The organism is Hallella faecis (assembly GCF_018789675.1).
Classification (GTDB): domain Bacteria; phylum Bacteroidota; class Bacteroidia; order Bacteroidales; family Bacteroidaceae; genus Prevotella; species Prevotella faecis.
The window spans coordinates 1-48,011 of record NZ_JAHKBE010000022.1; the positions used below are offsets into that span (position 1 = coordinate 1).

50 protein-coding genes are annotated in these 48,011 nt (G+C 52.7%); 16 read left to right on the top strand and 34 right to left on the bottom strand.

Annotated elements, in window-relative coordinates; genetic code table 11:
* Positions 1-801: 801 nt before the first annotated feature.
* The 8 genes from KM934_RS06620 to mazG form a co-directional block, all read right to left on the bottom strand.
* The gene (locus tag KM934_RS06620; protein WP_252344921.1) at positions 802-1,245 is read right to left on the bottom strand and encodes a hypothetical protein; all 444 of its coding nucleotides are present in this window, start codon (positions 1,243-1,245) and stop codon (positions 802-804) included.
* 19 nt (positions 1,246-1,264) lie between these two features.
* Entirely contained in the window at positions 1,265-1,651 is a 387-nt protein-coding gene (locus KM934_RS06625; protein ID WP_215759840.1) for a hypothetical protein, read from the bottom strand.
* A gap of 84 nt (positions 1,652-1,735) precedes the next feature.
* Positions 1,736-2,251, bottom strand: coding sequence for an RNA polymerase sigma factor (locus tag KM934_RS06630; RefSeq protein WP_215759882.1), 516 nt, complete (start codon positions 2,249-2,251; stop codon positions 1,736-1,738).
* 51 nt (positions 2,252-2,302) lie between these two features.
* Complete coding sequence (locus KM934_RS06635) at positions 2,303-3,778, bottom strand: L,D-transpeptidase scaffold domain-containing protein (RefSeq protein ID WP_252344922.1); 1,476 nt, start codon at positions 3,776-3,778, stop codon at positions 2,303-2,305.
* Between the two features lie 107 nt (positions 3,779-3,885).
* The gene (locus KM934_RS06640; protein ID WP_215759841.1) at positions 3,886-4,197 is read right to left on the bottom strand and encodes a T9SS type A sorting domain-containing protein; all 312 of its coding nucleotides are present in this window, start codon (positions 4,195-4,197) and stop codon (positions 3,886-3,888) included.
* 239 nt (positions 4,198-4,436) lie between these two features.
* Positions 4,437-5,351, bottom strand: coding sequence for a ribonuclease Z (locus KM934_RS06645; RefSeq protein WP_215759842.1), 915 nt, complete (start codon positions 5,349-5,351; stop codon positions 4,437-4,439).
* A gap of 15 nt (positions 5,352-5,366) precedes the next feature.
* Positions 5,367-5,942 (bottom strand): lipocalin family protein, encoded by a 576-nt coding sequence (locus KM934_RS06650; RefSeq protein WP_215759843.1) that lies wholly within the window; start codon positions 5,940-5,942, stop codon positions 5,367-5,369.
* Positions 5,943-5,951: 9 nt separating this feature from the next.
* The gene (gene mazG / locus KM934_RS06655) at positions 5,952-6,848 is read right to left on the bottom strand and encodes a nucleoside triphosphate pyrophosphohydrolase (RefSeq protein ID WP_215759844.1); all 897 of its coding nucleotides are present in this window, start codon (positions 6,846-6,848) and stop codon (positions 5,952-5,954) included.
* A gap of 103 nt (positions 6,849-6,951) precedes the next feature.
* On the opposite strand from mazG, the gene KM934_RS06660 reads away from it, so the two are divergent.
* From KM934_RS06660 to KM934_RS06690, 7 genes are all read left to right on the top strand, one after another.
* Positions 6,952-9,657, top strand: a complete 2,706-nt coding sequence (locus tag KM934_RS06660) for a valine--tRNA ligase (RefSeq protein WP_215759845.1) — start codon at positions 6,952-6,954, stop codon at positions 9,655-9,657.
* A gap of 376 nt (positions 9,658-10,033) precedes the next feature.
* The gene (locus KM934_RS06665) at positions 10,034-10,657 is read left to right on the top strand and encodes a YqiA/YcfP family alpha/beta fold hydrolase (RefSeq protein ID WP_215759846.1); all 624 of its coding nucleotides are present in this window, start codon (positions 10,034-10,036) and stop codon (positions 10,655-10,657) included.
* A gap of 3 nt (positions 10,658-10,660) precedes the next feature.
* Entirely contained in the window at positions 10,661-10,957 is a 297-nt protein-coding gene (locus KM934_RS06670; protein WP_215759847.1) for a nitrous oxide-stimulated promoter family protein, read from the top strand.
* A 122-nt stretch (positions 10,958-11,079) separates the two neighbouring features.
* Complete coding sequence (locus tag KM934_RS06675; RefSeq protein WP_252344923.1) at positions 11,080-11,565, top strand: GNAT family N-acetyltransferase; 486 nt, start codon at positions 11,080-11,082, stop codon at positions 11,563-11,565.
* 233 nt (positions 11,566-11,798) lie between these two features.
* A complete protein-coding gene (locus KM934_RS06680) occupies positions 11,799-12,425 on the top strand; it encodes a type IV toxin-antitoxin system AbiEi family antitoxin domain-containing protein (protein WP_215759848.1) in 627 nt (208 codons plus the stop codon).
* Entirely contained in the window at positions 12,422-13,252 is an 831-nt protein-coding gene (locus KM934_RS06685) for a nucleotidyl transferase AbiEii/AbiGii toxin family protein (protein WP_252344924.1), read from the top strand. Before KM934_RS06680 ends, KM934_RS06685 begins: the two co-directional genes overlap by 4 nt.
* 51 nt (positions 13,253-13,303) lie before the next feature.
* Complete coding sequence (locus KM934_RS06690) at positions 13,304-13,828, top strand: pyridoxamine 5'-phosphate oxidase family protein (RefSeq protein ID WP_252344925.1); 525 nt, start codon at positions 13,304-13,306, stop codon at positions 13,826-13,828.
* 317 nt (positions 13,829-14,145) lie between these two features.
* Here the strand turns inward: KM934_RS06690 and KM934_RS06695 are convergent, their stop codons facing one another.
* A complete protein-coding gene (locus tag KM934_RS06695) occupies positions 14,146-15,045 on the bottom strand; it encodes a DNA/RNA non-specific endonuclease (protein WP_215759849.1) in 900 nt (299 codons plus the stop codon).
* 395 nt (positions 15,046-15,440) lie between these two features.
* On the opposite strand from KM934_RS06695, the gene KM934_RS06700 reads away from it, so the two are divergent.
* From KM934_RS06700 to KM934_RS06715, 4 genes are all read left to right on the top strand, one after another.
* Entirely contained in the window at positions 15,441-16,280 is an 840-nt protein-coding gene (locus KM934_RS06700; protein ID WP_215759850.1) for a GLPGLI family protein, read from the top strand.
* A gap of 110 nt (positions 16,281-16,390) precedes the next feature.
* Complete coding sequence (locus KM934_RS06705) at positions 16,391-18,817, top strand: TonB-dependent receptor (RefSeq protein ID WP_215759851.1); 2,427 nt, start codon at positions 16,391-16,393, stop codon at positions 18,815-18,817.
* 314 nt (positions 18,818-19,131) lie between these two features.
* On the top strand, positions 19,132-19,413 hold the full coding sequence (locus tag KM934_RS06710; RefSeq protein WP_215759852.1) for an HU family DNA-binding protein: 282 nt from the start codon (positions 19,132-19,134) through the stop codon (positions 19,411-19,413).
* A gap of 224 nt (positions 19,414-19,637) precedes the next feature.
* Complete coding sequence (locus KM934_RS06715) at positions 19,638-21,212, top strand: Rne/Rng family ribonuclease (RefSeq protein WP_215759853.1); 1,575 nt, start codon at positions 19,638-19,640, stop codon at positions 21,210-21,212.
* Between the two features lie 338 nt (positions 21,213-21,550).
* On the opposite strand, the gene KM934_RS06720 is transcribed toward KM934_RS06715, so the two are convergent.
* From KM934_RS06720 to KM934_RS06750, 7 genes are all read right to left on the bottom strand, one after another.
* Positions 21,551-23,701 carry an alpha-amylase family glycosyl hydrolase gene (locus KM934_RS06720; protein ID WP_215759854.1) on the bottom strand — a complete coding sequence of 717 codons (2,151 nt, stop codon included), beginning with the start codon at positions 23,699-23,701 and terminating at the stop codon, positions 21,551-21,553.
* Between the two features lie 104 nt (positions 23,702-23,805).
* Positions 23,806-24,690 carry an ACP S-malonyltransferase gene (gene fabD / locus KM934_RS06725; RefSeq protein WP_215759855.1) on the bottom strand — a complete coding sequence of 295 codons (885 nt, stop codon included), beginning with the start codon at positions 24,688-24,690 and terminating at the stop codon, positions 23,806-23,808.
* A 185-nt stretch (positions 24,691-24,875) separates the two neighbouring features.
* Positions 24,876-25,421, bottom strand: coding sequence for a 50S ribosomal protein L9 (gene rplI, locus KM934_RS06730; RefSeq protein WP_215759856.1), 546 nt, complete (start codon positions 25,419-25,421; stop codon positions 24,876-24,878).
* Positions 25,422-25,440: 19 nt separating this feature from the next.
* Complete coding sequence (gene rpsR / locus KM934_RS06735; RefSeq protein WP_215759857.1) at positions 25,441-25,713, bottom strand: 30S ribosomal protein S18; 273 nt, start codon at positions 25,711-25,713, stop codon at positions 25,441-25,443.
* 2 nt (positions 25,714-25,715) lie between these two features.
* A complete protein-coding gene (rpsF, locus tag KM934_RS06740) occupies positions 25,716-26,060 on the bottom strand; it encodes a 30S ribosomal protein S6 (protein ID WP_215759858.1) in 345 nt (114 codons plus the stop codon).
* 568 nt (positions 26,061-26,628) lie between these two features.
* Entirely contained in the window at positions 26,629-27,327 is a 699-nt protein-coding gene (rprY, locus tag KM934_RS06745) for a response regulator transcription factor RprY (RefSeq protein ID WP_215759859.1), read from the bottom strand.
* 76 nt (positions 27,328-27,403) lie between these two features.
* A complete protein-coding gene (locus KM934_RS06750; protein ID WP_215759860.1) occupies positions 27,404-28,966 on the bottom strand; it encodes a sensor histidine kinase in 1,563 nt (520 codons plus the stop codon).
* A gap of 271 nt (positions 28,967-29,237) precedes the next feature.
* On the opposite strand from KM934_RS06750, the gene KM934_RS06755 reads away from it, so the two are divergent.
* Genes KM934_RS06755 through KM934_RS06775 form a run of 5 tightly spaced genes read left to right on the top strand, consistent with a single transcriptional unit; the run spans position 29,238 to position 31,800 of the window.
* Positions 29,238-29,678 (top strand): C-GCAxxG-C-C family protein, encoded by a 441-nt coding sequence (locus KM934_RS06755; protein ID WP_215759861.1) that lies wholly within the window; start codon positions 29,238-29,240, stop codon positions 29,676-29,678.
* 40 nt (positions 29,679-29,718) lie between these two features.
* Complete coding sequence (locus KM934_RS06760) at positions 29,719-29,988, top strand: ATP-binding protein (protein ID WP_215759862.1); 270 nt, start codon at positions 29,719-29,721, stop codon at positions 29,986-29,988.
* 3 nt (positions 29,989-29,991) lie between these two features.
* Positions 29,992-30,570, top strand: coding sequence for a 4Fe-4S binding protein (locus tag KM934_RS06765; protein WP_215759863.1), 579 nt, complete (start codon positions 29,992-29,994; stop codon positions 30,568-30,570).
* 5 nt (positions 30,571-30,575) lie between these two features.
* Entirely contained in the window at positions 30,576-30,872 is a 297-nt protein-coding gene (trxA, locus tag KM934_RS06770) for a thioredoxin (RefSeq protein WP_215759864.1), read from the top strand.
* 4 nt (positions 30,873-30,876) lie between these two features.
* Positions 30,877-31,800: a LysR substrate-binding domain-containing protein gene (locus KM934_RS06775; protein ID WP_215759865.1), complete on the top strand. Its 924-nt coding sequence runs from the start codon at positions 30,877-30,879 to the stop codon at positions 31,798-31,800.
* 994 nt (positions 31,801-32,794) lie between these two features.
* On the opposite strand, the gene KM934_RS06780 is transcribed toward KM934_RS06775, so the two are convergent.
* The 18 genes from KM934_RS06780 to KM934_RS06865 all read right to left on the bottom strand — a co-directional run bounded on the left by KM934_RS06780 (position 32,795) and on the right by KM934_RS06865 (position 47,853).
* A complete protein-coding gene (locus tag KM934_RS06780; protein WP_215759866.1) occupies positions 32,795-33,232 on the bottom strand; it encodes an NUDIX domain-containing protein in 438 nt (145 codons plus the stop codon).
* A 14-nt stretch (positions 33,233-33,246) separates the two neighbouring features.
* Positions 33,247-34,557, bottom strand: a complete 1,311-nt coding sequence (locus KM934_RS06785) for a uracil-xanthine permease family protein (RefSeq protein ID WP_215759867.1) — start codon at positions 34,555-34,557, stop codon at positions 33,247-33,249.
* A 72-nt stretch (positions 34,558-34,629) separates the two neighbouring features.
* Entirely contained in the window at positions 34,630-35,664 is a 1,035-nt protein-coding gene (locus KM934_RS06790; RefSeq protein WP_215759868.1) for an alcohol dehydrogenase, read from the bottom strand.
* A 68-nt stretch (positions 35,665-35,732) separates the two neighbouring features.
* Positions 35,733-36,110 carry an MmcQ/YjbR family DNA-binding protein gene (locus tag KM934_RS06795; RefSeq protein WP_215759869.1) on the bottom strand — a complete coding sequence of 126 codons (378 nt, stop codon included), beginning with the start codon at positions 36,108-36,110 and terminating at the stop codon, positions 35,733-35,735.
* Positions 36,111-36,294: 184 nt separating this feature from the next.
* Positions 36,295-36,831 (bottom strand): flavodoxin family protein, encoded by a 537-nt coding sequence (locus tag KM934_RS06800; RefSeq protein ID WP_215759870.1) that lies wholly within the window; start codon positions 36,829-36,831, stop codon positions 36,295-36,297.
* Between the two features lie 15 nt (positions 36,832-36,846).
* Positions 36,847-37,683 carry a carboxymuconolactone decarboxylase family protein gene (locus KM934_RS06805; RefSeq protein ID WP_215759871.1) on the bottom strand — a complete coding sequence of 279 codons (837 nt, stop codon included), beginning with the start codon at positions 37,681-37,683 and terminating at the stop codon, positions 36,847-36,849.
* Positions 37,684-37,695: 12 nt separating this feature from the next.
* Positions 37,696-38,586 carry a helix-turn-helix domain-containing protein gene (locus tag KM934_RS06810; RefSeq protein WP_215759872.1) on the bottom strand — a complete coding sequence of 297 codons (891 nt, stop codon included), beginning with the start codon at positions 38,584-38,586 and terminating at the stop codon, positions 37,696-37,698.
* Between the two features lie 16 nt (positions 38,587-38,602).
* The gene (locus KM934_RS06815; protein WP_215759873.1) at positions 38,603-40,390 is read right to left on the bottom strand and encodes a 1-deoxy-D-xylulose-5-phosphate synthase; all 1,788 of its coding nucleotides are present in this window, start codon (positions 40,388-40,390) and stop codon (positions 38,603-38,605) included.
* Positions 40,391-40,521: 131 nt separating this feature from the next.
* Positions 40,522-41,130, bottom strand: a complete 609-nt coding sequence (locus KM934_RS06820) for an aminotransferase class IV family protein (RefSeq protein WP_252344926.1) — start codon at positions 41,128-41,130, stop codon at positions 40,522-40,524.
* Between the two features lie 65 nt (positions 41,131-41,195).
* Complete coding sequence (locus KM934_RS06825; RefSeq protein ID WP_215759874.1) at positions 41,196-42,188, bottom strand: aminodeoxychorismate synthase component I; 993 nt, start codon at positions 42,186-42,188, stop codon at positions 41,196-41,198.
* Positions 42,189-42,217: 29 nt separating this feature from the next.
* Positions 42,218-42,964: a ZIP family metal transporter gene (locus KM934_RS06830; RefSeq protein WP_215759875.1), complete on the bottom strand. Its 747-nt coding sequence runs from the start codon at positions 42,962-42,964 to the stop codon at positions 42,218-42,220.
* Entirely contained in the window at positions 42,945-43,739 is a 795-nt protein-coding gene (locus KM934_RS06835) for a class I SAM-dependent methyltransferase (RefSeq protein ID WP_215759876.1), read from the bottom strand. Before KM934_RS06835 ends, KM934_RS06830 begins: the two co-directional genes overlap by 20 nt.
* Before the next feature lie 81 nt (positions 43,740-43,820).
* Positions 43,821-44,285 carry a ribonuclease H gene (locus KM934_RS06840; RefSeq protein ID WP_215759877.1) on the bottom strand — a complete coding sequence of 155 codons (465 nt, stop codon included), beginning with the start codon at positions 44,283-44,285 and terminating at the stop codon, positions 43,821-43,823.
* Positions 44,286-44,304: 19 nt separating this feature from the next.
* Positions 44,305-44,766: a peroxiredoxin gene (locus KM934_RS06845; RefSeq protein WP_215759878.1), complete on the bottom strand. Its 462-nt coding sequence runs from the start codon at positions 44,764-44,766 to the stop codon at positions 44,305-44,307.
* Positions 44,767-44,825: 59 nt separating this feature from the next.
* Positions 44,826-45,584, bottom strand: a complete 759-nt coding sequence (locus tag KM934_RS06850; protein WP_215759879.1) for a 4Fe-4S binding protein — start codon at positions 45,582-45,584, stop codon at positions 44,826-44,828.
* A 41-nt stretch (positions 45,585-45,625) separates the two neighbouring features.
* Positions 45,626-46,105: a peptide-methionine (S)-S-oxide reductase MsrA gene (msrA, locus tag KM934_RS13285; protein ID WP_317192660.1), complete on the bottom strand. Its 480-nt coding sequence runs from the start codon at positions 46,103-46,105 to the stop codon at positions 45,626-45,628.
* A 455-nt stretch (positions 46,106-46,560) separates the two neighbouring features.
* Positions 46,561-47,139 carry an NUDIX hydrolase gene (locus KM934_RS06860; protein WP_252344928.1) on the bottom strand — a complete coding sequence of 193 codons (579 nt, stop codon included), beginning with the start codon at positions 47,137-47,139 and terminating at the stop codon, positions 46,561-46,563.
* Positions 47,140-47,145: 6 nt separating this feature from the next.
* Entirely contained in the window at positions 47,146-47,853 is a 708-nt protein-coding gene (locus KM934_RS06865) for an SDR family NAD(P)-dependent oxidoreductase (RefSeq protein ID WP_215759880.1), read from the bottom strand.
* Positions 47,854-48,011 lie beyond the last annotated feature (158 nt).

Genomic DNA, 48,011 nt, shown 5'->3' on the forward strand with positions numbered 1-48,011 from the left:
GGCGCAAATATGCGCCCAAAGGAAACGGGAAGGATGAAAAGGTGAAAAAAGAGCGTGCAAAAGGAAAAAAGAAAGAGAGAAAAGGAGAGAAAAAGATGAAAGGAAGATGAAAGGAGGATGAAAACGGGACAAAAGAGAATGAAAGGAGGATGCACCTCTGCGAACGCCACCGAAAGATTGCGACACACCTCCCCCAAAACTACACGTTTGTTTTCAACAGCAAGGATGTTTGGCGCAAATGCGCGAATCTCAGCGCATTTACATAACCACCTACTATTCAACGCCTTACATCAGCAAGCGCACCTTCAATCCTCCACACTCCACGTTCCACGCTGCGGTTAGGCATGTTTCGCACCCCGGAACGTGCCTAACCGCACGACGAAAGACGCCCGATCGAGGCGAGGATGGGCATCTTTCGCAACGCGATACATGGCCTATCGCAACGCGCAGCTCCGTTTGGCCAGTCACGATCGCGCAAAAAAGGGATTTTCGCTCGCTGGTTTGAACAAAAACACGACACAACATATAAGCCAAAAAACACAACAACAATAACGCTAATTACCCTAAACCTACCCTATTTGGGTTAGACCATAACAAAAAGAAGGTAACTATTACTATTTATCCTTTCTGCATTTCTGTAATTGATTTATTATCATCAGCAGGGATGAATTCTGGTCATAAAACAATTTTCCGTGCCAACACCCGACTCGCTACACGATCAAGTATTGACACGGAAATATTTTTACCTGTTAGGCCCCAATGTTAGTTCCATCCTTGTTTGCAAGGATATTCACGGTTTGTTTATCGCCTGCCGCGCCTCATCATTCTTTGGAAGGCTTGGCGATGGAATTTCTCATCGGCTCGTATAATCTTGAGCACAACACCTGCTGGCAATACCTTGCAGAACTTCTTGTGGTATTCCAGTTGCAGCTCCTTCATCTCCAAGTCGACGAGGTCGCACTCCCTGATGGCTTTTGCGGCCGCCTTATTGTCGCGCGTATCGACATGCTGGTAATAGCGCATCTTGTTGAACAACATGCGTTGCTTCTTTTGCATTTCCCGATAGAGGGGGAAGAACTTTGCAGCCTGATATGGGTTCAGGCCAGCTTCCGTGGTGATGAACTGTTCCAAGTCGGCCTCAAAGCGTGCTGGGTCGAACTTTTTGGGCCTTTCTTGCGCTTGCGTCTGCAAAGCCACAAGGGCCACCACCATAATGAATACCAATCGTCTAACTATCTGTTTCATTTTCACCTCTTGTCGTATGTTACTTAATGTCGGCCATGTATGCGTACATGTCGTTTGAGTCGAGCATAGCGTAGTCGGCCAGCGCGTCGGCCGAAGAGTAGGAGGATGTGACGGGGACCTCCGCCTCTGCCACGTGCTTCTCCCCCGTGTCACTCGTCTCGTGGTGGAGATAAGCGCCCAGTCCTACCAATCCGATGCAAACGCTTGCTGCCGCGGTAGCCACAACCTTGCGATAACGCCTCCAAAACGAAGGCTTGATATCGCAGATGACGGCCGTCTGCCCATTGTCGGCTGCAGGCAGATGATCCATCATACGGGCGGTAAAGTCGTCGAAATACCCGTCGGGCACCTTGAAAGGCGCCTTCCGCCCAAATGTAGCTTCTATATATTTCTCTTCCTTTTCCATATTACTGCTTTTATCTATTTGACGTTTACAAACCGAAAAAGTTTAAATTACTCCATAAATTATTCATTTCCTTGCCGTAATGGCTCAATCATGGCTATGGAAGAACTCCTCTATCTTTTTCACCGCATGGTGATAGCTTGCCTTGAGCGCCCCCTCTGTGGTATCGAGCACCTTGCTCATCTCCGAATATTTCATTTCATCGTAATAGCGCAAGGTAAAGACCGTTCGTTGCACATCGGGCAGCGAGGCAATGGCCTGTTGCAGTTTGGCAGCTGTGGCGTCGCCATCAAAATACTCGTCGGCCATAAGTTGTGCCGCCACCGTGGGGTGCTCTTCTGTGCTCACCTGTTGTTCGTTCCTTTGCTTTCTGATGAGGTCGAGCGCCTCGTTGATGGCTATGCGATAGAGCCATGTGGAGAGTTTCGCCTTTCCCTGGAACGCGCCCAAATGGGTCCAAGCCTTCATCAGGGAGTTTTGCAACACATCGTCGGCATCCTCATGGGTCAGCACGATATGGCGAATCTTCCAATACAAAGGTTCGCTATATGTGCGGACAATCACCGAAAAAGCCTCACGTTGCGTTTTCGGGTTCCTCAGCATACTGATGATTTTCTCTTCGCTATACTCTTCCACGGGTTATGCCGCAATGTTCTACATGAATGAACTGATTCGTTGCCAAATGGGCGCGTCGAAGCCATACACGTCGCGAAATGTGTCCCATCCTCCCCCATCGTGGGGATACAACGTATAATATAAGACGAAGACAGGCACCTGGGGTTTAATCCTCACCTGCCCCACCAACATCTTTTTGTTGAGCGTATCGAGCACCTCCTGCTGCTGTTCGGTAAGCAACTGACGGTCCTTTCCCAATACCGACACGTCTGCGTTGATGGAATAGTTGATCTTCTCGAACATCTCGGGGCTCTGCTCCTTGAGCAAGAATCTCGCCAGTTGGAATGGCTTTTCCAGTCGAACGCACCCATGACTGATGTCGCGTTCGTCCCTTCCGAACACGGTACGGTTGGGCGTGTCGTGCAGATAGATGGAGAGATTGTTGTCGAAACGGAAGATGATTCTTCCCAACGAGTTGCCGGCGCCTCCCTCCTGCACCACCATGTATTCGCCACTAAGCAACATATCGCGGTTTACGCGTTCCACCTGAACCACCTTTCCCGTGCGCCGTTCTCGGATAAAATATCTGTGGGAGGCGAACCAGGGTGCGCTCCCCGCATGATGCACGATGCTGCTCTTCACGATGCTCTTTGGCACGATCCATTGCGGGTTGACATCCACGCGCTTCAAGGCGCTCACCAGCAATGGCGTCTTCGTTTTCAGGCTGCCACACACCATACGCATCGTAAGCGTTTCCTCCTCGTCCTTTGCCACAAGGTGGAACGACGGAATGTTCACCATGACATATCGCTTATGCAGATAAGGCTCGTCGGACAATCGCCACCTACATCGCTCCATGTTGACCATGATGAGTTGGCGGCCATACAAGTGCGCCGAGTCGCCATGGAGCATGTGTTTCAACCTGTGGTACAAGGGGTTGCTCGGCTCCACCTCATCCATAAACGCCCCTACGCTATCGCTACGCACCTTCTGAAACGCCATCTGGTAGAAATGGTTGTCGGGGCTCTCCGTCTTCACGTCATACAATGTGCGGTAGGACACCCGAATGGTGTCGCCATCATGTGGGTCGAGACGGTTGTAGACCGTTCTCGGGTTGACGAATCCAAAGCGTTGCCCCACCACATAGCGCAGATAGGCCCGCGTCAGGTTGTATTCCAATCGGCCCAACACCTTGCTGGCCTGGTTGTCGTGCCCGTCGAATTGGAGCGTGCGCATCCTTTGCAGGTCGGCCGCAATTTCCTCCACGCGAAACCTCTTGGGCGAGAAGCCCATGGCCTCCACCTTTCCGATGTGGTCCAGCAAGCTGTCGGCGCGTTGGTCCACGCCAAAACGGCCGATCCAAACGAACCGGCCTTTGTCGTGATAATAATTTCTGATGAATCGGTCAGCTTGGCAAACCACCTTGTCCGCAAGCATGAGCTGTTCGATCTCGGCATAAACCTTATGTGACCGAACGACATAATGGCCTACCCTGAGCGAATCGTAATCGCTCAAAGCAAGGTCTTTGTAGGGATTGCTTCTTTCCGAGCAACTGGCCACTAAGCATGCCAACGCAACGAAAACCAATCCCCTAATGGCCAGAAACACGTTCCAGCCCGCTATTATCGAATGGAGATTTTCCGAACGGTTTTGCCAACCTTTACGATATAACATCCTTTCGGCAGATTGAGATTGTAATTCTTATCAGCTCCATCGACCTTCACACTCATCACTCTGACGCCCGTAACGTTGTAAATGTAGAGCGTCTGCCCAGAGGCCCCCGTGACATGCAACACACCCTCGCTGCTGATGGAAATGGCCACCTGCTGCGTCTCGTTGTCGATGATCTCGATGGCCGACGCTGCCTTTACGGTTTGCGGCAGCACGCCCATGAACAAGGCGAGAAATGAAACAAAAAGTATTCTTTTAATCATACGCGTAATCTATAATGGTCTTTGCGCCCATCTTTCGCCAGGCGCCTCTCCTTTTGTTCTTTTCGATACAGGATGCCACACGCCCTTAGCCCCTCCTTGCGAGGCGTAACAACAATATGCCATCTCTCCTATGCAAAGATATAGTATTTCGAAGAAAAAAAACGCCGAGCGCTAATCTTTTGTCACTTCGTTAAGATAAATTAACCATGCGTGCACAATAAATCGGGAAACACGCGCCATCAGAGGCGTATGACCTGCCCCTCCTGTCCCAAGAGGGTGTTGGAGAACACCTTTTTCGCTTCTATGAGCAGCACCTTCTCATCCTCATAGCGTGAGCTGTAATGGCCGAGCACCAGTTTGCCCACATGCGCGTCGCGTGCCACCATAGCGGCCTGTCGCGCCGTGGAATGGTAATAGAGCCGGGCGCGTCCCTCGTTGGGCGTGTCGTAGGTCGACTCGTGGTAGAGCACGTCGACACCCTCCACCATCCGATGCAAGGCGGGCATGTAGCGCGTGTCGCTGCAATAGGCATAGGCGCGCGCCTTCTCGGCCGGTGTTGTCAGGCGCGCGTTGGGAATAACGTCGCCCTCCTCTGTGGTCCAATCGGCGCCATTCTTGATGTTGTTGATGTAGCAAACCGGAATGTGGTAGAAGTCGATCATGTCGCGCTTGATATGCGGCAGCGTGGGTTTCTCCCGGAAAAGATAGCCACAGCAAGCGATGCGATGGTCGAGCGGTATGCTACTAACCGTCAGACTCTTATCCTCATACACCACCTGGCATTTTGTTGTGTCGACGGCATGAAACACCACCTCGTATTCCAGTCCCTGACAGAACATTTCCATCTGGGCCTTCAGCATCGGTCCGAGCTCTCCAGGGGCGTACACATGGAGCGGACTGGTGCGTCCCAACATGCCGAAGGTGGAGATCAGGCCCATGAGCCCGAAGCAATGGTCGCCATGGAGGTGTGAGATGAAAACCGACTGTATGCGTGTGAATCCAATGCGCGATTTCCGCAGTTGCACCTGTGTTCCCTCGCCACAATCCACCATCATGAGTTTGCTCCTCACCTCCACGACCTGCGATGAGGTATGGTGCTTCAGCGTGGGCAAGGCGCTTCCACACCCGAGAATATGAATCTTAAACGGTTCCATGCACAAATGAGATGTCTACGCGTCTTTCTTGACACGTTTGTAAACGAAGATGCCGTCGTGGTTCTCGAGATAGAGCGAGTCGGCGCTCAGCTGGTCGATGTCGAACGTGTCGCGGTTGAGCAGGAGCTGTCCGTTCAGGATTTTCCACTCCGTCCAGGGATTCGACTCTGCCGTTACATTCGACTTGATGAGCCCTCCCTCCAAGATCTCAAAGTTCTTGTCGAGGCTGGTCCATTTTCCCTGGAGCGTGGTGAGGTTGATGACCTTCGTGGCCACGCGTTCCCCATCGCGATCGGTAGCTCCAATGACTGCCAGGCGGTCGCCCACGAGCAATCCGCCCTGCACGCACGACCTACCCTCCTCATCTTCCTGGATGATATAGGTAACCGAGTCGCCCGCATCGGTAATCAGTTCCACGGTGTGCATGGCCGTTCCTTCGCCACACACGCCATACACCGTGCTGTCGGCAACCGTGTCGCCCACCATCAGCGTGGAATCCTCGCCTTGGGCCTTTTGGCCCTTCGATTGGCATCCTGTGACACACCATGAGGCCATGGCCAGCAGGACAAACGCAAATGTCAATTTTTTCATAATTCGCAATTATTTGTTTTCTTTCGCTTTCGTCTCGTCCCACAGCGCATCGAGCTCGGCGAGGGTCATATCCTTCATTTCTCTGCCCATCTCCTTCGTTTTCCGCTCCACATAGCCGAACCGTCTGATGAACTTTTGGTTTGTGCTTTCCAGCGCGTTGTCGGGGTTCAGGTGGTAGAGCCGCGCCGCGTTGATGATGCTGAAGAGGAAATCGCCCAGCTCCTTGGCCGAGCGCTCTTGGTCGCCCTTTCTCAGTTCGGCCTCAAACTCATCGAGCTCCTCGCGCACCTTGAGCCACACATCCTCCTTCTTCTGCCAGTCGAAGCCCACGTTGCGGGCCTTGTCTTGTATGCGATACGCCTTGATGAGCGAGGGCAACGAGGCAGGAACTCCCGAGAGCACCGACTTGTTTCCATGTCGCTCCCGTTGCTTTCGCTGCTCCCACGTGCTCTCCACCTGCGTTGCCGTTGTGGGGTTGGGCGTGTTGGCGTTCTGCTCGTCGGCGTAGACCACCTGTCCGCGGTCGTTGATGACCAGTTCGGAGCTCGACACCGTCCATGCCGGGCATCCCGCCATCGTCGTGTCGGGTCCCCAGTCGATGAAGTCGTGCCGGAACATCAGCTTGTCGCTTTGGGTGTCGCAAACGTCGGCCACGTCGAAACGGCCTTCCTCCTCACCCAGCATGGAATAGAAAACAACATGCTCCATGAGGTCGCCCAACTCCTTCTTCACCTCCTCCAGGTTGCCACACGCCAAGGCGTCGGCCAACTCAAAGACCTCCTCTATGGAGTAAGGGCGCAAGCTTTCAAAAGTTTGTTTCCTATCCCATGGGCAATCTTTTCGCAAACGGTCCTGCACATCCAGCAACCGTCCAAAAGCCTGAAGCTTTTCTTCTCTCGTATGCATAAAAACCAATTAATTTGGTGCAAAGATAATGGTTTTAGGTGGAAAAGTATTAATTTTGCATCGTTTTATTAGATAATAAGGTATAAAAGAACGATAAAATCACATGGAATTAGCAAGTAAGTACGACCCCAAGGTAGTGGAGTCTAAATGGTACCAGTACTGGCTTGACAACAAGCTCTTCAGTTCTAAACCCGATGGCCGCGAGCCCTACACGGTGGTCATTCCCCCACCCAACGTAACGGGTGTGCTTCACATGGGCCACATGCTGAACAACACGTTGCAGGACATCCTGGTGCGCCGCGCCCGCATGGAGGGCAAGAACGCTTGTTGGGTGCCCGGCACCGACCACGCCTCCATCGCCACGGAGGCGAAGGTGGTAGGCCGTCTGGCCGAGCAAGGCATCAAGAAGACCGACCTCACCCGCGAGCAGTTTCTGGAGCACGCCTGGGACTGGACGCGCGAGCACGGCGGCATCATCCTCAAGCAGCTTCGCCACCTGGGTTGCTCATGCGACTGGGACCGCACATCGTTCACCATGGACGACATTCGTTCCAAGAGCGTCATCCACGTCTTCGTAGACCTGTACCGCAAGGGTTACATCTACCGTGGCGTGCGCATGGTGAACTGGGACCCGCAGGCCAAGACGGCGCTCTCCGACGAGGAGGTGGTTTACAAGGAGGAGCACTCCAAGCTCTACTACCTCAAATACTACGTGGCTCCTGAGGACCAGGCTTCCGTGAAGCGCCTCGACGAGGGCAACGTGATGCACCAGGACAGCAAGGGCTACTACGCTGTGGTGGCCACCACACGCCCTGAGACCATCATGGGCGACTCGGCCATGTGCATCAACCCTGAGGATGTGAAGAACACATGGCTCAAGGGCAAGCGCGTCATCGTGCCGTTGGTGAACCGTTGCATCCCCGTCATCGAAGACTCATACGTCGACATCCAGTTTGGTACGGGTTGCCTGAAGGTTACTCCAGCCCACGACGTCAACGACCACATGCTGGGCCTGAAGCACAACCTGGAGACCATCGACATCTTCAACGACAACGGCACGCTCTCTGAGGCCGCCGGCTTATATGTGGGCCAGGACCGCATGGATGTGCGCAAGCAGATCGCCATCGACCTTGAGCAGGCCCAACTGATGGAGAAGGTGGAAGACTACGACAACAAGGTGGGCTTCTCCGAGCGCACCAATGTGCCCATCGAGCCGAAGCTCTCCACCCAGTGGTTCCTGAAGATGCAGCACTTTGCCGACATCGCCCTCGACCCTGTGATGAGCGACGAGGTGGAGTTTTACCCCAAGAAATACAAGAACACGTATCGCTATTGGCTTGAGAACATCAAGGACTGGTGCATCTCGCGCCAGCTGTGGTGGGGCCACCGCATCCCGGCCTACTACTTCGCTACGACCGACGGCAAGCGCGACTTCGTGGTGGCCGAGACGGCCGAGGAGGCCCTGGCCATGGCACAGGAGAAGAACCCTGCGCTGACCGCCGCCGACCTGGAGCAGGAGTCCGACTGCCTCGACACGTGGTTCTCAAGCTGGCTCTGGCCTATCTCGCTGTTCAACGGCATCCTCGACCCCAACAACGAGGAGATCAACTACTATTATCCCACCTCCGACCTGGTGACGGGTCCCGACATCATCTTCTTCTGGGTGGCCCGCATGATCATGGCCGGCTATGAGTATCGCGGCAAGATGCCGTTCCGCCATGTTTACTTCACAGGTATCGTGCGCGACAAGCTGGGACGCAAGATGTCGAAGAGTCTTGGCAACTCGCCCGACCCCCTGGAGCTCATCGACAAGTATGGCGCCGATGGCGTGCGCATGGGCATGATGCTCGCCGCCCCCGCCGGCAACGACATCCTGTTCGACGAGACGCTCTGCGAGCAGGGCCGCAACTTCAACAATAAGATCTGGAACGCGTTCCGACTGGTGGAAGGCTGGAAGACGGCCAACATCGAGCAGCCCGCCACAGCCAAGACAGCCGTGGAGTGGTTTGCCGCCAAACTGAAGGAGACGGCCAAGACGCTCGACGAGCAGTTTAAGACCTACCGCATCTCTGAGGCGCTGATGACCGTTTACCGCCTCTTCTGGGACGAGTTCTCCGCATGGTACCTGGAGATGGTGAAGCCCGCCTACATCGACGGCCAGGCGCAGCCCATCGACAAGGCCACCTACGAGGCTACGCTCCACTTCTTCGAGACCTTGCTCCAGATGCTCCATCCGTTCATGCCGTTCATCACCGAGGAGCTGTGGCAGCACCTTGGCGAGCGTAAGGAGGGCGAGAGCATCATGACCTCACAGCTCCATATTGGCGAGCCCACCAGCGACGACGAGAAGTTGTGCGCCGCCGTGGAGAACGTGAAGCTCATCGTGGCTGGCGTGAGATCGGTTCGCAGCCAGAAGCAGATCGCTCCGAAGAAGGAGCTCGAGCTGCAGGTCGTGGGCACCAACAGCTACGCCGCCTTTGCCGACATCATCGTGAAGATGGCCAACCTCAAGGCTTTCACCACGGTGGAGAGCAAGGCCGCCGACGCCAGCGCCTTCATGGTCGACACCGACGAGTTTGCCGTTCCTGTGGGCGACCTCATCGACGTGGATGCCGAGATAGCCAAGCTCGAGAAGGACTTGGAGCACCTGCAGGGCTTCCTGACGGGTGTGAAGAAGAAGCTCTCTAACGACAACTTCGTGGCCCACGCCCCCGAGGCCGTGGTGGAGCGCGAGCGCAAGAAGCAAAGCGACGCCGAGGAGAAGATTGCCGCCATTCAGGAGAGCCTCAACGCCCTGAAGAACAAGTAAAAATCCCCCGATTATAAGCATCACACCATAAGGCCCTCCGCCACCCCTTGCCCACAAGCGAGGAGCGACGGAGGACTTTTGTTTTGTGTGGGTCATCCAACATTTCGAGAGCTATCACCCCTTCTGCCGGTGGGGCTTCGCCGAGTATCGTGTTCTTAGACCCCAAGGGCCGTCGCCGTAGGCTGCAGGCCGACCCATGCGACATGTGGAACCACCTTATTGTAACATGTAACATGTAACAATGTAACACATTATCCTCGCATAAGACAGGCGGCACCCCGATTTGCACTAACTTTGAATAAGATAGGCGGCACTCGGAAGAAGAAACCAACAAGTTCGTTTCGTTCTTCCCTCGATTTGCACTAACTTTGAATACATGAAGAAAATACTATTCCTACACGGTTTCTTCGCCACAGGCAGTTGCCCGATGGCGCTGGCCTTGAAAGAGGCTTTCGAGGGAAGGGCCATGGTGCTCACTCCCGACCTCCCACTCCATCCCAAGGAGGCTTTGAAGGCCATTCGCTCCCTTGCCTACAAGGAGCGCCCCGACCTGCTTGTCGGCAACAGTTGCGGAGCGTTTCTCGCCCAGATGCTGGCGCCTGTGGTGGGCGTTCCGGCCCTGCTTGGCAATCCTTACTTCAAGATGACGGAGTTTCTGAAGGAGCGCATCGGCGAGCATGAGTATAAGGCGCCACGAAGAGACGGCAACCAGCGGCTGGTGATCAACGAGGCCCTGATTGCGGAGTTTGCGGAGCTCGAGGCCGTGCAGTTTGATGGCTGCACACCTTATTATAAGGAACGCGTGTGGGGACTGTTTGGCGACCACGACACGCTGGCCCACTTCTGCCCGCTCTTCCTGGAACATTACCGCCACGCCTTCCATTTCCCTGGCGGCCACACGCCTACCCAAGAGGAGGTAAAGACCTGGTACGCGCCCCTTGCCGCGAAGATGATGAGGGAATATTCGGAAAAAGAGAAAAAAGAGAAAAAAGAGGAATAACAAATGAGCAGGATAAAGGAAGAACAGCAGGTGGTGGAGCAGATGGTACGGCTCTATTGCCGAAAGAAGGAGGGCCATAAGGAACTGTGCCCTGGGTGCCAAGAGTTGCTACAGTATGCCACGGCACGACTGGAACGCTGCAAGCATGGCGAGAACAAGCCCACTTGCAAGAAGTGTCCCATCCATTGCTATCGCCCCCAGATGCGGGAGCGCATGCGCGAAGTGATGCGCTGGGCGGGGCCGAGAATGATTTTGTACCACCCCGTTGCCGCCATCAAGCATATCCTAAGAGAATTATAGCGTATGGCTTGTTGGATTATCCAACACAACTGCCAATAATGGCAGATTATATATAACGAAACAAACAGACAAAACACATCTCAAAACACACAGATGGAAACCGAAAGATTTTTACTACGCCATTGGCAGGAATCGGATGCGGAGCACTCTACAAGTATGCCTCCGACCCCGACGTGGGGCCGCGCGCGGGATGGCCGGCACATAAGTCGGTTGAGGAAAGCAGGGAGGTCATACGCACATTCTTCCATAACGACACCACGTGGGCCATTGTGTTGAAAGCAACGGACGAGGCCATCGGCTGCATCGGCTACTACACCCAAGCCACCAGCAATATCCCCATCGGCAAGAACGACTGCGAGGTGGGCTACTGGATAGGAAAGCCCTATTGGAACCAAGGCATCTGCACGGAGGCTCTGAGGCTGATGCTCGACCATTGCATCCGCGTGAAGCGTTTCGAAAACATCTGGGCCGACCATTTCACGGGCAACCCCGCATCGGGGAGGGTAATGGAGAAATGCGGCTTTGCCGACACGGGCCTGCTGAACCAATGCAGCCAGCTCGTGGGAGGCGACAAGGATATGGTCAAGGTGTTTAAGTATAAAGGATAAAAATAAATGAACATGAACAAAGCCTGTCCATCTACTCTCAATGCGCAAGGAGAAAAACGGAACACTTCGGCATTAACGCCCGCTTATTCCTCGTTGCCAATCTCACATATAGGATATTGAGGAAAACACAATAGCGAGCAGTCTAACTAAGCCTCTTGTTAAAATAGCGAAAAACAGAACAGAAAAGCAAGTAATAGTTCATTTTCTATTCAATATTTTACTATTTTTGCACCATGACAATGGATTTAGAACATATAGGCAACATACCCGTCAGCACTTCAGCTATAGCTTCATTGTTTACGAATATTGAAGCGGGGAATCAGAAAGTACGCAGTCTTGAGGCGGCTCATAAGATTATCCGACTCAAGAAGGGGCTATATGTGGTAGCCCCAAATGTGTCTCGTGTTGCCCTATCCACAGAACTGATAGCCAATCATCTTTATGCCCCTTCGTATGTGTCTATGCAGACAGCCTTACGTTATTATGGGTTAATACCAGAAGCTGTTTACACCACTCAGTCGATGACACTAAAGCACTCCCGCAGTTTTGACACTCCTGTCGGGCGTTTTGAGTACAAGAACATGGCAAGAGAAGCCTTTTCCATAGGAGTCACAAGCGTCAACATGCAGAGCTACGCCTTTCTGATGGCTACGCCAGAAAAAGCCCTCTGCGACTTAATCGCAAATTCTCCGAAGGTTAATTTGCGTTACCTGAAGGATGTAGAGAACTATTTGGAGGAGGACATCCGAATGGAGATAGATGATTTCAGGAATATGGACATAAGTATATTTGAGCAATATGCACAGGTTGGCAAAAAGTCTAAATCCATAGAAACTCTAACTAAATACTTAAGGAAATGAGCACAAACGAGATATTCAATCAAATGCTTTCGAGCTATGACATAACGACCGAGCTGCAAAAGCGAAATGCCATCTTTGAGGTCAACCAGCAGATTATTCTTTCTGGCCTTTACAATGGTGGCTTTTTCAACGAGGCAGCTTTCTATGGTGGAACGTGTCTGCGCATATTCCATGGATTGCATCGTTTCTCTGAGGATATGGATTTTTCCCTGCTCGCTCCGAATGAAAACTTTGATTTCACACGTTATTTTCAGCCCATCATTGACCAATTCGCCATGGTGGGTAGAGAGGTTGAAATCAGAAAGAAGGACAAAAAGAACTTTGGCAAAGTGGAGTCTGCCTTTCTGAAAGACAATACAGATGTGTACGACATTACATTCCAAACGGAGAAATCTGTTAAGATCAAGATTGAAGTTGACACTCAACCTCCTTTGAAATTCCAAACAGAACAGAAATTGCTTCTGCTCCCCCAATCTTTCATGACACGATGTTTCACTTTGCCAACCCTCTTTGCAGGAAAGATGCATGCATTGGTGTATCGCGCATGGAAGAACAGAGTTAAGGGGCGCGATTGGTACGACTTCGAATGGTATGTTCGCCACAATGTTCCTCTCAACTTCACTCACTTGTACGAAAGAGCCTTGCAGTTCAATCACGAAGAGCTTGACAAGCAGGCGTTCCTTCAAAAACTGAATGAACGTCTTGCCACGGCAGACATGAACCAAATAAAGGCAGACGTGCTGCCTTTTGTCAGGAATCCCACAGAGTTGGATATTTGGTCGAACGATTATTTCATGGCACTTGCGAAAATGATCAGATTTGAATGAAAGACCGATTTGGGGTTTAAGTACAAAGGATAAAAAAAAACAGTAAATATCATGACAAAAATAAGAAAGGAATCGAGAGCCATGGATAGCGGGTGGGCATTGGAGGTAATGCACAAGGCCCCATACATAACCGTTAGCTTTATCGATCACGACGGGCACCCCTACGGCCTACCGCTCTCGCTCGCATCCGACGACGACGCCAACTGGTATTTCCATGGCGCCTTGGAGGGCAAGAAGCTGGAGGCCATCAAGGCTCATCCAGAGGTGTGCCTCTCCGCCGTAACCCGTTGCGCGCCTACGGTGGGCCCGAAGGACGGCAGCTTCACCCTGCAATACAAGTCGGCCGTGGCGTTCGGACGGGCCGAGATGGTGACCAACGAGGCAGAGAAGACCCATGCCCTCCACCTGATTTGCCAACGCTTCCTACCCCATCATATGGCCGCCTTCGAGCCGAGCGTAGCCCGCTCCTTGGGGCGCACGGCCGTGGTGCGCATCACGCTGACCGAACCACCCACCGGCAAGCGCAAGCAGTATGACAAGGAAGGCGTGGAGATGAAATATGGCAGGATGGAATAATACCGGTTCTTCCGCCAAATGCGTGGATATGCGCCCCGAAGGGTATAAGCATATAACAGAAGGCTGTTGCCCTTACAGGCGCATTGCTCTATCGCTACGATTCTTTCAGCCCTTTCAGCCATTCCAATCCTTCCAACCCCCGCAGTTTTGTTACATTGTTACATGTTACAATAAGGTGGTTCCACATGTCACATTCGTCAGGCGCCCACCGCCTACGACCTCCCCAACAAGGCCATGCCCCAAAATCAACATTCGGCGTGAAGGCTTAGTTCGGCGGCCTAAAGGGGAAGCCAAAGCCGAGCAAAGGCCAATGGAGGTCAATGCAACGCCTGTATGGGCCACATATCCACATTCACCTGCCGCTCCACCTGCCGCTCCACACTATCGGGCAACGAAGCAAAGAAGTCGAACCCCGTGATGCGCTCCACCTCGTCTACACTATTCACGTAATCGCCCCACGGATGGCGCTTGTCGTTGTTGCGATAAATAAAGCCGATGGCTTGCGGCGTGCGGCCCATGCGCAGTATCACCTTGAAGAAAGCCTCGGGCACCACCACCTTGTTCTTGCCAATGGTCTTGTGCCTCTTATTGTAAAGGACAGGTCCGCACACCACGTAAATGCTGCCATACTGCTCCGCCCATTGGCGGCATTGCGCCTCCAGGTTGTTCCAGTCGCCAATGTTCAGCACATGGTCTTGCGGACAGATGTTGGTCATGAGGAACGACTGCTCCATGGCCTCCGCATCCCACTTGTTGTCGCCCGCCGGGCACATGTGGCCACGGTCGTAGCCAGAGCGCATATAGTCGTAGGTGTCGACACGCGGCTCAGGCACATCCTCGTCCTCATGGAAAGGTATGCCCTTGCGCTTGGCATAGCCATCCACATGCTCGGCCGTTAGATGCCACGCCACCCAGTTGGGTATCTTGGTCGTGGGGTTATAGGAGGCCGTGTAGCCCTTCCGCTTCAATACAATCTCATCCGGACTTGTTCGGAACGCCGGCAACTCATAGCCCTCACCACCTTCGCCGTCGGCTTGCGTGTCGTCACCGTCCCTACCCGACGGCTCGTCTTGTTGTGCCGTTGGGGTGTCGGCCACCACGCTCACATCCTCCTTCGTCTCGGCATAGGCCCGCAAGGCCTTCTTCGACACGGGCGTGCAAGCCGCCACGATGATGCCCAAGAACAACGCTATGCATAAGTGTTTTCTACCATTCATCTGCTTTTGTTTCTATGTTTGAAAAATCCTGTTTCTTAGTTGAATCTATTTTGGACTGTAAAGTTACAAACATTTTATCCCTTATAGATAGAAAGGATGTGATTTTTTTTGAACCATTTAAACATATACAGGAAAGAACAAGTTATAGCTTGATACAAAAACCAAAGCTTCATTCACTTCTACGCCCAATTTTGCCAAAAGACGCTCTTTATAATCACTCTAAAAAAACACACTTTGGTTTTGCAGAACTTTGATTTTTTCTTAATTTTGCACACAACAATCCAAGGTGACTGGGATAACTGACCGAGCAGTATTGTTCACGCTCGTGAATAAAAAAGGAGCAGATGTCGAAAAGCTTATAGAGTAGATAAACAAACTTAAAAATAAGCAAATTGATGAAAAAGAACCTACTCATTATTATGGCCCTCCTCATGACCATCAACACCCTGGCCCAAGAGCTCGCCCTGTATCACGTCACCTACGACTGTGAAGCCAAGAGCGCAGCTGGTGCCGCCAAACTTTACAGATGGAGTCTCGACATTGGCAAGACGACCGCAGTATTTTATAATGACAACGAGCGTGGCTTCAACGAAGACCTGGCCAAGCTCCATGTTAATGGAGACCCTATCAGAGCGTTGGAACAAATGGATGCACTTAACAAGAAATATCCCACTAAGAACAGTCTGCAAGTACTCTTGGGAAGTCCCCAGAAGGACAAATACACCTATTTTAATAGCATACTCAACTCCAAGTTGAAATATGAGGAGCCATTGCCCGAAATTGCCTGGCAGTTGGCAGACAGCTCGAAGACCATTAGCGGCTATGAATGTCGGCAGGCCCAAGGCACGCTTTACGGCAGGACATGGACCGTCTGGTACGCTATCGAACTGCCACTCAACTATGGCCCTTACCTGCTTCGCGGCCTGCCTGGCCTGATTCTCGACGCCGCCGACAAAGAGGGATGTTTCCATTTCATGTTGGCAGGAATAGAAAAGGCGTCGGGCAACAAGACCATCTCCCTGTTCATGGACAAGGACGCACAGAAATGCACGCGCAAACGCTACCTGAAGATGCGGACGGAGACCAATGGCCTAAGCCAAAAGCAAATCGTCGATCGCGTGTTGAGCCAAGGAGGCTATGACGAAGATGCAAGCGCAACCGAAATCACAGACGACAAGGACAATGACATTTCGGACCAGGTGTTGCCCAAGAAAAACTTCTTAGACAAAGAATGAGGTATTGTGTCCTTCTGCTAACGCTCTTCTTGCATGTCCCCATTTTCGCCTAGACCTTCACGGGCAAGATCATCAGCGAAAAGGGCGCACCCGTGTCTAACGCAACGATTATGGCGTTGGACAAGAATCGTCATGTCGTCGCCTATAGCATTGCCAATGGGGAGGGAACTTACAGATTGGTTATTCCCAATGGCAAGGACATTGATACGATCGACGTCAACCATGTGGGCTATCAGAGAAAATCCCTTACACGCTCATCATTGAAGGACGACATGACCATCACGCTCAAGGAGGGCTGTTTTCTCCTGAAAGAAGTGAAGGTCAAGGCGCAACGCATACAAAGCACAGGCGCCACACTCACCTATAGCGTGGCAGGGTTTAAGCAAGCGCAAGACCGCTGCATAGCAGACGTGATTGCGAAAATGCCAGGACTGGAGGTGAAAGCCGACGGAAAGATTGAATACCAAGGCAAAGCCATCAACAAGTTCTATATAGAGGGTATCGACCTCATGGGAACCCAATATGGAATGGCCAACCAAAACATCTCGGCCGACAAGGTGAAGAGTGTGCAAGTGCTCGAAAACCACCAACCCGTGAAGTCGTTGCGGGGAGTCTCTTTCAGCGACCAGGCTGCCCTCAATCTTGTGCTAAAGGACGACGCCAAGGCCGTCTGGACAAGCTCGGCCAACATCGGACTGGGCTATGGTAAGGACATCCTCTACGACAACCGACTGATGGGCATGCGATTCGACAAGAAACGCCAAGCGTTGATGATGTACAAGAACAACGACACAGGCAAGCAACTCGGCGATGAGGTGCTCGACTTGGCAGCATTGCTCAAAGGAAGAACGGACGCGGAGTCGGGCCTTCTCTCCATGACGTCGCAGAATGCGCCCAACTTGGACGAGGACCGATACACCTTCAACCATAGTCACCTGGTGGCTGGCAACTGGTTGTGGAAGACGGGACATGACGACGAACTGCGCCTGCAAGTGAACGGCCTCATAGACCAGACTGACATGCAGAACCGCACATCTTCCACCTACCTCACCCTCGCCGACATGCCCGTGATCGTAGAAGATGAGGACGTGAACAACACCAGGAGCGAATGGAAGGCGGAAGCCAACTATCAATACAACGGTTCGAAGAGCTTCATCCAAAACAACCTCAAGGGGTATCTCGACTTCAACAAGAGCAAGGGACGGATGACCTGCGACGGACGAAACACGGCCATGACGGTTAAGCCAAACAAACGTAGTCTTACCGAGGATTTCCAACTTTCGCACACCGCTGCCAATAACAACGTATATCATGTGGAAAGTTATTGGTCATACCATTACCTACCTGGTCAACTGCTTACCATCAACAAACAGACCGAACGGCTCAATCTCAGCTTCTTCTCCACCCAAAACGCCCTCCTTTACAAGTTGAAGATGGGACGCCACTATCTCAACAACGAGTTGGACGTCAACTACGACCGCCAGGCCATCGCCGTGGCCATGGGCGAAGAGGCTGAGCAAGAAAACACCTACCAGCTGTTCCGCGTCTACTGGACACCCTCAATGTCGTTTGCCTTTAGCAAGCAACAAGTGGTGGTCAAGACAAGAATAAGCTATGCACACCAAGCTTATCGCCAGTCGAGGACTGGCCACCTGTGGGTGGACCCTTCCATCCAATGGAACTGGAAGGTCTCTGCCCTCTCCAGTTTCTCCGCAGATGTGGGCTATACGAACTCGCCCCTGACGGGCAAGTCGATCTACGACACGCCGATCTTTACAACATATCGTACGCAGAAGATAAACCAGGGCAAGACGGCTGTGACGCATGACCTTCGCGCCACAGCAACCTACAAATACGCCAACCCCGTTTGGGGGGTGTTTCTCAATGTAAGCCCAATGTACGCCCGGACATCGGGCAACATCTTGTATGAAAACGTCCTGAACGACCGAATATTCACCATCGTCGCCACGGACAAGAAGCGAGCCACCGAGACCACAGGCTTGTCTGGACACATCAGCAAGACCTTCGGATGGGCCAAGACGCTCCTCGGCCTTGGGGCTTCATTCACCACGACCGACTACTGCATGCTCGTGACAGGAAAGGTGAACGTTGCGCGGATGACGGTAACGTCCGTAGCGCTCAATTTTTCTTTACGCCCAACCAGGCTTCTCTCTGTCGAAGGCCGGTCAAGCGTGAGCTTCAATCAGCAGAAGAACCAGACCGCTCCACAGCTCTCTTCAGGCAGCACCAACGATTGGGAACACCGTCTCAACATTCACGTCTTCCCTGCCAACGGCTGGATGCTGAGCATCAAGAACCAACTCTTCCACACCAACAGCGAAGGTATCGGAACCAGTTTTTTTCTCGACCTCGCCATGAGCTATAAGACAAAGCGATGGGAACTTACATTTTCGGCTAACAACATCATTGGCTCCTCCAAGCTGGAGCAGCACGTGCTGGGAAACACCATCGAGACCTATATGGCCACCCACCTGCGTCCTCGCGAGTTTTTGGTCAACTGGGCCATTGACCTGTAGCGCCCCCACCTGCCCCTAACATCACGGGGCACGCTCGGCTTTAAAACGAGCAAGCACCTTCATACCAAATTCAAAACCTGAAGCAATTATCCTTACAAATCCAAAGCGCTTTCCTCCCCTTCACCACCGACAGTCTGACTGAAAGTGGGGATAAGAAGTTGAAAATTAGACACTTCCAACAAGAAAATTATCAATTTCTAAGAAAAAAAATACAAATCTTTTCTCCATCCCACGAAAAACTCGTATATTTGCAGTCCGAAAGTAAATGATAAGTAAATAAAGGAAACAATAATAAGAAAAGACTGTTTCAGTATATGACAAAAGCAGAGATCATCAACGAGATTACCGACATGACCGGCTTGCAACGCAAGGACGTGTCAGCCGTCGTGGAGAGTTTCATGCTGACTGTGAAGAGAAGCATGCTCGAGAAGAAAGAGAATGTGTACCTTCGCGGATTCGGCAGTTTCATCATCAAGCATCGCGCACCGAAAACTGCTCGCGACATCGGTAAGTGCACCACCATCACCATCGCTGCACACGACCTGCCAAGCTTCAAGCCTGCCAAGGCGTTCGTCGATGAGATGAAAGGTGAATAAATACGCCTTAAGGAACAAAAAATCAATAACATAACAAACATTTTAAACATTAACAGCTATGCCAAACGGAAAAAAGAAGAAAGGCCACAAGATGGCTACGCATAAGCGTAAGAAGAGATTACGTAAGAACCGTCATAAGAGCAAATAAGCCCTGCTGACTGTTCTATGAAAGGGACGTGCCGTTACGGTGGGTCCCTTTTTTATCATTAAAGAGTTATCAAGAGATGACAAGCGAAGTAATAATCAACGTCAAACCACAGGAAATATCCATCGCCCTGCTTGAGGACAAGCGGCTCGTGGAATACCAAAACGAAACACGTTCGGCCAATTTCTCTGTGGGAAACATCTACATTGCCAAGGTAAAGAAGCTCATGCCGGGCCTCAACGCCTGCTTCGTGGATGTTGGCTATGAGCGCGACGCCTTCTTGCATTATCTTGATTTAGGAAGTCAATTCAATTCGTACGCCAAGTATCTGAAGCAAGTGCAAAGCGACCGCAAAAAGCTGTTCCCCTTTGCAAAGGCTTCGCACCAACCCGACCTGAAGAAGGACGGAAGCGTTCAGCAAACGCTCACCGTAGGACAAGAGGTGCTGGTGCAGATCGTCAAGGAGCCCATATCAACCAAAGGACCCCGACTGACGGCAGAACTGAGCTTTGCGGGACGATACCTGGTCCTCATTCCTTTTGGAGATAAGGTGTCGGTGTCCTCAAAGATCAAGAGCGGCGAAGAAAGAGCGAGACTCAAGCAACTCATCCACAGCATCAAGCCCAAAAACTGCGGCGTCATCGTACGCACCGTGGCAGAGGGCAAACGTGTGGCAGAGCTGGACGCGGAACTGAAAATACTGACCAAGCGCTGGGAGGACGCTATCGTCAAGGTTCAGAAAACACAGCAACGCCCACAACTCGTCTACGAAGAAACAGGAAGAGCAGTAGCGCTGTTGCGAGACCTCTTCAATCCAAGCTACGAGAATATTTACGTAGACGATGAGGAAGTGTGCAAGGATGTCAAAGACTACGTGGCACTCATAGCCCCTGAAAAGGCAGGTATCGTTAAGAAGTATACCGGAAAAGTGCCTATCTTCGACAACTTCAACGTCACTAAACAAATTAAGGCAAGCTTCGGAAAAACCGTGAACTATGCTCATGGTGCCTATCTCATCATAGAGCACACCGAAGCCATGCACGTTGTGGATGTGAACAGCGGAAACCGCTCAAGAAACGAGAATGGCCAAGAAGCCACCGCCCTGGAAACAAACTTGGGAGCGGCCGACGAACTGGCACGCCAGTTGCGACTACGAGACATGGGAGGAATTATCGTGGTCGACTTCATCGACATGAACCTGGCGGAAGATCGACAGATGCTGTATGAGCGCATGTGCAAAGACATGCAGAAAGACAGGGCGCGACATAACATATTGCCCCTGAGCAAGTTTGGACTCATGCAGATTACCCGACAGCGTGTAAGGCCAGCCATGGACGTAAACGTCGAAGAGACCTGCCCATCGTGCAACGGAACAGGCAAAATCAAGTCGAGCATCTTGTTCACCGACCAACTCGAAAGAAAAATTGACCAACTAGTCAACAAGATTGGCATCAAGAGATTCTATCTCCACGTTCACCCATACGTTGCCGCTTACATCAACCAAGGGGTGGTAAGCCTCAAGCGGAAGTGGCAACTTAAGTATGGTTTAGGCGTTCACATCATTCCATCACAGAAACTCGCTTTCCTGCAATATGAGTTCTACGACGACAAAAAACAGTTTGTCGACATGAAGGAAGAGATCGAAACCAAGTAAACCGACACGTGGTACCAACAAAAATCCCAAGACATTCATTGCGATGTCTTGGGATTTTTCATATATTAAACGTTTTCTCCTTGGCACCCACACCATGGCTGCCATCGTTCACGCCACCATAGTCTGGCGAAGTCTCGCCGTCGCCAATAGCCAACCCCTGGGTGGGCTTGCCAACTTGTTTCCTTCCAGCTCGCAGGCTTGCCAGTTTGTTGGCTTAGTCACAGAGCAACACATCGCTCTATGCGCCTGTCCTCTTGAAAAGAAACACATAAAGCGTCAGTCCTTTATGAAAAGGAACAAGGGCTTACCCCCTTCTCGGCTTAATGACCGATGGGGGGTTAAGGAATAACCTTGAAGCGGATGCGGAACGAATGGGTCAAGCCATCCCAATTGGTGCCAAGAAGCTCAAAGCGGCCAATCTGCGAGGTAGAGCGAACATGCTTGCCTATGCAGGGGCACACGTCGAAGTCGCCGATGCGCACCAGCCGAATGGTCTCTGAGGCATCCTCGGGCAAGCGGTCGATCTTCACCCCCTCAGGAATATGGTCGCGATCCACAAACTCAAAGGTAACAGGCAGGTCTTCCGCAATCAGCTCATTCATCTTGTCGGCAATGGCCTTCTCCTCTTGGCGAGTGGGCTTATGGTCGAGCACATAGCTTATTTTGCTCTTCTTACGCTCGATTTGGGCGTTCTTCGACCGCTCACAACCAAACATGCGAACCATGACCTGATTGAGCAGATGCTCCGCCGTATGGGCTGGCGGAAACTCCTCTTTGTTGTGAGCGTTCAGCTCGTAAGTCTTGTCCTCCATTTGAATACTGAATTTAAAGATTCTACCCGAATAAGGTGGAAGGTCCATCTCCACCACACCGTCTTTCTTCAAGTTGAATGTGGTGCGCTCATCGGTCAGCAAATCGACGGCCTCCACATCACGCTCCGGCATCTTGAAATAATCGAAGGCATGGCCCGGAATGGTTACTCGCACATGGTTGGCCTCCTCCGAGAAGTTGACAACCACAAGGATTACCTCTTTGTCCTTTTTTCGCAGGAACGCATAATGACAACGCGGATTGAAGCTTTGCGACTGCGGATTGACGTACATGAGGTCGAAGAAATCGCCCTCGCAGAAAGCCCTCTCGCTATTGGCCATGCACAACACCTGCTGATAGATGGCCTGCAAGCGCTTCTCCTCCTGGGTAAGAAGGCGGCGATCGTAGTGCCCCCGACGAAGCGTGTCGACACACCAGTAATCGAAAATCGTGGTGCGACCGTCGCAGCCAGAGAAGCCCTCGGCATCCATGCCACGCTCGCCAAACTCCTGACCGGCATACACCATGAACGGGTTGCAGCCCATCAAAGCCGAAACCATCATGGCAGGAACGGCCTTACGACCATCGCCACAGAAGAAATCGCTGGCTATGCGCTGCTCATCGTGGTTCTCGAGGAAGTAGAGCATGTGTTCCTTGATGTCGGAAACGTTCTGCCAGTAATAGGTGATGCTGCTTGCCGGACGGCGGTTGCAAATGATGTCGCGCACACAATCGTACATGCCCACCTTGTCGTAAAGGTAATCGAACCCAGAGCGCACATAAGTGCGATACTGCTCTGTGTCATACACCTCGCCAATGAACACCATCTGCGGATGGCGCTCCTTCACGATGCGGGTGGCATAGCTCCAAAACTGATGGGGCACCATCTCCGCCATGTCGCACCTGAAACCATCGATGTTCTTCGAAGCCCAATAGAGCAAGATGTCCGTCATCTTGGTCCACGTGCTTGGAACCGGATCGAAGTGATAGCTACGACCTCCAGCGTCGCAATAGTCCACGCCATAGTTGAGCTTCACCGTCTCGTACCAATCGCCTACACCTGGCCGATTGTCGAAACGGTCGTTACCGGTGCACTTGGCGGGATTCTCCACATAAGGATCCTCGCCTTCAGGCGTCGGAACAGGGCACACGAAAGGTTGCCCCGGACAGTAATAGAAATTGTTACGAGGGGAGAAATGCATGTTCACATCATCCTCCTCGCCCAAGTCGGTCACACCAGCCGGACAGCAGATAGAGTGATACTCGCGCGCCACATGGTTGGGAACGAAGTCGATAATGACCTTCATGCCCACATAATGGATGCGTGCCACGAGCTTCTCAAACTCCTCCATGCGATGGTCCACATCAACCGCGATATCGGGGTCAATGTCGTAATAGTCAGTAATAGCGTAGGGCGATCCCGCCAATCCTTTCACAACGGCGGCATGCTGACCAGGTATCCCATTCTGGCTGTAGTTTGTAGTAGTGGCGTGACGAATAACACCCGTGAGCCACACATGGGTAAATCCCATGTCATGAATACGCCTCAGATGGAGGGTATCCAAATCATTCATCTTCCCCACCCCATTCTCCAGCAACGAACCATTGGCCTTACGCGTCTGGTTCTTATTGCCAAAGAGGCGGGGAAGAAGTTGATATACGATAATTTTCTTATTCATTAACAATGTTACCTTGATGCTAAGAAATCATAGACAAAAGGCAGCGCCCTGTCTTGACATCTGAAATCCATTAACACAACAAAGGCAAATCGCCGAAACTGTCCTTAGGCGATGCCGTGAGCAGCTACGGTCTTGTCAATGCGTCCAATCATACCCTGAAGGGCCTTGCCCGGTCCGCACTCCAGGAAGTCGTCGGCACCAGCGGCAATCATGTTCTGCACAGTCTTTGTCCAACGCACGGGCGATGTGAGCTGAGCGATGAGGTTGGCCTTGATCTCTACGGGGTCCACGTGAGCCTGAGCGTCTACGTTCTGGTACACGGGGCACTTGGGAGCCTTCACCTCTGTCTTCTCGATGGCTGCCTGCAACTCCTCCTTAGCGGGCTGCATCAGCGGAGAGTGGAAAGCGCCACCCACCTTCAAGGGCAACGCACGCTTGGCACCAGCGGCCTTCAACTGCTCACAAGCCTCGTTGATGGCGTCGTTGTCGCCAGAGATAACCAACTGGCCAGGGCAGTTGTAGTTGGCGGCGATAACCGTCTTGCCACCCTTGCTCACCTCAGCGCAGATCTCCTCAATCTTCTCGTCGGGCAAACCGATGATGGCGGCCATAATACCAGGGTTGGCCTCACAAGCCTTCTGCATAGCATTGGCACGGGCAGCCACCAAACGCAAGCCATCCTCGAAGGTCAGCGCACCAGCGAATGTCAGGGCCGAGAACTCACCAAGTGAGTGGCCTGCTACCATTGCGGCATCCTGCTCGTCAAGACAGAGGGCAGATATAACGCTGTGGAGGAACACGGCAGGCTGAGTGACGTTGGTCTGCTTCAACTGCTCGTCGGTGCCGGCAAACATGATATCGGTAATCTTGAAACTGAGAATCTCGTCGGCCTTGTCGAACAACTCTTTTGCCATAGGATTATTGTCGTAGAGCTCCTTGCCCATACCGACGAACTGTGAACCTTGTCCAGGGAATACAAATGCTTTCATTGTTATTGTCTTATTATTGTTTCGATTATGATGCAAAGGTAACAATAATATTTCGAAATGTGCCGGTACGGCCCGTTATACTTTGTGAATGAATATAAAAAAAGCCCCGCTCATCTTACGACGAACGGGACTTTCCATATTTCTAAAGTCAGGCCACATGAGCGGCCCAAGCATATTCGAGTGGATTACTCAGCGGCGGGAGCCTCCTCAACGGCGGGAGCCTCAACCTGAGCAGCCTCAGCTACGGGAGCCTCTTCAGCCTTGGGAGCCTCCTCAGCTACGACCTCAGCCTTCTCAGCCACAACCTTCACAGGAACCTTCACCTCAACATCCTTGAAGAAGTGTACGGTAGCCTCGAAGTCACCAACCTTCTTGATGTCGTGCATGGTGATGATCTTGCGGTCGATCTCGATGCCCTTCTTAGCGAGCTCCTGAGCAACGACGAGAGCGTTGACAGAGCCATAGAGGTGGCCAGTGGCGGCAACCTTGGCAACAACAACAACCTCCACGTCCTTCAGAGCCTCAGCACGCTTCTCAGCCTCAGCCTTAGCAGCAGCGATCTTGCAAGCCTGCTGTCTCAGGTTTTCAGCGAGCACCTTCTTAGCGCTCTCTGAGGCGATAACGCCCTTGCCTGTGGGAATCAAGTAGTTACGGCCATAGCCGCTCTTCACCTTAACGATATCGTTCTTGTATCCAAGTCCGATAATATCTTCCTTCAGTATGATTTCCATATCTTAGCCTCCTTTTCAATTACTTTAACAAATCGGTTACGTATGGAAGCAGTGCGATCTGGCGTGCACGCTTGACAGCCTGAGCCACACGACGCTGATACTTCAATGAAGTACCTGTGATGCGACGGGGAAGAATCTTACCCTGCTCGTTGAGGAACTTCTTCAGGAACTCGGGATCCTTATAGTCGATATACTTGATACCGCTCTTCTTGAAACGGCAATACTTCTTCTTCTTGGTGTCAATAGAAGGAGCGGTCAAATAACGGATTTCTGAATTTTTCTGCTCTGCCATAATTAAGCCTCCAATTTATTACCCAGTTTGGCACGACGCTTCTCAGCGTAAGCAACAGCGTGCTTGTCGAGCTTCACGGTCATGTAACGAATAACTCTCTCGTCGCGGCGATAGCCAGTCTCGAGACGGTCAATCACTGATGGCTCAGCCTTGAACTCCAACAGGCAGTAGAAACCTGTAGACTTCTTCTGAATAGCATAAGCCATCTTCTTCAATCCCCAGGCCTCTTCGTTCAGAATCTCTGCACCATTGTCGGTGAGCAGCTTCTTGAATTTAGCGACCGTTTCCTTCATCTGTTCATCAGACAAAACGGGAGTCAAAATGAAAACGGTTTCGTATTGATTCATACTACTTTGAATGAAATTAATTATTATTTTGCAAAATGCGGGTGCAAAGTTACAAAATTGTTCGCACATAAAAGCACGCATCTTGCATGTTTTTTGCTTTTTAACACAAAAAACATTCGCGCACCCGCCTTTTCTTATTACTTTTGCAGCGTTATGAAGAAATCCTTGCTTAAGATTACGCGCACGGCGGCGCTTTTTCTCAGAGCTCACGCCGCTTGGCTTGGCCTTCCCTTGGTATACACTGGGGTGTTGCTCATGGCATGCTTTTACGCGACGGGGCTAACCGACCACAACGCATTTCTGTTGTTTCCATTAGCGCTCATCGTCTTGGGCATCGCAGGCCACGTGCGAAACGAGAAGACCTCAGGAAAGTACTAATCCACGAAAAGAGCAAACGCCTCACAAACGCAAAGGACAAACATGAGCCTTCCAAAGGCCCAAGTGTCCCACTTACATAAAGGTGAGGTGGACTCGCACCTTTCGCGCCTGTCCACCCCACCTTATCTTATAAGCCCCCCTGGGTTCTTCCAAACCGCCAGGTTGGGTCTTGTTTACCCTTATAGGTCCATCAATCTTCCTCAGGAACAATTAGTTTGTAGCCCTGGCCATGGATGTTGATGATCTCGATCTGATCGTCGTCCTTCAGATGCTTACGCAGTTTGGTGATGTAAACATCCATTGAGCGCGCATTGAAATAGTTGTCGTCAATCCAAATGGTGCGCAGGGCGTCGTTGCGCTTCAGGATCTCATTGGCGTGTGAGCACAACAACGCCAGCAACTCGTTCTCCTTGGTGGTGAGCTTGGTCTGCTTGTCGCCAATGACGAGCAACTGCTTCTGTGTGTCGAAGGTGAAGCGACCGATCTTGTACATACTGCTCTCACGGTTCTTCTTTCCTCTCACACGGCGCATGATGGCCTCCACGCGCTTCACCAGCTCCTCCATAGAGAAAGGCTTTGTGATGTAGTCGTCAGCACCCTTGTCGAAGCCCTCGAGCACATCTTCCTTCTGCACCTTGGCCGTCAGGAAGACGATGGGCACCTGCGAGTTGATCTGGCGGATGTCCTGAGCCAGGGTGAATCCATCCTTCTTGGGCATCATCACGTCGAGGATGCAGATATCAAACTTTTCCTTGGTAAACTCGCGATAACCGACTTCACCATCAGGGCACAACACAGCGTCGTAACCCTTTGCTATGAGATATTCGCAAAGAAGCGTTCCGAGGTTCTCGTCGTCTTCGCAAAGCAGAATCTTAACTTTTTCGTCCATAATCATTCTATTTTACAAGTTTGTTATCAATTATATTATGTGGCAACGCCCTCACGAGGTGGGCGCTCCCCTATCACTAATCTTTTATCACGGGCAACTTGATGGTAAACTTCGTGCCCTTGCCGTATTCGCTCTCCACCTTGATGTCGCCATCGTGCAGGTCGACCACCTTCTTCACGTAGGCCAGACCGAGGCCGAATCCCTTCACGTCGTGCACATTGCCCGTATGAACGCGGTAGAACTTATCGAATATCTTCTTCAGATTTTCTTTCTTCATGCCCATGCCCGTGTCTTCCAATGAGAAATACAGATACTGGTCGTCGTTCCACGTCTTCAGGTACACATTGAGCGGTTTGTCGGGCTGGCGATATTTCACCGCATTGTCCATCAGGTTGAAGATGACATTCTGGAAGTGAACCTCATCCACGTAGATGGCCGAGTCGATGGCTCCCACATCCACATAGACTTTTCCACCCGTATGCTCCACACGCAGGGAGAAGGAGTTGGCAATGGTCTCCACCATCTCGTTGAGGTCAAGGTGCTTCTTCTTAAACGTCGATTTCTTTCTGTCGAACATCGACATCTGTAACACTTTCTCCACGAGGAACCTCAATCGCTTGGTCTCGTCGGTGACGATTCCCGTGAGATGCTTCATCATTTTCTCCGTCTTGGGCACGCTGTCGTCGTTGAGCATCTGAGCCGCCAGGGAGATGCTGGCTATAGGTGTCTTCAACTCGTGAGTCATGTTGTTGATGAAGTCGTTCTTCATCTCGCTGTAACGCTTCTGGCGGAACACCACCACGATGGTGAACACAAAGGTGATGAGCAATATCAGGGTAAACACCACACTGGGTATCATGAACCTCACGCTCGAATAAATATAGCCATTGATGTCAGGGAAATGCACCTTCACCACGCCCATCTTCGAAGCCGGATCGTTGCGGAAGAGCACTTGCGAATAGGTAAACTCCACGCCCTCGTCGGTATAGTCGGGACAACGGTACACCTCGCGACCGTCTTGTGTGGTAACCGTGAAATGGTAAGGAATGTTGATACCATTATTCATCAGTTCCGCCTTCAGGTCCTGATCGAGTATCTTGAAGTTAATTCGCTCTTTCAGAGGCTTTTCCGATGCCGAATAAAGCATATTCATCACCACCTCGTCGAGCAACGCCTTTTGGTACACATAGCGGTTCTTCACTATTTCCTGAAGCGATTTGCTCGCTGCGTTGTTCGAGTTGCGATCGTTCTTCAGAATCATGGCCTTGGGCATCTGCGCGGGCTTCGTGGAGATGGTTTTCAGCTCGAAGGAAGAATACACCGTACCATCCTTGCCTTGCACCGCAAACTGATGCGAGCGCTGCACGGTGCCATCGTCGGGATTGCCCGACCTTGTGCCCACGCTATCCACCCGATAGGCATGCCGCTCGGTCTCGTTCACATCCTTCTCCAGATAGCGCAACGTCTCATTGAGCTCCAAGTTGCGCGACGCCTGGTAGAGGGCGCGGTTCACGCTTTCGTCGAACTGCTCCTTCTTCATGTTGGCCATTTCCTGTATGTACGTCAACTGCAATCCAAGCAATATGACGAAGCTCAGGCCCATGATAACGGCGATGATCCAAATGGTTTTCTTCTTCATAAGGGCAAAGATAAAGATTTTCTTAATGCGTTAACATCTTTCTGTTAAGAATTTCGGAATATTTTGACGTTATTAACTATATCATTATATTATAGTTGCAAATATGCAACTAAATTCCACCCATTCCCTTTTATTATCAGCCCTGTTACCCAAAGCTATGCCGACAAGCATTGCCTATTATAGACGTCATCTATCAAAAGATAGACAAAAACATTCGCTTGTCTATAACAAAAAACCTACCTTTGCACCAAAAGAAACCCACATTAGAATTATGGAAACCAGAAAAGACATAGCAGCGGGCAAGAAGGCCTGCGGATCACACAACTGCACCCAAGCGGTTTGCTGTACCTACCACGACTTCACCGGTATCGACGAAGAAACCATCAAGCACGTTGGCAACTGCTTTGCCGCCGGCATGGGCAATATGGAGGGCACGTGCGGAGCGCTCGTAGGCGCCGGTATCGTTTACGGGTTGGCCACCCGCAACAAATCCTTAGCCTTGAAGGGCATGCGCCAGATGATGGAGAAGTTCCGCCAGCGCAACGGCTCCACCCAGTGCAAACTGCTCAAGGGCGTTGGCACAGGCAAGATGCTCCGCGAGTGCCCACTCTGCGTGGCCGACGCCTCCGAACTGCTCGAGGAATTGCTGGAACAACTGCCCGCTGCCGAGACAGGCGACAAAACGCGCCAGCATCCCCACCCCGCCACCTAAAGCATTCGCATATATAAAAATAGGTAAAGAGAAGCCTTCCATGACCACAACCCTTTCGACCCAACAAGCCCCGAGCCTCGCCTGCGCATCCCCTGCCAGCAGGGAAAAGGCTCGCCCCAGAAGCAAATACAAAGCACAGAACGAACAAGACCGATGCGTGGCGTGTGGCGTATGCGTAAAGATGTGCCCCAAGGACGCCATTAGCATCCTCAAAGGTTGCTACGCCGTCATCGACGAGGACCGCTGCGTCGGTTGCGGCATTTGCGAAAAGAATTGCCCAGCGGGTGTCATGCATAAAGTAACACGATAACCCATGGCTAAACAGAAACCCAAGAAGTGGAACGATTACCTTTGGATCGTCTCCGCCACCTATTTCACCCTTGGATTCTTCAACATCATCTTTGCGTGGCTTGGCGTCGTATGCTTCCTCATTCCCCTGCTGATGGCCATCTTCGGAGGCGGCAAAGGCTACTGCAACAACTATTGCGGCCGTGGCCAACTGTTCCTACAGATAGGCAACACCCTTGGATGGTCGAGCAAGAGGGTGGCGCCACGATGGCTTTCGTCGAAGTGGTTCCGCAACGGGTTCCTGGTGTTCTTCCTGTTCTTCTTCATCCAGATGATTGTGCTCACGGTTCACGTGGCCAAAGGTCTCGACTCGCTTCACCAAACCATCCACCTGCTTTGGACCTTCGACGTACCCTGGCATTGGGCCTACCCCGTAGCCGTTGACCCTTGGGTGGCGCAGTTCGCCTTCGGCCTTTACGGCATCATGCTCACCTCGCTTATCGTAGGTGTCATCCTTACCGTCGTGTTCCGCCCGCGCACCTGGTGCGTGTTCTGTCCCATGGGCAATATGACTCAAATGATTTGTAAACTCAAAAACCAATAAACATTATGGAAAAATTCAACGACATCATCAATAGCAACCAACTCACCTTGGTAGATTTCTTCGCCACATGGTGTGGCCCATGCAAACAGATGCACCCCGTGCTCGAGCAACTGAAAGCCGACCTTGGCGACAACATCCGCATCATCAAGGTAGACGTTGACAAGAATGGCTCATTGGCCGCCGCTTACCGCATCCAGTCGGTGCCTACGTTCATACTCTTCCGTGCAGGCGAGATGCTCTGGCGACAAAGCGGAGCCATGAATCTTGCCGACCTCAAGAACCTTCTGGCAAGCCACACATAAAATCATGAACATTCAACAACTCAGATACATTGTTGCCATCGACCGCTTTCGCAATTTTGCGAGGGCGGCCGATTCGTGCCATATATCACAACCCACCCTGAGTGCCATGGTGGCGAAATTGGAGAAGGAACTCGATGTGCGTCTCTTCGAGCGATCAAACAAAACGGTGAAACCGACCGTCGCCGGCGAGAAGATCATTCGGCAAGCACAAAGGGCACTGATGGAAACCGATCGCATTGCGGAACTGGCGAGCGAAGACAAGGGGACTATTGGCGGATCGTTTGCCCTATCCGTCGGTCCCACCATCGCTCCTTATCTGCTTCCCAAGTTTATCCACCATTATCGCAACGACTACCCCACCGTCGACCTCTCCATCCGTGAACTGAAGGCGAGCTTCATGTTCGAGGCACTCCTCAACGGAGAGTTCGACGCGGGCATCGCCATCTCCGACAACATCCGACAAGGCATATTGGAAATACCACTCTACACAGAACGATTCTATGTATACATAGCCGAGAGTTGCTGGCGAAAATTGCCCATATTCAAACCTGAGAATCTCGAACACGAGAACATGTGGATCATGAAAGAGGCGCAATGCCTACGCGAAAGCGCCTTCTCGTTTTGCAAGGCGCGCAGCAAGGGAACCCACATCTACGAGGCGGGAAGCATCGACACGCTGATACGCATTGTCGACGAGAATGGTGGCTTCACCATCATCCCCGAGATGCACCTGCCGTTTCTTTCCGAGCAACAACGCGCCAACGTTCGCAAGATCGAAGGCGACTATCTATCACAACGACGCATATCGCTCTACATCAAAGACGACTATGTGCGCGAGCGTATGCTCAACACCGTGGTCGACACCCTCAAGACCTTCATGCCCGAAAGCATGCTGAGCAAGACGGTGCGTCGCCCCCTACGCCTCTAACCACCACAGATAAGCAAAGTCTGTAAAAAAGACAGAAGGACAGCGAGTTGCCACGCCGTTCTTCCCGGAAATGCCCCAAGCGCCATCCACACGCGTCTTGGGGCTTCCTGCAAAAAGCCCCAAGCTTTTTGCTTTTTATCCCCAATCGGTCGTTAGATTTCAATTCTTTTCGAGCAGGTTGCGACAGGCGCACCCAAAGGCATAGCGGGACTATATAGAAACGCGAAAGGAAGCAAGATGCCGAAATTTCCTATTTCGGTCTAATGACCCATTAGGGATAATATGTTTGAAAAGTTCTGAAAAAAACGGGCTCACTTTTTGTGGTGAATTAGAGAGCGAAAAAGTCGTTTTTACGAAATGGAAAACAAAATTAGGAACTGCCTATTTACGATTAGGCATGTATCGAGTTGCGCAAGATGGCTTTCCGCATTGGGGTTAGGTAGGTTTCGCAACTCAAAAGGGCAGGTATCGACGTACGAAAAGGCATGTTTCGCAATGAAGAATGTAAAATACGGAATAAGAAAACAACCATTTACACACTAAACTACTGAACACCAATCAATTACAAAAGTCCGCCAAGAATTGCGTATTTGCGGCTAACGGCGCTCTCGTGAAAAAGAAACGTGTAGTTCTTGCTATAGTTTGTTGCGCGTTTTCCGAATCCAAGCGAATTGTCTCAAGCGTCTATTTCCACCAATTATCCCCAATCGGTCGTTAGATTTCAATTCTTGTTAGTGTTTCTTTCGAGCAGGTTGCGACATTCGAGTTGAAGCCATAGCGGGCTATGGCGAAACGCGAATGGAAGCAAGATGCCGAAAGAAACGCTGACAAGAGTTGGAAAGAATCCATAGAATCATAATAATTCACCCATTTCGGTCTAATGACCGATTGGGAATTATCCCAAATGCCTTACCATCGAAAAACACAAAAAGGCAAGAAGCGGTGTGCTTCTTGCCTTAATCTCTTGGTGTTGCCACAAGCGCAACACCATCCTCTACCTGTTCACCTTATGATATAATGCGATGGCGTCCGCCATAATGTCCTGGTGATCGAAGGCCAACACGGGCAGATCGGTCAAAGGGAACCAAGCCGCCTGGGCAGCATCGTCGTGTCCAGCCACAGTTATCTGACTGGCAACCATCGCCAGATAGGCCACCGAAATGGTGCGCCCCCGAGGGTCACGGTCGACCTTCGAGTAGGCGCCAATCTGTCGAACCCGCTCAACGACGAGCCCCGTCTCCTCCTCCAACTCACGAATGGCGCATTGCTCCGCGGTCTCGTCCATGTTCATGAATCCACCAGGGAAAGCCCAGTGTCCCTTATAGGGCTCATTGCCCCGTTGTATGAGCAGCACCTTTGGCACCTCCTCAGTGGTAATAACCACGCAATCGGCCGTTACCGCCGGCCTCGGATATTGATAAGTGTAGGTCATAAGGCTATGCCATTCTACATCTCGCCCTGTACCTTCTTAGGCAGCACAAGGTTGAGCACTACGGCAAGGAGGAACACCACGGCTACGCAGTTCTCAGCAAACACCGTGCGCACAATCTCGGGGAAGATGGCAAACATGCCTGTGGCTTGCGTGAAGCCAAGACCCATGCTGAGCGAGAGACTAACGATAACCATGTTGCGCTGCGAGAAGCCAGCGCGCGCCATCATGCCAAAACCGGCAAAGAGGATGCTTCCAAACATCATGATGGTGCAACCACCGAGCACGGCCTGAGGGATGGTTGTCAGGGCTGCGCCAATAACGGGGAACACACCACCGATGATCATCACCACGGCTCCCACGCCAATGGTGAATCGGTTGACCACACCCGAGATGGCCGCCAAACCCACATTTTGGCTAAACGAGGTAATGGGCGTACAACCAAACAAACCCGACACGGAGCTGACGAAACCATCGCAGCAGATGGCCGACCCCATCTCGCGGGTCGCGGGGTCGCGCTTGAGGGCGCTATTGCAAAGGGCTGAGGTGTCGCCAATGGTCTCGGTGGCCGACACGAGGTACACGGCCACAACGGAGAGAATGGCACCCACGTTAAACTCGGGGGTGAAAGGAAGGATGCGCGGGAGCGCAATGATCGACTGTCCCGACAAGCCGCCGAAGTCGACCATGCCCATGAAGCACGAGAGCACATAGCCCACCACAAGACCCACGAGGACCGACAACGAGCGCAGGAAGCCCTTGGCAAACACCTGACAAAGCAAGCAGGCAAGAAGCGTTACGCTACCCACAATCCAATTGCTCATGCTGCCGAAGTCGGTTGCTCCTTGGCCACCGGCAAACGAGTTGGCGCCAATGGGAAGGAGCGAGAATCCGATGGCCGTAACCACCGTGGCCGACACCACATGAGGGATGAGCTTGATCCAATACTTAACAAACAGTCCGAGCGTTCCCTCAACCAATCCGCCCACGATGACCGCACCGATGAGCGTGCCCATGCCGTAAGCGCCGGCGATGCTGATGGCGAGCGAAAGGAACGTAAACGAGATGCCCATCACGATAGGCAAGCGAGAACCCACACGCCACACGGGGAAGAGCTGCACCAAGGTTCCTATACCGGCGATGACCATACAGTTTTGGATAAGTGCGGCGCTAATGGCGCTATCGAGCCCCACGGCCGCCGCCAAGATCATGATGGGGGTGATGTTGCTGACAAACATGGCCAGCACATGTTGCAAGCCGAAGGGAAGAGCCTTGCCCAACGGCACTCTACCGTCGAGCCGATAGAGGTTCTCTACTGAATTTGACATAATGCTTTATTGATGTTAGTATGAAACCTATAGGCCTGAACGCACCATTGCGCCCAGGCCATCGGTATGAAGTTAATTATAAATAGCTATCTTGATAACCCCGTCCTCCTTGTTCTCGAAGATGCGGTAGGCTTCCTCTATCCTACTGAGGGGGAAGCGATGTGTGATGAGCGGTGTGGTGTCGATCTTGCCCTGCTCAATGAGGTGGAGCACCTCCTCGCAATCGCAACCGTCCACCCCACCCGTCTTGAACGTCAGGTTCTTGCCATACATGTTGGGCAAGGGCAACACCTGCGGTTCGTCGTAGAGGGCCACAATGGTGACGATGGCGTTGGGGCGCGCACATTGCCAAGCCAACTGGAACGTGGCGTTGGCGCCCGCCACCTCCAATACGCGGTCGGCGCCCCCATGGTCGCTATGGGCTTCCACAAACACCTGACACTCCTCAGGTGTGGTGAGCAGCACCTCGGGATAATGCTTCTTTACGAATGCGCGACGTTCCTCCGACCGCTCACAAACAATGATGCGCTTCGGGTGTTTCAGCATGGCGCAGAGCAAGGTGCAGATGCCCGTCGGTCCCGCGCCGATGATGAGCACCGTGTCGTCCTCGGTAATCTCGCTGATGCGGGCCGCCCAGAAACCGGTGGCCAGCACATCGCCCACAAACAAGGCTTGCTCGTCGGTAACGCTATCGGGAATGCGGTTCAATCCTTGGGTGGCCAACGGCACGCGAACATACTCCGTCTGACCACCGTCAATGCGACAACCCAACGCCCAACCGCCATGGGGCGAAGTGCAGTTGTTCACATATCCATGCTTGCAATAGAAGCACTCGCCACAGAAGGTCTCCACATTCACGGTGACGCGATCGCCTTCCTTGATGCCTTTCACCTCACTCCCAACAGCCTCTACAACGCCCACCATCTCGTGGCCAACGGTAATGCCGGGCACCGCCCTGGGCACACTACCATGCTTGATGTGGAGATCGCTCGTACAGATACTGCCCAAGGTAACGCGAACAATGGCGTCGGTGGGTTCCTCTATCACGGGTTTCGGCTTGTCGGTCATGGCAAACCGTCCTTTCTCTATGTATGTGTATGCTTTCATGAGTTATGTTTTAATATTCACCACGTGGCCCCAAAGCATGGTCGAGTGTCGAGACCATACGGATCATGTCATGCTTGCAACAGGTATTTTGCCCTCTTGGCCTTGGGCAATGTGCTGATAATCAACTCGTAGGATTCCTTGATCCATGCCCTCACCAGGCATGGGTCGAGTTGCTCATAATAAATGTCGCTCCAATGTTTCTTATTCCAGTGAAACGCCGGAGTGACGGTTTCGTATTGCTCGCGCAAAGCTTCGTTGCGCTCAGGAGCCAACTTACAAGCAAAGCGAGGCATGCTATCGTTCATGGAGTGGGATCCTCCCCCTAACCAAAGGCATAAAAATATCTTTCCCTCAACGCGGTAAGTTATGTTATCGTCGCCAAAGGGTTGGTCTTCGGTCACGCCATATAGCGACAGCGTGTAGGCCCTCACTTGCTCTATGTCCATGGTTGCTTGGGGTTCTCTGTTGATGATTTATCGGTCTTGAAGGCCCTAAAGCCTGCATGCGCCAAGAGAGGGTTTCGGCCGAGCGCTACCAAACACTCCCACAAACCGTTTCTTGACGCATGGCAAAGGTAAAAATAAAAACAGAGGATCCCACTCTCTTTCGCAGGAAATTTCAATCAAGACCTCACACTTTCTTGCCCAACTCGTATGCCTCCCGCAACTTACCGTTGCCGGCAATGGCGCGCGGGCCATCTACGCCTCCACAGAAAAGTGTGGCCGCCAAGCGACTCTTGGGGTAGCAATCGACCCATCCGGTGAGGCCGGCCTCGGCGCGTTGGGGCACCTCTGGCTCGTCCTCTGCAGCCGTGGAGAGCATGTAAACATCGCGGAACCGATAGTCTAAGCGATACATGGCGTTCGTGCGGTCGATGAGCACCTTCATCTGGCCGCTCATCTCATAGTAGTAGATGGGCGTGGCCCAACAAACCACATCGGCGCCAAGCACCTTCTGCATAATGTCGTTAACATCGTCTGGTATGGCGCACCTTCCCTGTTTCTGGCAGGCCATGCATCCCTTGCAGAACGCTATTTGCTTGCCAACGAGCGAAATCTTCTCCACTTCGTGCCCCGCCTTGCGAGCACCTTCCACAAACTGATCAGCGAGCATGTCGCTATTCGACCCAACACGTAAGCTGGTTGAGATAACAATTACTTTCTTCATATCGATTTTCCGAGTTTACAGTTTGTTATATTCCTCTTCGCTCACAGGCTCCAACCATTCGTTGGGGGCCGAACCAGGACATGTGTTTTCCACCTGCACATGGGTGGCGATATGCTGGAACCATGAGTCCTTTTGTGCGCCATGCCAATGCTTCACGCCTTCTGGAATATCGACCACATCGCCCGCCTTAAGTGGAATGGCCGGCTTGCCCCACTCCTGATACCATCCCTTACCCGACACACAGATAAGCATTTGGCGTGCGCCATGATGTATATGCCAATGGTTGCGGCATCCAGGCTCAAAGGTCACGTTGCTCATAGGCAGAGCCGTTTGTTCGCCTTCGCCAATATTTTTGGGAGTCAACGGGGCGAGATGGCTATTGCCCGTGAAGTATTTGGCGTATGCCGTATTGGGATTTCCTATGGGAAACGCCAGATGGTTAGCTTCGTCCGAGACCTCCTGGGCCACCTCATCCGCCCACACCTCCTTGGCAAGATTGAAGGCAGCCCATGCCTTGGGCCATCCGGCATAGAAGGCGATGTGGGTTATTATCTCAGCTATCTCGGTGCGGGTAATGCCATTGTTCTTGGCCGTCTGAAGATGATATTTCAGCGAACTATCGGTAATGCCCTGACTGATGAGTGACGTAAGGGTCACCACACTTCGGTCGCGCAACGAGAGAAGGTCGTTGCGGCTCCACACCTCACCAAACAGAATGTCGTCGTTAAGATGGGCAAACTCTGAGGCAAACTCGCCCAACTGTGCGCGTCCTGCTGTCTGTACTATTTTCTTTTGTGCCATAACTTGCATTGAAATTGTTATGATTATTATGATTAAAACAAACCTCTTCATATCCTTGGGCACTTATACGATCTTTCTATATCCAGAAGGCGTCTGTCCCGTCTTGGCCTTGAAGAACCTCACAAAGTGTTGGGGATACTCGAAGCCAAGCTGTTGGCTCACCATCTTAACGCTTAGCGTCTCGTCGTTAAGGAGTTGTAGGGCAGCCCGTAGCACACGATCATTGATAAGGTCCTTGGCCGTCCGTCCCGTCTCGGTCTTCACCAACTCGCCAAAATACTTAGGAGAGTAGCAACATTTGTCGGCAAAGTAAGCCACCGAAGGAAACCCTTCGTGCTGGGCTTGGTTGGCAATGTATTGGTCGAGCAACGTCGTAAATTTCCTCACCACAGAATGGTTGATCTCCTCGCGGGTGATAAACTGACGGTCGTAGAAGCGCAGGCAATAGTTCAACAGCAACTCACTGTTGCTCACGATCAACTCGCGCGAATGCTTGTCGATGCTTCGTTTCAACTCCTGTTGTATCATGGAGAGCACACCCCGGAATATGTCAATCTCGCCACACGAAAGGTGCAACGCCTCGTTGGAGGTGTAATCGAAAAACTCATATCGGCCTATGCGCTTACCCAATGAGGTGCGACTGAGCAGGTCGGGGTGAAACACGATGGCTGTCCACTTAGGAACCGACACATCAGGATTGGGTTCCACGTGGATTACCTGACCCGGTGCGAAACTTGTAACCGTCATCTCATCGAAATCATACTTGGTGCGCCCGTACGACAATTTGCATCCTTTGTTCTCCTTGAGAAACAGGGCATAGAGGCCATAATGACACGTGACCTCCTCCAATGTCCTTGGCTTGTCGAAGCGCACCACGCTCACCAACGGGTGGAGCGTATCGAGATGATAGAAATCGTTGAACTCTTGGACGGTATTGAAATAGACCTCTTGCATAAGCACCTTACTTTTGTCAGTCCACAATACCCAACACATCTTCCACGATTTGCTCATCGAGCAAACGGTTGTTGGCAAGCAACTCGTGCACGTCGTAACGGTCGTAGAGGCCCTTCTTGATGCCGCCCACAAGCACCTTCATCTGCGATGTGCCATAATAAGACGCGATGCGCTCTCCGAATCCACCATCCTTGCAACCATCCTCAAGCGTCACCACCAGTTGGTGGTCGTCCTTCAAGGCGTTGAGCACGTCGACGTCCACGGCGTTCAAATAGCGAGGATTGATGAGCGTGGCGTCGATGCCCTTGTCGGCCAAGAGGCGCACCACGTTCTCTCCCTTCTGGTAGAACGATCCTGCGGCAATGATGGCCACCTTCGACCCTCGGTGCATCACCTTGTACTTCGGGGCGTAACCATATTCGGCATCAACCGGCTCGGCGGTGTGAACCACCCCATTGCTTGGCGTACGAATGGCTATGGGCTTTTGGTCTTGCTGGATCGCCCAACGCATCATGGCAAAATACTCCTCGCAGGTGGTGGGTGCCAGATAGATGAGACCCGGAATGCTGCAAAGCATCGGAATGTCGAAGAGGCAGATGTGAGTGATGTCGTTCATCGAGTTTACGCCACCTCCCACTACGTTGATGACCGCCGGATTGGCGTTGATGCAAAGGTCTTGCGCTATCTGGTCGTAGGTGCGCTGAACAAAGGTGCTGTAAACCGTCCACACGGGATGCAATCCACCCTTTGCCATTCCTGAGATCATGGCCACCGCCTGCTCCTCGGCAATGCCCATGTCAATGTGTTGCTTACCTGCTTCCTTGCGCTTGTCGGGCGTAAAGCCTGCGGCTGTGGGCGTTCCTGCCGTAACGGCGATGAGCGTCTTGTCGTGCTTCATCTCGCGTAACATCCAGTCGCTGAAGAGCTCCGCATAATCCTCGCATGCCACCACCTCGGGCATCGTTCCATCCGCATTCCTCACCGGCCTACTGCCATCCTCCAGGTTAAACGGCAATCCCCAATGCCACGCTTCCTTGTTCTTAACGGCTGGTGCGTAGCCGTGTCCCTTCTCGGTGTGGATATGGACCACGGTAGGCTTGTCGGTGTCCTTAACACTTCGGAACACCTCTATGAGTTTTTCTATATTGTTGCCTTCCTCCAGATACTTGTATTCGAAGCCCCAAGCCTTAAACCAGTTGTGCTCGCATGTACCCCCCGACTCTCGAAGGGCACGTAAGTTCTTGTAGATGCCGCCATGATTCTCGGCTATCGACATCTCGTTGTCGTTCACCACGATGATGATGCCCGTACCCAGTTCGGAGGCTTCCGAGAGACCTTCGAAGGCCTCGCCACCCGAGAGCGATCCGTCGCCGATAATGGCGATGATGTTCTCGTCGGTTCCCTTCACATCACGCGCCTTTTGTAAGCCCGTGGCCAGACTGATGGATGTGGAGGTATGGCCCACCTCAAAATTGTCGTACTCGGGGCATTCGGCAGGCGACGAATAGCCCGAGATGGCGTTCATGTCATCTACATCGCCCAAGAATCCCGAGGCACGCCCCGTCAACACCTTATGAGGATAACTCTGGTGGCTCACATCGAACACCAACTTATCTTTCGGCGCGTTGAACACATAATGCAACGCCACGGTAGCTTCCACAAAACCAAGGTTAGGTCCCACGTGTCCACCATGCTTGCTTACGCGGTTGAGCACGGCCCGACGTGTTTCGTCGGCCACCACTTGAAGCGCCTTCAAGTCCAGCCCTTTCAAGTCGACTGGCGACAGAATTTTTTCTATATACATGGTTGTGTTGTTTTGTTGATGAATACTTGTTTTCGTTTTTCTTGGTGCAAAGATACCCACTTGGTTCGTATTACCCTATACCCCGAGTTCGGAAATAATTACCCCAATAACCGATTATGGCATTCCGGGTACTATTCAAAGGCAATATCGCAGGCCTCAACCACACGTTCGCCCATGTCGATCATGGCGTTGAAGAGGCTCACGCGTTGCGCACGTCGCAGGTCGGCAAGCGTCAGGTCGGCTTCCTTCAGCAATCCTTGGTCGAGCAGGAAGGCCCGCTTGGTGCCCAGGAGCAAGGGGCGGCGCGGCGTCAACCACTCATGGCCATCATACAGAGCGAGGTTGGTGTAAGAACTATCGGTTACCATCCCATTCTTCACGATGACAATCTCATCACAGTTGCCACGCTTCGTCACCAAGGCGTTGAGCGCCGACCGATCCACGCTCTTATAGTCATAACCGATCGAATCGTCGCAAACCACTCGCAATGAGCGAATTGGACGCATGGCATAAGATGCATATTCTACCTTCTCCACCCCCTTTTCGCCATACACCACACGCGCCTTGAAAAGGTCCATATCGGCCTTCGGCGCCACCCACTCTTCCAAACGGGGCATGGCCGTGAGGGCAAGCGCGGGAAAGAAATGGGCGATGGTACGCTCCATGCGTGCCTGATGGTAAGCAAGAGCCAAGGCCTTACCATTCTTTACCTTGATGGTCTCCACAAATTGTTGCATCATAGTTGGGATTGTTCGTTACGATGGCGCACATCGAATGCACCTTATTATATTATGCCCCACCCCGTTCACTCGAAGGGCAGGTAAATCTTTTGAAGAACCTCGTCGTATTCCTTTCGGCAATCGCTCTTCGAGGTGATGCCGCCTCCGGCCTTGAACGACAACCCGTCGCCGTGCTGCTCCACAAAGCGTATCATGACGGCGGAGTTGAGTTCTCCTCGGTCGTAGATGCCCATGATGCCGGTATAGAAGCCGCGGTCGTAGCCTTCCGCCTCCTCGATAATGGCCACCGTCTTGTTCTTGGGCGCTCCCGTTATGGAGCCCGCAGGTAGTTGCGCGGCCAGCATATCGCCGATGTGCGCTTGGTAATTGCGAGACAAGCGCCCACTAATCTCGGAACTTGTTTGCAGGATGTCGCCCTTATTGGTATGGAGCACATCCACATACCGGTACTTGTCGACGCGCACATCCTCGGCCACCCTACTGAGGTCGTTGCGTATGAGATCGACGATGGTGGCGTGTTCGGCCGCCTCCTTCGCGTCGGCCATCAACACCTCCTCGGCCTGGGGCAACGAGGCGTCGAGCGTTCCCTTCATGGGATAGGAATAGACGCGCCCACCCTTGACCTTCACGAAGGTCTCGGGTGAGAAACAAACAAAATGGCGGTTTTCCTCCTCGTGCCCACGGAGCAGCAACTTGTATTTTCCCTTGGCATGAAGAAATATGTCGTGAAGCGATAGGTTGCACCTCACAGGCACCTTGCATGTGAGGTTGGCGAGATAGCTGTTGCCCATCAACATGTTGTTCTTCACGATATCGAAGCTCTTCTCGTACGACGCATACGAGGGAGCGTCGACCTCCCATTGCACCTCAGAGGGGAAGGGAGGCTCCACCTGTCGCCCCACGTTAGACGTGCCCTCAAAATCGTAGAGGCACTCCCGTGGGTCAATATCCGACAATTTTTGGATAAAAGCGTCATCACCTTGGAAATTGACGACGAAGAGAAAAGGGTCGCCTTCTTGAGCGAGCAGGTTGATACGTTCGATAATAACTTGTTTCATAGTATGCATGGATCATCCTCGTGGGGATGTCATTCAAAGAACTTTTCAATCAGAACCAGACTCATGAATCCTAACAACAGGGCGTATGTGGCTTGTTTCTGATAGCCATGCGCATGGGTCTCGGGAATCATTTCGTCGCTCGTCACATAGAGCATGGCCCCTCCGGCAAAGCCCAGCATCACGGGCAGCAACGCCTGCGAGACGCTTCCCAGAGCAAAGCCCAGCCACACGCCAACCACCTCAAGCAACCCGATGGCCACAGATATGACAAAGGTGCGCATGGGTTTCACGCCGGCCAACAGCAATGGGGCTATGACCACCATGCCCTCAGGCACGTTCTGTATGGCGATGCCCAAGCTAACGGTCCAGTTGGTGGTCACCACATCGCTCAAGCTCACACCAGCGGCCATGCCCTCAGGCAATTTATGCAAGGCGATGGCCATGACAAACAACAGGATTCTATTGAGCGACGCGTTATGGCGATGCTCTTCCGCGTCGAGTCCGGTGATATGATGCAAATGGGGCGTAACCAGGTCGAGCACATTCAGGAAGAACGCGCCCGCCATGACACCTGCCACCACCAACCACCATTGCTCGCCCTGCTCAAAGGCCGGAACGATCAGGCCCAAGGTAGCGGCGGCCAGCATGATGCCGGCACAATAGCCCAGTATTGTGTCGTTCCACTTGTGCGACAGGCCCTTGATAAGGAATCCCAGCACACTACCGATGATCGTCGCTCCGCACAGTCCAGCGGCGCTAATCCATACTTGTGCCATTGTCTACAACGCTTACCACATCCACCACATGGCTTCCCGCCCCTATCAGGTCGGCACGCTCGGAGATGCTCTTTTGGTATTCTATGAAATGGGCGAACGTCTCTTCGCTCATGCGATTGAGTCGCGTGCGCATATAGTCGGACGCTCCATCGGGCGAGAAAATGGTTACCCGCTCCAGACCGGCGCCTTGGTCGAGACGGTCGATATCCTCCAGGCGCACATAGTCGTAAAGCTCGTCGGGTTGCGCCTGAATGTGGAAATGCTTGTCTACAGCGCCTCGCTCCAACAAGCCCCCTATGCGTTCCTCGTCGAAGCAATACGACAGGATGCTGTATTCGTTCATGAGGTAGGCCACAAAAATGACGCCCCCAGGCTTCGTTACGCGCTTGGCCTCGTTCAGGGCCTTGATCTTCTCCTCGTCGCCTATCAGGTGATAGAGCGGACCGAGCAGCAACGTGACGTCGGCCCACGCTGTAGGCAGGAACGGCATGTTCCTCGCGTCGCCTTGCACCACATCGGCCGTAGGTTCACGCTCCAGGAACACCTCTATGTTGCGACGCACCAGCTCCACGGCCTTCACCTCATAGCCCTCGGTCATGAGGGCGGATGTGTAGCGGCCCGTTCCGGCGCCAATGTCGAGCACACGCGCGCCCGGCTTCAGAAAACGGTGCAGATGGTGCAACGTGGTTTCAAACTCAACAATGCCATGACGGCGCAACAAGCGCTTGTCCTCGGGATGTTTGTTATAATGCTTCTCTATGTTGGATAAGGGCATAATGCATAACTTTTTTGTGTAGGCAAAGGTAAGCATAATAACTGAAAAAGCCTTCCACAACATGGTTTTTTTACGGATTGCCTATGGCTTGGGGGTAATGCGTTTGCGGTCGCTATGAAAGCGCTTACGCGTTTGGGCCATGGCCTCGGTTGCCATGGCGTGCGTCTCGATGAGCAGCTTACTCTTATGGTAAGCCACGATCTTGACCGCAACCGAACGATGCCTGGCCTTCGCCTCAATGCATTGTTGTATCAAATCGGGATTGGCCGACTTGGCCGTCGGCACCTTGTCGAAGTTCATGATGTAAGCGGCGTTGGTCAGGAAGAGGAGGTCGGACGCTTCGGGCAGATGGCGCATCACCTTTACCATGAGGGTGAGCATCATGCGAAACTCGGTGGTATGCAAGTCGCTAATCGCCTCACGCCCGATGGTGCGCCCTTCGCTTTCTATCACCACGGCGGCACCTCCTGCACGCTCCTTATGCCCATAGTCGCACGAGCCGCCTATCCAAACCTGATAGGTGGCAGAAGGCTGGGATGTTGGCATAGAAGTCATGCGCTTCCCCCTACGCCTTGATGGCGTTTAAGATTTGCTCGGCGTGGATTTTCGTCTTGATTTCCTTGGGTGTGAAGATCTTCTCGATAACGCCTTCCTCGTTGACGAGATAGGTGGTGCGGAGGATGCCGATGGTTTTGCGGCCGCACGTCGCCTTCTCTCCCCAACATCCCAACGCCTGCAACAAGGTGGTGTCGGTATCGGCTATGAGGGGGAACTGCAAGCCGTGGGCGTCGGCAAACTTCTTCTGCAAAGCCTGCTTGTCCTTGCTCACACCAATGATCTCGTAACCTGCGGCGGCCAACTCCTCCTTATGGGCCTGCAACGAACAGGCTTCGGCGGTGCATCCGCTGGTGTTGGCCTTGGGATAACTGTAAAGCACTATCTTGCGACCGCGATAATCGGCGGCCTTAATCTCGCGTCCGTCCTGGTCGATGCCCAGGACCTCGGGAATCTTATCTCCTATAGTCATATAGCTTTTATTTTTCAAAATCGGTCATCAGGGTTTCGTACTAAATGACCAATTGGGGTTTATAGAAACAACTCGTTTTTCTTCCGCTCACAGCAGAGAGGCTCCAGATGGGACTCCAGCATGTGGAGGCGCTCACCTATGCCACGCGCCAGCACAGGACAAACCGCCACGCAACGCATGCATCCGATGCAAAGGTCCGGGTTGACCTCTTGGGGATGATCGGGCGCTATGGCTCCCACAGGACATTGGCTGGCGCACGTTCCGCACCCCGTGCAAAGGTCGTTGGCCGTGGGGAACGGTCCTGTGCACCCTTGCTTATAAGGGCGGTTGCCCGGCACCACCAATGGGTGTGAAGGCTCTTTCCGTTCCATCGCGTTGCGGATGGCTGCGCCAAAGGCCGCGAGCTCGTGGGCGTCGGCCTCGTCGGGCCGCCCCGCGCCATACATGCGGCAAATGCTATGCTCGGCAATAGCCGCCACAGCCGCCACCACCCGGAAGCCCATGGCGGTGGCCACATCGCGCATCTCCACCAGGGCGTCCTCGTAGGCTCGGTTGCCATAGACAGCCACCACCACGCAACGCGCTCCGTGGGTCTCCACACACCTCAGGCGCTCAACGGCCAAGGCGGGCACACGTCCTGCATACACGGGCATGCCCACCACCACAAGGTCGGAGGGCCCGACGGTGGGGACAGCCACTTCATCGGCGGGCACACAGAGTTCCGTGGCCGTGGCGATGGTTCCCAATCCCTCGCAGAGCGCCTCACACACACGTAGGGTTCCACCTGTTGGACTGAACGTGATCTGACGTATTCTCATGTTTTGGATGTTTTGGGGTGAATCTGAATGATCGAATGGGGTTAAAACTTCTTGGTTCTCACATGGCAATAGGGTTCGCCACCCGTCTTTTCATAATAGCGCTGGTGGTAGGCCTCGCCTATGTAGAACGGTTCCTCGGGCAGCAACAGGGTGTTGACCTCATAGCCCTTGTGGCGCAACAGTTGCATCACGCGCTCGGCCGTCTGCCTTTGGGTCTCATCGCGATAGAATATGCAACTGCGGTATTGGGCGCCCAAGTCGGGTCCCACGCCATCGGTCTGTGCGGGGTCGTGTATCTCGAAGAACAGTTTGCAGAGACTCTCATAGGACACCACCGTGGGATCGAACTCGACGATGACGGCCTCCACATGATGCGTCTTATGGTCGCGCACATCGGCATACGAGGGGAAGGCCTCCGTGCCTCCGGTGTAGCCCGCAAGGGTACCCACCACACCCTGCTGCTTCTGAAACTGGTGCTGGGTGCCCCAGAAGCATCCGCAAGCAAAGATGCCCACGGCAATATGGGGGTCGGTGGGAGGCTGGTAGAGGTCGACCTTCGAGCAAGCCTTGATGGCCTCCCTTACCTTGGCCAGCGCCTCGCCATACTTGGCCTGTTGGTCGGGATGGGCTTTCTCGCGCTCGTAATGCTGTTGCAAGTCGTTATGCTCCACTTGCAGGGCGATGGGATTGCCCGAGTGGATGATGCGTCGCAGATGCTCCTCGCAACTCACCCTCTCCTCATGGATGAGCAGGCGGAGCGCGTTCACAACGCCCGTGGGTATGCCCTCATGGAGCAGGTCGTCGAAGGTGTAATGGGAGCGTTCCACCACCTCGTGCAGGAATCCCGTCATTTTCTCCTCGTCGGTATGGCCCATCAATCCCACGGAAAGCGGATGGAGAATGGCTGGATACCCGTCGCGGTTGAGTTGTCCGGCATGGGCCGTTGTGGCTATGCGAAGTGCTATGTCGATCGTGTTCATCCCATCAACTTATTCATGGCGAAATATTTCCACAAGGGAGCGGCCATCAGGGCTTGGTGAAACTCGTCGTTCCTGAGCATGCGCGCCACCTCGTCTTGCTCCAGAAACACCATCTTGATGTCTTCCGTGCTCTCAAGGTGCTGGGTGGACACGCGCTCCACGCCAAGGGCCAGGTAGCAATGGCAATAGTTGTTGCAGGCTCCAGGGTTGGGACTGATGGTCATGAGCTTCGTCCATTGGCCCCCGCCATAACCTGTTTCCTCATACAGTTCGCGTTGGGCTGCCTCCAGCGATGTTTCGCCCTTCTCCACGCATCCGGCCGGTATCTCGATGGCGGTGAGGTGCTGAGCGTGGCGATACTGACATTCCATCAGGAACTTATTGTCTTTCGTGATGGCCACAACATTGCAGAAATCGGGATACTCCAACACGTAGAAATCGTTGATCTCGGCACCCGTAGGCAACTTCACGTGGTCGCGCCTGGCGGTAAGCCAAGGGCGTTTGAAGACATACTCGCTATCGAGCACCTCCCAGGCCATGGGGTCTTTGTCTTGTTTCGTTTCTATCTTGCTCATTTGCAATCAATCTTCTTTTACAATAGGATACAACTCGATAAACTCGCCATTGTGTGCCTTGCCATCGTTGATGAGCTCCGCAAACGACTTGCCCACGGTGTCGATGTCGTGGAAACCGGGGAGCGCCATGTTGCCGTTGAGGTCGGTGGTGGTGGGGCCCGGGTGCACACTAAAGATCTCAACCGGGATATGCTTCTGCTCGAAATCGACGGCCATGACGCCCATCATGGCGTTTTGCGCGGCCTTACTGGCCACATAGGCCAGCGGATGCCAATAAGGGCTCACCTCGCTTGGCACGGTGATGTTCACGATGCGGCCTTCGTTGGCCTTGATGACGGGCAGGAGGGCTTGGGTAATAGCAAGAGTGCCATAATAGTTTACATCTATCGTGGCCTTGATGTCGATCATCTGGGTGTCCCAACTGGTTACCGACATATCGCCGGGAATGCCCGCATTGTTGACGAGCAGACTCAGGGAAGGATATTTCTTGGCTATTTCGTTGGCCGCACGGCTGATGCTATCGGGGTCGTTGAGCTCGATGTTTACCCAGCCGAGCACATTCACGCCCGCCGCCTTCAGGTTGCTGATGGCAGCCGTGGCGCGTTGCGAGTTGCGCGCTCCAATGATTACGTCCCAACCGCTCAGGCCGAGGTGCTTGCTGATGCCAAAGCCAATGCCTTTGTTGGCTCCTGTTACGAAAACGATCTTATTCATTGCTGATAGGGTATTTAATATGCATAGATAGTGCAAATTTAGATAAAATTTTCGAATTATAAGCCAGTTGGGATAAAAAACAGAAATGAATATCTCCGAGTGCTCGCTGCTTGCGTTGAAATGTCAAGACCGACATACTAAAATCTTGCATCAACGTG

Bases quoted from the DNA above. Each gene is read 5' to 3' on its own strand.
- KM934_RS06620 (WP_252344921.1), bottom strand. From the start codon at position 1,245: ATGAAACAGATAGTTAGACGATTGGTATTCATTATGGTGGTGGCCCTT.
- KM934_RS06625 (WP_215759840.1), bottom strand. From the start codon at position 1,651: ATGGAAAAGGAAGAGAAATATATAGAAGCTACATTTGGGCGGAAGGCG.
- KM934_RS06630 (WP_215759882.1), bottom strand. From the start codon at position 2,251: ATGCTGAGGAACCCGAAAACGCAACGTGAGGCTTTTTCGGTGATTGTC.
- KM934_RS06640 (WP_215759841.1), bottom strand. From the start codon at position 4,197: ATGATTAAAAGAATACTTTTTGTTTCATTTCTCGCCTTGTTCATGGGC.
- KM934_RS06645 (WP_215759842.1), bottom strand. From the start codon at position 5,351: ATGGAACCGTTTAAGATTCATATTCTCGGGTGTGGAAGCGCCTTGCCC.
- KM934_RS06650 (WP_215759843.1), bottom strand. From the start codon at position 5,942: ATGAAAAAATTGACATTTGCGTTTGTCCTGCTGGCCATGGCCTCATGG.
- mazG (WP_215759844.1), bottom strand. From the start codon at position 6,848: ATGCATACGAGAGAAGAAAAGCTTCAGGCTTTTGGACGGTTGCTGGAT.
- KM934_RS06660 (WP_215759845.1), top strand. From the start codon at position 6,952: ATGGAATTAGCAAGTAAGTACGACCCCAAGGTAGTGGAGTCTAAATGG.
- KM934_RS06665 (WP_215759846.1), top strand. From the start codon at position 10,034: ATGAAGAAAATACTATTCCTACACGGTTTCTTCGCCACAGGCAGTTGC.
- KM934_RS06670 (WP_215759847.1), top strand. From the start codon at position 10,661: ATGAGCAGGATAAAGGAAGAACAGCAGGTGGTGGAGCAGATGGTACGG.
- KM934_RS06680 (WP_215759848.1), top strand. From the start codon at position 11,799: ATGACAATGGATTTAGAACATATAGGCAACATACCCGTCAGCACTTCA.
- KM934_RS06685 (WP_252344924.1), top strand. From the start codon at position 12,422: ATGAGCACAAACGAGATATTCAATCAAATGCTTTCGAGCTATGACATA.
- KM934_RS06690 (WP_252344925.1), top strand. From the start codon at position 13,304: ATGACAAAAATAAGAAAGGAATCGAGAGCCATGGATAGCGGGTGGGCA.
- KM934_RS06695 (WP_215759849.1), bottom strand. From the start codon at position 15,045: ATGAATGGTAGAAAACACTTATGCATAGCGTTGTTCTTGGGCATCATC.
- KM934_RS06700 (WP_215759850.1), top strand. From the start codon at position 15,441: ATGAAAAAGAACCTACTCATTATTATGGCCCTCCTCATGACCATCAAC.
- KM934_RS06705 (WP_215759851.1), top strand. From the start codon at position 16,391: ATGGCGTTGGACAAGAATCGTCATGTCGTCGCCTATAGCATTGCCAAT.
- KM934_RS06710 (WP_215759852.1), top strand. From the start codon at position 19,132: ATGACAAAAGCAGAGATCATCAACGAGATTACCGACATGACCGGCTTG.
- KM934_RS06715 (WP_215759853.1), top strand. From the start codon at position 19,638: ATGACAAGCGAAGTAATAATCAACGTCAAACCACAGGAAATATCCATC.
- KM934_RS06720 (WP_215759854.1), bottom strand. From the start codon at position 23,701: ATGAATAAGAAAATTATCGTATATCAACTTCTTCCCCGCCTCTTTGGC.
- fabD (WP_215759855.1), bottom strand. From the start codon at position 24,690: ATGAAAGCATTTGTATTCCCTGGACAAGGTTCACAGTTCGTCGGTATG.
- rplI (WP_215759856.1), bottom strand. From the start codon at position 25,421: ATGGAAATCATACTGAAGGAAGATATTATCGGACTTGGATACAAGAAC.
- rpsR (WP_215759857.1), bottom strand. From the start codon at position 25,713: ATGGCAGAGCAGAAAAATTCAGAAATCCGTTATTTGACCGCTCCTTCT.
- rpsF (WP_215759858.1), bottom strand. From the start codon at position 26,060: ATGAATCAATACGAAACCGTTTTCATTTTGACTCCCGTTTTGTCTGAT.
- rprY (WP_215759859.1), bottom strand. From the start codon at position 27,327: ATGGACGAAAAAGTTAAGATTCTGCTTTGCGAAGACGACGAGAACCTC.
- KM934_RS06750 (WP_215759860.1), bottom strand. From the start codon at position 28,966: ATGAAGAAGAAAACCATTTGGATCATCGCCGTTATCATGGGCCTGAGC.
- KM934_RS06755 (WP_215759861.1), top strand. From the start codon at position 29,238: ATGGAAACCAGAAAAGACATAGCAGCGGGCAAGAAGGCCTGCGGATCA.
- KM934_RS06760 (WP_215759862.1), top strand. From the start codon at position 29,719: ATGACCACAACCCTTTCGACCCAACAAGCCCCGAGCCTCGCCTGCGCA.
- KM934_RS06765 (WP_215759863.1), top strand. From the start codon at position 29,992: ATGGCTAAACAGAAACCCAAGAAGTGGAACGATTACCTTTGGATCGTC.
- trxA (WP_215759864.1), top strand. From the start codon at position 30,576: ATGGAAAAATTCAACGACATCATCAATAGCAACCAACTCACCTTGGTA.
- KM934_RS06775 (WP_215759865.1), top strand. From the start codon at position 30,877: ATGAACATTCAACAACTCAGATACATTGTTGCCATCGACCGCTTTCGC.
- KM934_RS06780 (WP_215759866.1), bottom strand. From the start codon at position 33,232: ATGACCTACACTTATCAATATCCGAGGCCGGCGGTAACGGCCGATTGC.
- KM934_RS06785 (WP_215759867.1), bottom strand. From the start codon at position 34,557: ATGTCAAATTCAGTAGAGAACCTCTATCGGCTCGACGGTAGAGTGCCG.
- KM934_RS06790 (WP_215759868.1), bottom strand. From the start codon at position 35,664: ATGAAAGCATACACATACATAGAGAAAGGACGGTTTGCCATGACCGAC.
- KM934_RS06795 (WP_215759869.1), bottom strand. From the start codon at position 36,110: ATGGACATAGAGCAAGTGAGGGCCTACACGCTGTCGCTATATGGCGTG.
- KM934_RS06800 (WP_215759870.1), bottom strand. From the start codon at position 36,831: ATGAAGAAAGTAATTGTTATCTCAACCAGCTTACGTGTTGGGTCGAAT.
- KM934_RS06805 (WP_215759871.1), bottom strand. From the start codon at position 37,683: ATGAAGAGGTTTGTTTTAATCATAATAATCATAACAATTTCAATGCAA.
- KM934_RS06810 (WP_215759872.1), bottom strand. From the start codon at position 38,586: ATGCAAGAGGTCTATTTCAATACCGTCCAAGAGTTCAACGATTTCTAT.
- KM934_RS06815 (WP_215759873.1), bottom strand. From the start codon at position 40,390: ATGTATATAGAAAAAATTCTGTCGCCAGTCGACTTGAAAGGGCTGGAC.
- KM934_RS06820 (WP_252344926.1), bottom strand. From the start codon at position 41,130: ATGATGCAACAATTTGTGGAGACCATCAAGGTAAAGAATGGTAAGGCC.
- KM934_RS06825 (WP_215759874.1), bottom strand. From the start codon at position 42,188: ATGAAACAAGTTATTATCGAACGTATCAACCTGCTCGCTCAAGAAGGC.
- KM934_RS06830 (WP_215759875.1), bottom strand. From the start codon at position 42,964: ATGGCACAAGTATGGATTAGCGCCGCTGGACTGTGCGGAGCGACGATC.
- KM934_RS06835 (WP_215759876.1), bottom strand. From the start codon at position 43,739: ATGCCCTTATCCAACATAGAGAAGCATTATAACAAACATCCCGAGGAC.
- KM934_RS06840 (WP_215759877.1), bottom strand. From the start codon at position 44,285: ATGCCAACATCCCAGCCTTCTGCCACCTATCAGGTTTGGATAGGCGGC.
- KM934_RS06845 (WP_215759878.1), bottom strand. From the start codon at position 44,766: ATGACTATAGGAGATAAGATTCCCGAGGTCCTGGGCATCGACCAGGAC.
- KM934_RS06850 (WP_215759879.1), bottom strand. From the start codon at position 45,584: ATGAGAATACGTCAGATCACGTTCAGTCCAACAGGTGGAACCCTACGT.
- KM934_RS06860 (WP_252344928.1), bottom strand. From the start codon at position 47,139: ATGAGCAAGATAGAAACGAAACAAGACAAAGACCCCATGGCCTGGGAG.
- KM934_RS06865 (WP_215759880.1), bottom strand. From the start codon at position 47,853: ATGAATAAGATCGTTTTCGTAACAGGAGCCAACAAAGGCATTGGCTTT.